50 protein-coding genes and 1 pseudogene (2 of these 51 only partly in view) are annotated in these 55,976 nt (G+C 73.1%); 15 read left to right on the forward strand and 36 right to left on the reverse strand.

What is annotated here, in order from left to right:
- Window positions 1-159: the 5' end (the start) of a (R)-mandelonitrile lyase gene (locus ACTMTJ_RS04550; RefSeq protein ID WP_441214776.1), read on the reverse strand. It extends 243 nt beyond the left edge of the window; the window shows 159 of its 402 coding nt (coding positions 1-159); it begins with the start codon at window positions 157-159; the stop codon falls past the left edge of the window.
- Window positions 160-448: 289 nt separating this feature from the next.
- Between ACTMTJ_RS04550 and ACTMTJ_RS04555 the strand changes: the two genes are divergently transcribed.
- Window positions 449-595, forward strand: a complete 147-nt coding sequence (locus tag ACTMTJ_RS04555) for an MmyB family transcriptional regulator (protein ID WP_441214777.1) — start codon at window positions 449-451, stop codon at window positions 593-595.
- A 738-nt stretch (window positions 596-1,333) separates the two neighbouring features.
- Here ACTMTJ_RS04555 and ACTMTJ_RS04560 read toward each other — a convergent pair.
- From ACTMTJ_RS04560 to ACTMTJ_RS04580, 5 genes are read right to left on the reverse strand one after another with little or no spacing between them, the layout of a single operon-like run.
- Window positions 1,334-1,567 (reverse strand): ferredoxin, encoded by a 234-nt coding sequence (locus ACTMTJ_RS04560; RefSeq protein ID WP_441214778.1) that lies wholly within the window; start codon window positions 1,565-1,567, stop codon window positions 1,334-1,336.
- Window positions 1,564-2,865, reverse strand: a complete 1,302-nt coding sequence (locus ACTMTJ_RS04565; protein ID WP_441214779.1) for an NADH-ubiquinone oxidoreductase-F iron-sulfur binding region domain-containing protein — start codon at window positions 2,863-2,865, stop codon at window positions 1,564-1,566. Before ACTMTJ_RS04565 ends, ACTMTJ_RS04560 begins: the two co-directional genes overlap by 4 nt.
- Window positions 2,862-3,440, reverse strand: coding sequence for a ferric reductase-like transmembrane domain-containing protein (locus tag ACTMTJ_RS04570; RefSeq protein WP_441214780.1), 579 nt, complete (start codon window positions 3,438-3,440; stop codon window positions 2,862-2,864). Before ACTMTJ_RS04570 ends, ACTMTJ_RS04565 begins: the two co-directional genes overlap by 4 nt.
- A complete protein-coding gene (locus tag ACTMTJ_RS04575) occupies window positions 3,433-4,353 on the reverse strand; it encodes an FAD:protein FMN transferase (RefSeq protein WP_441214781.1) in 921 nt (306 codons plus the stop codon). The genes ACTMTJ_RS04570 and ACTMTJ_RS04575 overlap by 8 nt, the downstream gene beginning before the upstream one ends.
- On the reverse strand, window positions 4,350-4,691 hold the full coding sequence (locus tag ACTMTJ_RS04580) for a hypothetical protein (RefSeq protein ID WP_441214782.1): 342 nt from the start codon (window positions 4,689-4,691) through the stop codon (window positions 4,350-4,352). Before ACTMTJ_RS04580 ends, ACTMTJ_RS04575 begins: the two co-directional genes overlap by 4 nt.
- 90 nt (window positions 4,692-4,781) lie before the next feature.
- Between ACTMTJ_RS04580 and ACTMTJ_RS04585 the strand changes: the two genes are divergently transcribed.
- Window positions 4,782-6,410, forward strand: coding sequence for a hypothetical protein (locus tag ACTMTJ_RS04585; RefSeq protein ID WP_441214783.1), 1,629 nt, complete (start codon window positions 4,782-4,784; stop codon window positions 6,408-6,410).
- Here ACTMTJ_RS04585 and ACTMTJ_RS04590 read toward each other — a convergent pair whose 3' ends face one another.
- Genes ACTMTJ_RS04590 through ACTMTJ_RS04600 form a run of 3 tightly spaced genes read right to left on the reverse strand, consistent with a single transcriptional unit; the run spans window position 6,411 to window position 8,312 of the window.
- Window positions 6,411-7,028 (reverse strand): histidine phosphatase family protein, encoded by a 618-nt coding sequence (locus tag ACTMTJ_RS04590; protein WP_441214784.1) that lies wholly within the window; start codon window positions 7,026-7,028, stop codon window positions 6,411-6,413.
- 51 nt (window positions 7,029-7,079) lie between these two features.
- Window positions 7,080-7,466, reverse strand: a complete 387-nt coding sequence (locus ACTMTJ_RS04595; protein WP_441214785.1) for a cupin domain-containing protein — start codon at window positions 7,464-7,466, stop codon at window positions 7,080-7,082.
- Between the two features lie 9 nt (window positions 7,467-7,475).
- Entirely contained in the window at window positions 7,476-8,312 is an 837-nt protein-coding gene (locus ACTMTJ_RS04600) for a phosphotransferase family protein (RefSeq protein WP_441214786.1), read from the reverse strand.
- Between the two features lie 15 nt (window positions 8,313-8,327).
- On the opposite strand from ACTMTJ_RS04600, the gene ACTMTJ_RS04605 reads away from it, so the two are divergent.
- Window positions 8,328-9,173: an MBL fold metallo-hydrolase gene (locus ACTMTJ_RS04605; protein ID WP_441214787.1), complete on the forward strand. Its 846-nt coding sequence runs from the start codon at window positions 8,328-8,330 to the stop codon at window positions 9,171-9,173.
- Between the two features lie 34 nt (window positions 9,174-9,207).
- Here ACTMTJ_RS04605 and ACTMTJ_RS04610 read toward each other — a convergent pair whose 3' ends face one another.
- The 6 genes from ACTMTJ_RS04610 to ACTMTJ_RS04635 all read right to left on the reverse strand — a co-directional run bounded on the left by ACTMTJ_RS04610 (window position 9,208) and on the right by ACTMTJ_RS04635 (window position 14,224).
- Window positions 9,208-9,687, reverse strand: coding sequence for a tetratricopeptide repeat protein (locus ACTMTJ_RS04610; protein WP_441214954.1), 480 nt, complete (start codon window positions 9,685-9,687; stop codon window positions 9,208-9,210).
- A 161-nt stretch (window positions 9,688-9,848) separates the two neighbouring features.
- Window positions 9,849-10,454, reverse strand: coding sequence for a response regulator transcription factor (locus tag ACTMTJ_RS04615; protein ID WP_441214788.1), 606 nt, complete (start codon window positions 10,452-10,454; stop codon window positions 9,849-9,851).
- Window positions 10,451-11,524, reverse strand: a complete 1,074-nt coding sequence (locus ACTMTJ_RS04620) for a histidine kinase (RefSeq protein WP_441214789.1) — start codon at window positions 11,522-11,524, stop codon at window positions 10,451-10,453. The genes ACTMTJ_RS04615 and ACTMTJ_RS04620 overlap by 4 nt, the downstream gene beginning before the upstream one ends.
- 14 nt (window positions 11,525-11,538) lie before the next feature.
- Window positions 11,539-12,267: an ABC transporter permease gene (locus ACTMTJ_RS04625; protein WP_441214790.1), complete on the reverse strand. Its 729-nt coding sequence runs from the start codon at window positions 12,265-12,267 to the stop codon at window positions 11,539-11,541.
- Window positions 12,264-13,154, reverse strand: coding sequence for an ABC transporter ATP-binding protein (locus tag ACTMTJ_RS04630; protein ID WP_441214791.1), 891 nt, complete (start codon window positions 13,152-13,154; stop codon window positions 12,264-12,266). Before ACTMTJ_RS04630 ends, ACTMTJ_RS04625 begins: the two co-directional genes overlap by 4 nt.
- A 68-nt stretch (window positions 13,155-13,222) precedes the next feature.
- Window positions 13,223-14,224, reverse strand: a complete 1,002-nt coding sequence (locus tag ACTMTJ_RS04635) for an NAD-dependent epimerase/dehydratase family protein (protein ID WP_441214792.1) — start codon at window positions 14,222-14,224, stop codon at window positions 13,223-13,225.
- A gap of 135 nt (window positions 14,225-14,359) precedes the next feature.
- On the opposite strand from ACTMTJ_RS04635, the gene ACTMTJ_RS04640 reads away from it, so the two are divergent.
- Window positions 14,360-15,190, forward strand: a complete 831-nt coding sequence (locus tag ACTMTJ_RS04640; RefSeq protein WP_441214793.1) for an ABC transporter ATP-binding protein — start codon at window positions 14,360-14,362, stop codon at window positions 15,188-15,190.
- A gap of 11 nt (window positions 15,191-15,201) precedes the next feature.
- Here ACTMTJ_RS04640 and ACTMTJ_RS04645 read toward each other — a convergent pair whose 3' ends face one another.
- From ACTMTJ_RS04645 to ACTMTJ_RS04665, 5 genes and pseudogenes are all read right to left on the reverse strand, one after another.
- Window positions 15,202-16,662: an ATP-binding protein gene (locus ACTMTJ_RS04645; protein WP_441214794.1), complete on the reverse strand. Its 1,461-nt coding sequence runs from the start codon at window positions 16,660-16,662 to the stop codon at window positions 15,202-15,204.
- Window positions 16,640-17,371 carry a response regulator transcription factor gene (locus ACTMTJ_RS04650; protein ID WP_441214795.1) on the reverse strand — a complete coding sequence of 244 codons (732 nt, stop codon included), beginning with the start codon at window positions 17,369-17,371 and terminating at the stop codon, window positions 16,640-16,642. The genes ACTMTJ_RS04645 and ACTMTJ_RS04650 overlap by 23 nt, the downstream gene beginning before the upstream one ends.
- A 203-nt stretch (window positions 17,372-17,574) precedes the next feature.
- Window positions 17,575-18,468, reverse strand: a complete 894-nt coding sequence (locus ACTMTJ_RS04655) for an SWIM zinc finger family protein (RefSeq protein ID WP_441214796.1) — start codon at window positions 18,466-18,468, stop codon at window positions 17,575-17,577.
- On the reverse strand, window positions 18,465-21,203 hold the full coding sequence (locus ACTMTJ_RS04660) for an SNF2-related protein (protein WP_441214955.1): 2,739 nt from the start codon (window positions 21,201-21,203) through the stop codon (window positions 18,465-18,467). The genes ACTMTJ_RS04655 and ACTMTJ_RS04660 overlap by 4 nt, the downstream gene beginning before the upstream one ends.
- Window positions 21,183-22,649 (reverse strand): annotated as a pseudogene (locus tag ACTMTJ_RS04665) (SNF2 helicase-associated domain-containing protein); the annotation flags it as partial. The gene ACTMTJ_RS04660 and the pseudogene ACTMTJ_RS04665, both read right to left, overlap by 21 nt.
- A 319-nt stretch (window positions 22,650-22,968) precedes the next feature.
- Here ACTMTJ_RS04665 and ACTMTJ_RS04670 point away from each other — a divergent pair.
- Both ACTMTJ_RS04670 and ACTMTJ_RS04675 read left to right on the forward strand, forming a co-directional pair.
- Entirely contained in the window at window positions 22,969-23,739 is a 771-nt protein-coding gene (locus tag ACTMTJ_RS04670) for an aldo/keto reductase (RefSeq protein ID WP_441214797.1), read from the forward strand.
- 66 nt (window positions 23,740-23,805) lie between these two features.
- On the forward strand, window positions 23,806-25,737 hold the full coding sequence (locus ACTMTJ_RS04675) for a protein kinase domain-containing protein (RefSeq protein WP_441214798.1): 1,932 nt from the start codon (window positions 23,806-23,808) through the stop codon (window positions 25,735-25,737).
- Here ACTMTJ_RS04675 and ACTMTJ_RS04680 read toward each other — a convergent pair.
- From ACTMTJ_RS04680 to ACTMTJ_RS04720, 9 genes are all read right to left on the reverse strand, one after another.
- Window positions 25,734-26,594, reverse strand: a complete 861-nt coding sequence (locus tag ACTMTJ_RS04680) for a hypothetical protein (RefSeq protein WP_441214799.1) — start codon at window positions 26,592-26,594, stop codon at window positions 25,734-25,736. The two genes, ACTMTJ_RS04675 and ACTMTJ_RS04680, sit on opposite strands and share 4 nt — an antisense overlap.
- 21 nt (window positions 26,595-26,615) lie before the next feature.
- Window positions 26,616-27,401, reverse strand: a complete 786-nt coding sequence (locus tag ACTMTJ_RS04685; protein ID WP_441214800.1) for a class I SAM-dependent methyltransferase — start codon at window positions 27,399-27,401, stop codon at window positions 26,616-26,618.
- Window positions 27,398-28,339: a lysylphosphatidylglycerol synthase transmembrane domain-containing protein gene (locus ACTMTJ_RS04690; protein WP_441214801.1), complete on the reverse strand. Its 942-nt coding sequence runs from the start codon at window positions 28,337-28,339 to the stop codon at window positions 27,398-27,400. The genes ACTMTJ_RS04685 and ACTMTJ_RS04690 overlap by 4 nt, the downstream gene beginning before the upstream one ends.
- Before the next feature lie 26 nt (window positions 28,340-28,365).
- The gene (locus tag ACTMTJ_RS04695; protein WP_441214802.1) at window positions 28,366-29,457 is read right to left on the reverse strand and encodes a glycosyltransferase; all 1,092 of its coding nucleotides are present in this window, start codon (window positions 29,455-29,457) and stop codon (window positions 28,366-28,368) included.
- A gap of 13 nt (window positions 29,458-29,470) precedes the next feature.
- Complete coding sequence (locus ACTMTJ_RS04700; protein WP_441214803.1) at window positions 29,471-30,427, reverse strand: glycosyltransferase family 2 protein; 957 nt, start codon at window positions 30,425-30,427, stop codon at window positions 29,471-29,473.
- Entirely contained in the window at window positions 30,424-33,336 is a 2,913-nt protein-coding gene (locus tag ACTMTJ_RS04705; protein WP_441214804.1) for a hypothetical protein, read from the reverse strand. Before ACTMTJ_RS04705 ends, ACTMTJ_RS04700 begins: the two co-directional genes overlap by 4 nt.
- A 96-nt stretch (window positions 33,337-33,432) precedes the next feature.
- Window positions 33,433-35,154, reverse strand: coding sequence for a malto-oligosyltrehalose trehalohydrolase (gene treZ / locus ACTMTJ_RS04710; protein WP_441214805.1), 1,722 nt, complete (start codon window positions 35,152-35,154; stop codon window positions 33,433-33,435).
- A 29-nt stretch (window positions 35,155-35,183) separates the two neighbouring features.
- Window positions 35,184-37,037, reverse strand: a complete 1,854-nt coding sequence (gene glgB / locus ACTMTJ_RS04715) for a 1,4-alpha-glucan branching protein GlgB (protein ID WP_441214806.1) — start codon at window positions 37,035-37,037, stop codon at window positions 35,184-35,186.
- Window positions 37,034-38,296 carry a glycosyltransferase family 4 protein gene (locus tag ACTMTJ_RS04720; RefSeq protein WP_441214956.1) on the reverse strand — a complete coding sequence of 421 codons (1,263 nt, stop codon included), beginning with the start codon at window positions 38,294-38,296 and terminating at the stop codon, window positions 37,034-37,036. The genes glgB and ACTMTJ_RS04720 overlap by 4 nt, the downstream gene beginning before the upstream one ends.
- 630 nt (window positions 38,297-38,926) lie before the next feature.
- Between ACTMTJ_RS04720 and ACTMTJ_RS04725 the strand changes: the two genes are divergently transcribed.
- From ACTMTJ_RS04725 to ACTMTJ_RS04750, 6 genes are all read left to right on the forward strand, one after another.
- Window positions 38,927-39,541, forward strand: coding sequence for a TetR/AcrR family transcriptional regulator (locus ACTMTJ_RS04725; protein ID WP_441214807.1), 615 nt, complete (start codon window positions 38,927-38,929; stop codon window positions 39,539-39,541).
- Between the two features lie 63 nt (window positions 39,542-39,604).
- Entirely contained in the window at window positions 39,605-40,369 is a 765-nt protein-coding gene (locus tag ACTMTJ_RS04730; RefSeq protein WP_441214808.1) for a hypothetical protein, read from the forward strand.
- A 121-nt stretch (window positions 40,370-40,490) separates the two neighbouring features.
- A complete protein-coding gene (locus ACTMTJ_RS04735; protein WP_441214809.1) occupies window positions 40,491-42,755 on the forward strand; it encodes an HAD-IB family hydrolase in 2,265 nt (754 codons plus the stop codon).
- Window positions 42,752-43,945, forward strand: coding sequence for a zinc-dependent alcohol dehydrogenase (locus ACTMTJ_RS04740; RefSeq protein WP_441214810.1), 1,194 nt, complete (start codon window positions 42,752-42,754; stop codon window positions 43,943-43,945). Before ACTMTJ_RS04735 ends, ACTMTJ_RS04740 begins: the two co-directional genes overlap by 4 nt.
- A gap of 13 nt (window positions 43,946-43,958) precedes the next feature.
- Window positions 43,959-45,536: a lactate racemase domain-containing protein gene (locus tag ACTMTJ_RS04745; protein ID WP_441214811.1), complete on the forward strand. Its 1,578-nt coding sequence runs from the start codon at window positions 43,959-43,961 to the stop codon at window positions 45,534-45,536.
- Window positions 45,537-45,558: 22 nt separating this feature from the next.
- Window positions 45,559-46,464 (forward strand): lysophospholipid acyltransferase family protein, encoded by a 906-nt coding sequence (locus ACTMTJ_RS04750; RefSeq protein WP_441214957.1) that lies wholly within the window; start codon window positions 45,559-45,561, stop codon window positions 46,462-46,464.
- On the opposite strand, the gene ACTMTJ_RS04755 is transcribed toward ACTMTJ_RS04750, so the two are convergent.
- Together ACTMTJ_RS04755 and ACTMTJ_RS04760 are read right to left on the reverse strand one after the other, a co-directional pair.
- A complete protein-coding gene (locus tag ACTMTJ_RS04755; protein WP_441214812.1) occupies window positions 46,461-46,868 on the reverse strand; it encodes a hypothetical protein in 408 nt (135 codons plus the stop codon). The two genes, ACTMTJ_RS04750 and ACTMTJ_RS04755, sit on opposite strands and share 4 nt — an antisense overlap.
- Window positions 46,869-47,001: 133 nt before the next feature.
- Entirely contained in the window at window positions 47,002-48,273 is a 1,272-nt protein-coding gene (locus ACTMTJ_RS04760) for a vanadium-dependent haloperoxidase (protein WP_441214813.1), read from the reverse strand.
- A gap of 173 nt (window positions 48,274-48,446) precedes the next feature.
- On the opposite strand from ACTMTJ_RS04760, the gene ACTMTJ_RS04765 reads away from it, so the two are divergent.
- Window positions 48,447-48,662 (forward strand): dodecin, encoded by a 216-nt coding sequence (locus ACTMTJ_RS04765; protein WP_441214814.1) that lies wholly within the window; start codon window positions 48,447-48,449, stop codon window positions 48,660-48,662.
- Between the two features lie 71 nt (window positions 48,663-48,733).
- Window positions 48,734-49,471, forward strand: a complete 738-nt coding sequence (locus tag ACTMTJ_RS04770; RefSeq protein WP_441214815.1) for a metallophosphoesterase — start codon at window positions 48,734-48,736, stop codon at window positions 49,469-49,471.
- A 19-nt stretch (window positions 49,472-49,490) separates the two neighbouring features.
- Here ACTMTJ_RS04770 and ACTMTJ_RS04775 read toward each other — a convergent pair whose 3' ends face one another.
- Window positions 49,491-50,318 (reverse strand): polysaccharide deacetylase family protein, encoded by an 828-nt coding sequence (locus tag ACTMTJ_RS04775; RefSeq protein WP_441214816.1) that lies wholly within the window; start codon window positions 50,316-50,318, stop codon window positions 49,491-49,493.
- Window positions 50,319-50,404: 86 nt separating this feature from the next.
- Between ACTMTJ_RS04775 and ACTMTJ_RS04780 the strand changes: the two genes are divergently transcribed.
- Window positions 50,405-51,208, forward strand: a complete 804-nt coding sequence (locus tag ACTMTJ_RS04780) for a class I SAM-dependent methyltransferase (RefSeq protein ID WP_441214958.1) — start codon at window positions 50,405-50,407, stop codon at window positions 51,206-51,208.
- Here ACTMTJ_RS04780 and ACTMTJ_RS04785 read toward each other — a convergent pair.
- The 4 genes in view from ACTMTJ_RS04785 to ACTMTJ_RS04800 are tightly spaced (at most 44 nt apart) and all read right to left on the reverse strand, a layout consistent with a single transcriptional unit that may run on beyond the window.
- Window positions 51,164-51,853, reverse strand: a complete 690-nt coding sequence (locus ACTMTJ_RS04785) for an RraA family protein (protein ID WP_441214817.1) — start codon at window positions 51,851-51,853, stop codon at window positions 51,164-51,166. The two genes, ACTMTJ_RS04780 and ACTMTJ_RS04785, sit on opposite strands and share 45 nt — an antisense overlap.
- Window positions 51,853-52,707, reverse strand: coding sequence for a GNAT family N-acetyltransferase (locus tag ACTMTJ_RS04790; protein WP_441214818.1), 855 nt, complete (start codon window positions 52,705-52,707; stop codon window positions 51,853-51,855). Before ACTMTJ_RS04790 ends, ACTMTJ_RS04785 begins: the two co-directional genes overlap by 1 nt.
- Before the next feature lie 9 nt (window positions 52,708-52,716).
- On the reverse strand, window positions 52,717-55,599 hold the full coding sequence (locus ACTMTJ_RS04795) for a hypothetical protein (RefSeq protein WP_441214819.1): 2,883 nt from the start codon (window positions 55,597-55,599) through the stop codon (window positions 52,717-52,719).
- Window positions 55,600-55,643: 44 nt separating this feature from the next.
- Window positions 55,644-55,976, reverse strand: the 3' end of a protein-coding gene (locus ACTMTJ_RS04800) for a protein kinase domain-containing protein (RefSeq protein WP_441214820.1). It continues 1,044 nt past the right edge of the window; only the last 333 of its 1,377 coding nucleotides appear in the window; the start codon falls outside the window, past its right edge — the gene reads right to left on this strand; the stop codon is at window positions 55,644-55,646.

The following is a 55,976-nucleotide window of genomic DNA, read 5'->3' on the forward strand; positions in this document are numbered from 1 at the left end:
GTGGCGGTGCCAGGCGTTACGGGCGCCGGGCGCGAAGCGCACCGCGTTCACCCTGATCCGCGACGCCCCCTCGCCCCGCGCGATCACATCCACCCAGACGTCGCCGGTGAAGCGCTCGGCCGGCCCCTTCACCGTCGGCTCCTTCTTCACGATCTCCATCGTCCATCTCCCTCTCGGTGCGGCAGCGCTCCTCCATGGCGCGGTACCCATCGGCGGCCCGTTCCAACGGAAGTGTCAGGCCGAACACCTTTCCAGGGTCGATCGGCTCGGGCGGGAAGCGCCCCCCGTGGCCGGAGAAGCAGGTACTGGCAGGACCGCTCAGCTCGCGCCGCGCGGACGTAGCGTGGGATCTTGCACAGCAAGGAGGACGTGCGCCAGTTTCTGGCCACCCGGCGCGCCCGGTCAACCTGGCCCGCTTCGCGTTTCTGGACCCGCGCGCCACCACCCGGTGGTCGGCGACCTGACGCTCAGCTTCGAGGCCCTGCCCCTGCCGGCGGATACCGGCCTGACGCTGACCGCCCACACCGCCGAGCCCGCCTCCCCGACACACGAGGCCCTGATGCTGCTCGCCAGCTGGACCGCCACCCCGGACTAAAGATCTTTGTCGGGCTGTTCCCGGGTCCGCGTCAGGTGCGGACCGCTGCTCCCGCCGGAGACCGCGCGGGTCGGCGGCTCGCAGCGCTCGCCGAAACCCCCGACCCGCGCTGCCACGTCCGCGAGACAAACCCGAAGACCTTAAGACCTCGCGGCTAGTCGGCGGCATGGCTGGAGCGGGTGCGCCGTTTGGTAGGCAACAGGCATTGTGGACAAACACCCCTGCGTCCGCGGGCCGCGCATCCGCCGAGGCAAAGGGATGACCGCGACCAAACGCGAGAGTGAGCCGCGGACCGCCGCTCCCGTAGCCTCGCCCTGCGCGGGTTGGTCGCGGTCACCCCCCACGGGTGCGCATTGTCCACAATGGCCCTTGCCGGGACGGTGCGCGGGCGGTCAGCGGGGCTAGATCCCGAAGTCCCGACCCGCGGGCTGGTTACGCCGCGTCAGGGCGGCGGAGGGTGGGGTCTGCGACTGCCGGTGGAGATCTTCCGGGGCTTGTCCCGCGGACCTGGCAGTGGACGGCCGGGGATCTCGGCTCGCCTGGCGAGCCGCCGGCCGGGAACGGTGCCCGCGGGAGCATACGGTCCGCAGCTGACGCGGACGCGGGAAAAATTGCCTTGGAAGCCTCTAGATCCGGAAGCCCCTCACCCAGGCCGCGACGCCGCGTTACGGCCGGTGCGGCGAAAGGCGCATGGATACGGCTTGGACGCGTTGTTGCCAGCAGCTCGACAGCTTCGTGCTAGCGCTGGCGGGCGACCTTGCCGTCCACGCGCAGGGCGAGCGTGGGGCAGGCCGCCACCGCGCGGCGGGCGTGTGCGACGAGGTTGGTGGGGAGCGGGTCGGTCTCGATGATCGGGTAGCCCCATTCGTCGAGCTTGACGCGTTCGGGCAGGAGCTCGAGGCACGACGCGTGGCCCACGCATTTGATCATGTCTACCTGGAGGCGGAGGCCCTCCGCGTTGGGGGCGGTCATTTCCAGCTCCGGTCGCGGTGTCGCTTGTCGGGCAGCGGGAGGATCGGGTCGCGGCTGACCCCGGTGCAGGTCCAGCCGTCCATGTGGGTCTCGACGTCGGCCGCGAAGGTGGCCAGGGCGCTGGTCGCGAGCCGGGTGGCGGCGTCCGGGTGCCGGCAGGCGCCGCGGCCGTTGACCTGGGCCATGCGGCGGCTCAGGCGCTGGCGGGTGGCGGGGTCGCAGCGGCCGTACGCGAGCGCGGCCAGGTCACCGGCGATGGCTGGGAGGCCGAACATGCACGGCCCGCACTGCCCCGCCGACTCCTCGGCCAGGTAGCGGACGATCCGGGCGGTCTCGGCGAGGCCGCACGACTCGGCGGGGAGCGCGATGATGCCGCCCGCGCCGAGGCTGGTGCCGAGCGGGCCGGTGCGGTCGTGGCTGAGCGGCAGGCCCCAGCCGTCGGGCATCGGCACCCAGGTGCCGAAGTAGCCGCCGACGAGCACCGCGCCGATCGGCTCGACGGCGCCGCCCGCGGCGTCGACGACCTCGCCGAGGCGCATGCCGGGCGCGATCTCGTACACGTTCGGGCGGGCGACCGCGCCGCCGATGGTGACCAGCGTGGACCCGGGGTCCGAGCGCGTGCCCACCTCCCGGAACCAGTCCGGTCCGTACGCGGCGATCAGCGCCACGTGCGCGAGCGTCTCGACGTTGTCGACGAGCGTGGGGCGCCCGCCCACCCCCTTCTCGAACGGGCGGGGCGGCGCCGCCAGCGGCCGGCCGTCGCCGTCGTTGATGAAGTGGACGAGGGCGGACTCCTCGCTGGACACGTACCGGCGCGGGGCGCGGACCAGCTTGATCTTCACCGGGTCGTCGCGCTGGGCGAGCTCGCGCTCCAGACGGTCGGCGATGCTGGTGCCGCGCTCGACGCAGAGGTACACGCGGTCGGCGCCGACCGCGTGCGCGGCGAGCACCGCGCCGTCGAGTACGAGGTGCGGCGCGCAGGCCATCAGCATCTTGTCTTTGCGGCTGGCCGGCTCGGACTCGCAGCCGTTCGCGATCACGACCGGGCGCTTGGCGCCGGCGGCGACGCTGGTCATCTTGCGGCCGGTCGGGAAGCCGGCGCCACCGCGGCCGCGCAGGCCGGCGTCGGTGATCGCGCGGATCAGCACCCGCCGCCCGTCTTCGCCGGTGAAGCGGCGCATCGGGATCTGCCCGTACGTGGCGCGGTGCTCGGCCAGCCGCCGGCCGCCGGCCAGCAGGCGGGGCAGCGTGCCGGAGCGGCCGCCTTGCCGCGCGCCGCGTTCCATCATGATCGTCATGAGAGCCTCGCCAGGGTCGTGTTCCGCGTGTCGTCGCCCGGCGTGCGCCGCCGCGCGGAGGCCGCCACCCGCCAGCCCACGCCGGCCAGGACGGCCAGCGTGCAGAGCACCGACAGGCCGAGCGGCCAGCTGGATAGCGCGTCGGTGCCGATCCCCAGTCCGTGCACCAACGCGAGCGGCCAGCACAGGTAGGCCGACCAGTGCAGCACCCGCCAGAAGCGCGGGTTGATCCGTGGCCGCAGCAGGCTCGTCACCAGCAGCACCAGGATGATGTCGAACGACAGCGTGCCGAGCGCCATCCAGAACGGGTGGTACGCGGACACGAACGGCACGAACAGGTCGAGCCACGTGATCGGCACGTACGAGTCGACGGCGACGCTGACCACGTGCACGCCGAGCAGCACCATCGCGAGCAGCGAGATGTTGCGGTGCAGGCCGGCGAGCGTGAAGCGCGGCCAGCTCGGCGTGCCCACCCGCATCGGCCCGAGGATGCCCAGCAGCACCGTGGCGGTGAACAGCAGCGTCGACACGAAGCCGGTCGCCCGCGCCACGTGCCAGAGGGACACGTCAGGCATGAGATCTCCACCCCCCGACGGTCACGACCCGTCCGTCGTGACCAACCAGCCGGGCCGGCAGGCCGGCCCCGTCGAGCCAGGCGTCCGCGCCGTCGCCGCGGACGATCGCCGCGGTGGCCGCGGCGTTCGCGTCCACACAGGACCGGGCGGCGACCGTGACGGTACGCCACACCGGCGCCGGCAGGTCGCCGGTACGCGGGTCGACGATGTGGTGCACCGCGCGCCCGCCCCGCCGCCAGGCGCGCTGGGTGACGCTGGAGGTGGCGAGCGCGCCGGAGCGGATCGTCACCACCGGGTCGCCGGGCGCCGCCGCGCGGTGGTCGTCGCCGACACCGACGAGCCAACCGCCCTCCGGCGGCGGGCCGGCGGTGGCGAGGTCGCCGCCGAGCGAGACGAGCACACCGCAGCCGAGGGCCGCGATGCGGGCGGCGGCCCGGTCCGCCGCGAACGCCTTGCCGGTGGAGCCCAGGTCGAGGCGGACGCCGCGGGGCACGACGACCTGGCGGGTCGCGGTGTCCAGCCGCACCCGCCAGTAGCCGGGAGCCGGGCGGGGCGCCGGCGCCGCGCCGTCCGGATCCACGAGCGCGAAGTCACGGTCGTACCCGAGGTCGATCATGGCCTGACCGACCGTCGGGTCGACCAGGCCATCGGTGGCGGCGGCCGCCCGCAGGGCCGCGTCGAGCGCTTCGGCGAGCAGGGGGCTGACCGGCGCGGCCCGCCCCTCGTACGCGCCGAGCCGCATGATCTCCGAGTCGTCCCGGAACCGGCTGTACGCCGCGTCGACCTCGGCCAGGCCGGCGCGGAGCAGCCGCTCCCCGTCGGCGAGCGCTTCGCCGTCGGTGACGAGCAGGACCGCCGTGGTCCCGAGCGCGGAAAAGGCGGCGCGAGGTGGCGCCGCCCGGAGCGATCTCATGATCCGCCCGACTGCGTGTCTGGCGGCGGTGCCGCCTCCTCTTCCTGGGGTGGCTCCTCGACCGGGGCCTCCTCCGGCGCCTTGAGGTCGGCGCCCTGGTTGGTGCCGGCGGCCGGCTTCTTCACGGCGGGTTTCTTCGTCGCCGGCGGCTTCTTGACCGGCGCGGCCGGCTGCTCGGCCGCCGGGGCCGGCGCGGGCTGGGCGAACACCCACCCGAAGAGCAGCGCGAGCGCGGTGGCCCCGCCCGCCGCCGCCTGGGTGACCAGGCGTTGCCGTCGCATGCCCTGGTCACGCCGGTCGACGTGCCTGGCCTGGTGGCGGTCCGACTGCTCCCTCACGCACGGCTCCCTCACACAGGTGACGAGTACCTACTGGTACGGACGGTTCCCCCGCAGGGTTCATTCGCCAGATGCGGTACGGTGCCTCCGGTGGAACGGGCAGTGACGGACGTACCGCCGAAAAGTGTCGAACCGCGCCGGGGGCCGCGCCGGCCCTGGCTGCTGGCGGTGGCGGCGGCGCCGCTGCTCTTCACCGCGTATCTGTTGATCTCCCGCCAGCTGGGCGTCAACTCGGACGGCGCGAGCAACGCGCTCCAGGCGCGCGAGATGCTCGAAGGCAACCTGCTGCTCAGCGGGTGGACCGTCACCGACGTGTCGTTCTACACCAACGAGCTGCTGCTGTTCATGCTCGTCGAGCTCGTGTACGGGTTTCACGGCGACACCACCCACGCCACCGCCGCGCTCGTGTTCACGCTGGTGGTGCTGCTCGTGGCGGCGGCCGCGAAGGGGCGGACCACCGGCCGGGAGGCGGCCGCGCGGGTCGCGGTGGCCGTCGCGATCGTGGCGGTGCCGCCGCTCGGACACGCCGCGATCACCCTGCTCACCTCGCCCGACCACACCGGCACCGCGATCCCGCTGCTGGCCACCTGGCTGGTGCTGGAGCGGGCGCGGCCCGGCCGCTGGCTCCCCCTCGCCGTCGCCGTGCTGCTCGCCTGGGCGCAGGTGGCCGACCCGCTGGTCATGTACATCGGCGTCCTGCCCTTGATCGTGGTGAGCGGCTGGCGTGCCGCGCGGGAGCGGTCGTGGCGCGGCCTGGACGCCCGCCTCGTGCTCGCCGCGGTGGGTTCGGTGGTGCTCGCCCAGCTCGCGCTCACGCTGATGCGCGCGGCCGGCGGCTTCGGCGCGCACGCGGCCGAGGCGAAGCTGGCCGAGTTCTCCAGCCTCGGCCGCCACCTCTGGCTCGGCGTGCGCGTGGTGGCGGTCGACTACGGCGCGTACCCGCCGGACCGGCACGGCCCCGCCGACACGCTCATGAGCGCGGTGCACCTGGTCGGGCTGCTCGCCGCGGCCGCCGCGCTGGTCGTGGTCGTCGCGCGGGCGCTGCGCGGCGCGTCCGACGACCGTCTCGCCGAGCTCGTCGCGGTCGGCATCCTGGTCAACCTCGGCGCGTTCGTGGTCTCCGCCCTCCCGGTCGACCTGCTCTCCGCCCGCCAGGTCGTGGCGGTGCTCCCGCTCGGCGCCGTGCTCGCCGGCCGCGTGTGGGGCCCCCGTCTCGCGTCGCTGCCGCGCGCCGTGCCGGTCGCGGCCGTGGTCGGTGTGCTGCTCGCCGCCGAGCTCGTCGGGCACGCCGCCGCGCGCGGTAGGCCGGGGCACGCCGAGGACGTCGCGAGGTGGCTCGACGCGCGCGGCCTGCGGTACGGGCTCGGCGAGTACTGGAACGCCAACAACATCACCCTGCTCACCAGCGGCCGCGTGGCGGTGCGGCCGGTCGTGGCCGCCGACCGGGTCGCCGCGTACCGGTGGGAGTCCAAGGTGGACTGGTACGACGCGGCAGCGCACGACGCCACGTTCCTGGTGCTGGACACCCGCGGGACCGGCGCGCGGGCCGAGGCGGTCGCGGTGGCCCAGTTCGGGCAGCCGGCCGAGCGCCACGAGTTCGACGGCGCGGTGGTGCTCGTCTACGGCAAGGACCTGCTCGTGGGGCTGCCCGCCTACTGCGTGCCGGAGACGGTGCCGGACATCCGGGACTGCCCCCAGCACGGGGTCGCCCTCTTCTGACTACTCCAGGTGTGCGACATCGTTGTAGCGCATCAGGACCCACGGCCCGCCCGGCTCGGTGTACTCCCACTCGGTGATCGAGGTGTACGACGGGTTGATGTAGGCCCCGGTGCCCGGCCGCGGCACGTCGAAGCGGGTCAGGAACGCCCACGAGATGAACCCGCCGTGACTCACCACGACCACCCGGCGCCCCGGGAAGCGCCGCGGCAGCGCGTCGGTGGTGCGGCGCACCCGGGTGACGAAGTCGTTCCAGCACTCGCCGCCGGGCGCGACCACCCGGTTGGGCTCGGCCTGCACGTCGAAGGACCCGTAGCGGGCCGCGAACTCCGCGATCGGCAGCCCGTCGCCCTGCCCGGGGTGCAGCTCGCAGAGGTCGCAGTCGACCAGCGCGTCGGCCGGGGACACCGCCGGCGCCAGGATCCGCGCGGTCTCCTGCGCCCGCGGGGTGGCGCTGGTCAGCAGCACGTCAGCCGTGAACTCCTCGTCCTGGAACCGCCGCCGCAGCGCCCGCGCCTGCTCCCGCCCGCGCTGCGTGAGCCCCGGGCACCCGCGCGGGCCCGCGACGAGCCCGCGCCGCCCGTGCTCGGATTCACCGTGACGGATGAGTACCAACCGCATGGCGCCCAAGCCTAGGACCCCAACACGGCACCCTCGCAGTGATCCCCCTCGCTAGAGCGCGTGGCCCGCGGTGCTGTCCACGTGACCAGGGATCTCACCCTCGTGGTGGTCGCCCGTGGTGAGGGTGCCCGTCGGTTCGAACATCAGGATCGAGCCGCCCGGCGACGACGGCTTGTGCGGCGTGCCGCGCGGCACCACGAACGTGTCGCCCTGGCGGAGCACGATCGTGGTCTCGGTGCCGTCGTCGGCGCGGACGGCCACGTCGAACTGGCCGTCGAGCACCAGGAAGAACTCGTCGGTGTCCTCGTGGGTGTGCCAGACGTGCTCCCCGCGGGCGTGGGCGACGCGCACGTCGTAGTCGTTCATGCGGGCGACGATCCGCGGGCTGTACACCTCGTCGAAGGAGGCCAGCGCCGCGCTCAGGTTGACCGGTTTCATCCCTCGAAGCTAGGCGAAGAGCCACTCCAGTGCGACCAGGGACTTTGTCACGTAGCGTTCGCGGCTCGTCTCCAGGCCGTAGGCCATGTCCTCGAAGAGGCTGCACCGCGCGTAGAAGACCGCGCGCTCGCGCAGGCCGGCCGGCGCGCCGCCGTAGGCGGCCAGCGCCGCGTCGAGCGCCGCGGGGCCGAGGTCGCGGTGGATGAGCCCGAAGTCGTACGCCGGGTCGACGATCGCCGCGTCGGACCAGTCGATGACGCCGGTGACCGTGCCGGTGAGCGGCTCGACGAGCACGTGCTCGATGCCCAGGTCGTTGTGGGAGAAGGCGAGCGTGTGCGGGTCTTCCGGCGGCGGCGTCTCCAGGAACGACTCGACGCGCCGCCGGTACGCGGCCGGAATGTTCGCGGAGACCGCCGAGTAGGTCTCCCGCGCCTCCCGCCGCCACTCGTCGACCGGCAGGTCGTCGGTCTCGACGAGCTTGGCCATCCGGTCGACCGGCGCCGCGTGCAGCGCGGCCAGGAAACCACCCAGCGCCGCCGCGACCGGGACGCCGTCGACACCGGCGGCGTACAGGAGGGGCACGCCGCGCAGCTTCGGGTACGCCAGGCAGCCCGCGTCGGTGAAGCGCGGCACCGGCACGGGCAGCGGCGAGAAGTTGCCGACGGCGGTGAGCAGGCGGGCCTCGCGGTCGGCGTTGGCGCCGGTGCCGAAGCGGACGATGAGGTCGCCGTTGACCTCGTACGCCACGTTGTCCAAGCCGGCACCGAGCCGTGTCAGCGACTCCACCTCGTAGCCGGGCAGGTGCGCCGCCACCAGGGCGCGGACCCGCGCCGCGGCGTCCCCCATGGCACGATCCTATGGGTGTGGAGTGAAGTTGGTGAGCGGGTCTTCGTGAGCCCGGGTGACGGCGTCAACCCCAACGTCGGCCTGATCGTCGGCGCGGCCGCCTGCGTGGTGGTCGACACGCGCATGACGCACCCGCTGGGGCGGGCGATCGCCGACGCCGTCCGCCAGGTGACCGCGCTGCCGTGGACGGTCGTCAACACGCACGGCCACTACGACCACTGCTTCGGCAACCACGCGTTCCTGCCGGCGGAGATCTGGGGCCACGAGCGCTGCGCGGAGATGCTGCGCCGCGACGGCCCGGTCAAGCGGGCGTACTTCGCGGCCGGCGCCGAGCCGCCGCTCGCCGCCGAGCTGGCCGCCGTGGAGATCGTCCCGCCGGACCGCACGTTCGCCACCGAGGCGCGCCTGGACCTGGGCGGCCGCACCGTCCACCTGCGACACCTGGGCCGGGGCCATACCGACAACGACGTGGTGGTGGAGATCCCGGACGCGGCGGTGCTCTTCGCCGGCGACCTCGTCGAGGAGGGCTACCCGCCGGTGTTCGGCGACGCGTTCCCGCTCGACTGGCCGCTCACGATGGAGGCCGTAGCCGCGCTGGCCGCGGGCGCGGTGGTGCCGGGGCACGGCAAGGTTGTCGACGCGATGTTCGTGCGCGAGCAGGGCGCCACGCTGGCCCGCACGGCCGAGGTGGCGCGGGCGGCGTTCGCGGCGGGCCGCACGGTCGACGACGCGTGGCGCGACACCCCGCTGCCGGAGGACTTCGCCCGGCAGGCCCTCGACCGCGCCTACCGCCAGCTGCGCGGCGACCCGGCCTACGACCCGCCCGGCGTGCTGGCGGCGCGGCTCGGCGTCACTGCCTAGCGCGTCACTGCTAAGCAGGTCACTGCTTAGCGCGTCACTCCTTGGCGACGAGCAGCCGGGCGTAGTTGGCCATCGAACGCTGGTAGCGGGGCAGGTGCGGGGCGAGCGCGCCGAGCAGCAGCGACACCGCCTCCCGCTCGCGGCCGAGGTCGGTGAGGGCGAGCGCGAGCACGGCCCGCACCGCGTCGTCGAGCCCGTCCGAGTCGCGGGTCAGCTCCGCCTCCAGCAGCGCGACGCTCTCTTGTGGACTGCCGAGGTTACGCAGCGAGCTGGCCAGCTGGATCGTGGCGCGCCGCCGCCGCTCGCCGCCGACCCCGGCGGCGAGGGCCCGCCGGTAGAGCGGCACGGCCTGGTCGGGATGCCCGGTCGAGTCGAACGCGGAGGCCCGCTCGAACGCCGCCTCGGCACTCCCCTCGGGCAGCTCCGCCGCGAGCGCGTCGATGAGCTGGCGGAAGGCCTCCGGCTCGTACTCGTCGATCCTGCGCCACGCCTCGGCGATCCGCTCTTCCCACATCACGCAGACAACCCTAGAGATCTCCCGGCGCCGAGGTCACGCTGCCCGTGCTGTGATTTTCTTCAGGCAAATCCAGTCTCGGGGTCGCCGTCCGTTGTGGTGTTGTTGCGAGCCATATTCGCCCACGTCCGCGTCAGCCGCGGACCGTTTGCGCGGGGCCCCTAGAGCCAGCCGGACTCGTCGGCGAGGCGGACCGCCTCGGCGCGGGTGCGGGCGCCGGTCTTGCCGATCGCGGACGAGAGGTGGTTGCGCACGGTGCCCTCGGAGAGCGCGAGCGTGGCGGCCAGGTCGGCGATGGTCCCGCCGTCGCGGGCGGCGCGCAGCACCTCGGTCTCGCGCACGGTCAGCGGGCTGTCGCCGGCGGCGAGCGACTCGGCGGCCAGTCCCGGGTCGACGACGCGCAGGCCGGCGGCGACCCGGCGGACGGCGTCGGCGAGCTGGCGGGCGGGCGTGTCCTTGACCACGAAGCCGCTCGCGCCGGCGGACATCGCCCGGCGCAGGTAGCCGGGGCGGCCGAACGTGGTGACGACGAGCACCTTGCACGCGGGCAGCGCGGCGCGGAGGGCGGCGGTGGCGGCGAGCCCGTCGAGGCCGGGCATCTCGACGTCGAGCAGCGCCACGTCGGGTCGGGTGCGGCGGGCCGCCTCGACCACCTCGTCGCCGCGGCCGACCTCGGCCACCACCTCCAGGTCGGTCTCCAGGGACAGCAGCGCGGCCAGCGCGCCCCGCACGAGGGCCTGGTCGTCGGCGAGGAGGAGGCGGATCACGGCACCCGTACCCGCAATGTGAAACCCCTCTCCGGCGCGCGGCCGACGGTGAGCGAACCGCCCGCGGCCTCGGCCCGCTCCCGCAGCCCGGCCAGGCCGCGACCGCCCGCCGTGCCGTCCGGGCCGTGCCCGTCGTCGCCGACTTCCACCTCGTGTGGCGTGACGCGGATCCAGCAGCGCTTGGCGCCGCTGTGCCGCACCACGTTGGTGACACCTTCGCGCACCACCCAGCCGAACAGCTCGCGACGCTCCGGTGGCACCTGCTCCACGTCGTCCGGCAGCTCGACGTCGATGCCCGCGGAGGTGAGCGCGGCCTGCGCGCCGGCCAGCTCGGCGGCGAGGGAGGCCTGGGCGTACCCGGCGACGGCCGCCCGCACGTCGCGCAGGGACTGGCGGGCCAGCCGCTCCACGTCGCCGATCTCCTCCTCGGCCCGCTCGGGTGCCATCCGCACCAGCCGCCCGGCCAGCTCGGCCTTGACCGCGACCACGGTCAGCGAGTGGCCGAGCAGGTCGTGCAGGTCGCGGGCGAGGCGGTTGCGCTCGTCGGCGACGGCGAGGCGGGCGATCTCCTCGCGGGCGGCGGCCAGCTCGGCGTTGCGCTGGAGCAGCTGGGTCACGCCGAGCACGATCAGGCAGGCCAGGAAGACCGTGAAGCTGAGGTCCGGGCGCGGCCGCCACCCCGGCACGGCGACCGGCACGGCGACGGGCGCGAGCACGAACAGCCCCGCCAGCACCAGCGCCGGCCGGCGGGGCAGGCCGAAGAGCGCGACGACCGAGACGAAGGTCAGCAGGCCCAGCGCGCTCTCGCCGATCGCCGGCGTGAGCGCGCAGAGCAGCACCAGCATGCCGGCCACGCCGGCCCAGCCCCACCAGCCCGGCACCGCTCGGCGCTGCTGGCGGGCCCGGCGGAACGCCCCGAAGAACGCCACGAAGATCGCGGCGAACAGCCCGACCGCCACCACGCCGAGCGCGCGGGCGGCCGGGCTGTCCTCGCTCCACGCCTGGACGAGCGGCTCGACGAGGTAGACGAGCCAGACCCCGTACCAAAGGTGGAAGACGCGTCCCCGCACGCTGGGAACGCTACTCATGCCCTGGCCGTGTCGGCGCCGAACCGCCGCAGCGCCACGAACCCGAGTCCCACCGCCCAGGCCAGCAGCACCAGCAGCCCGCGCATGTCGAGCGAGCCGTGGAAGAGCGGGTTGCGGGCGAGCTGGCCGACCCAGTACGCGGGCGTGAACTCGGCGATGTCGCGCATCAGCCGTGGCATGACCTCGATCGGCACCCACAGCCCGCCGAACGCGGCCAGCAGCATGTACAGCAGCGCGGAGATTTGCTGCACGCTGTCGGGGGTGGCGACGTAGCCGATCACCACACCGAGCGCGGCGAACGGGAGCGCGCCGAGCCACGAGCCGACGAAGACGAGCAGCCAGGTGGTGGCCGACAGGTGCACGCCGAGCGCGAGCGCGCCGAGCAGGTACACGACGACCAGCGGCGGGATGGCCATCAGCAGCGACGTGGCCACCTTGATCGCGACGTACCGGCTGGGCCGCAGCGGGGTGAGGCGGAGCTGGCGGTTCCAGCCGATGCCCCGCTCGACGGCGATCGAACCGCCGCGCCCCATCACGCTGGTCATCGAGCCGAAGACGCCGAGGCTCACCATGAGGTACGCCGAGGTGTCCACGCCGTCGAGGTCCTGGCCCTTGTTGAGCCCGCCGAAGATCAGCAGCAGCACGGCCGGCATGAGCATGCTGAAGATCAGCACGCGCTTGTTGCGGGGCAGGCGCTTGAGCTCCATGAGCAGGTATGTCTTCATGCCGGCGCTCCTTCCAGGGTCAGGGCGACAAAAGCGTCCTCCAGCCCGCGGGCGGTGACCTCGATGTCGTACGCGGGTGTGGTGGCGACCAGCGCGCGCAGCGCGGCGTCGGAGTCGTGGCAGGTGAGCAGCACGGCGTCGCCGCGGCTCTCCACCTGGTCGACGCCGGGGAGGGCGGCGAGCGCGTTGAGGTCCGCGCCGGGCAGCGTGGCCCGGATGGTGCGGCCGGACACCTGCGCCTTGATCTGCGCGGCGGTGCCGTCGGCGACCACCCTGCCGGACCGCATGAAGACGATCCGGTCGGCGAACGCGTCCGCCTCCTCCAGGTAGTGGGTGGCGAAGAGCACCGTGCGGCCGTGGCCGCTCTCCTCCCGCATCGCCGCCCAGAACGAGCGCCGGGCCTCCACGTCCAGGCCGGTGGTCGGCTCGTCCAGCACGATCAGCTCCGGGTCGGCGACGAGCGCCATCGCGAACCGCACCCGCTGCTGCTGCCCGCCGGAGAGCTTGGCCACCCGGCGCCCGGCGAGGTCGGTGAGCCCGGCCCGGGCCAGCACGTCGGGCACCGAGCGGTGGCCGGCGTACAGGGCGGCGGAGAGCTCGACGATCTCGCGCACGGTGAGGTCGGGCAGCAGCCCGCCGGACTGGAGCAGCGCGCCGACCTTGCCGGCTGCGATCGCGTCGGCGGGCGGCATCCCGAAGAGGTGGGCGCTGCCGGTGTCCGGGCGGGCCAGGCCGAGGAGCATGTCGATGGTGGTGGACTTGCCGGCGCCGTTCGGCCCGAGGAGGGCGACGACCTCGCCGGGCCGGATGGTCAGGTCGAGCCCGTCGACGGCGGTGACGCCGCCGTACCGCTTGGTGAGCCCGCGAAGGGCGACTGTCGGTGTCATGCCCTCACCGTCCGCCCGAGCGGCGCCGACCAGGTCGCCCGCCAGTCACCCCCGAGCCATGACGGATGTCATGCCCGCTGGTTGGCCCAGGTCCGGCGGTACCAGTAGAAGGTGCGGCGCAGCCCGTCGGAGAGGTCGACCGACGGCTCGAAGGCGGTGAGCCGGCGCAGCTTGGACAGGTCGGGCGCGCGGCGGGCTGGCGAGCCGGGCGGCGCGGGCTCGGCCACCACCCGCGTCTCCACGCCGGCGATGCGCAGCACGGCGCGGGCCAGGTCGCCGATCGTGGACTGGGCGCCGTCGTTGCCGATGTGGACGATCTCGCCGACCGCGGCGGGCGCCTCCATCAGCCGCAGCGTCGCCTCGACCGCGTCGTCGATGTAACAGAACGCGCGCTTGCGGTGCGGCCCCTTCACCAGGAACGGGTCGTCACCGCGCACCGCCCGCAGGCACATCTGCGGGATGAGCTGGTCGATGCCCATCCGCGGCCCGTAGACGTCGTAGAAGCGGCCCACCACCACCCGGCTGCGCCCCGCGCGGGCGGCGTGCACGAGCGCGGCCTCGGCGAAGAGGCGGCTGGCCGCGTACGCCGAGCGCGGCTCGGCCAGGTCGCCGACCACCACCGGCTCGCCCTCCTCGGTGGGCACCTGCACGACGCCGTCTTCCACGCCGTCCGCGTAGACCTCGCCGGAGGAGGCGAAGAAGACCTTGTCGCCGGGCGCGGCCCAGTCGATGAGGTGGAGGGCGGCGAGCGCGTGGCCGCGGACCGCGCGGACCGGGTCGGACTCGATCGACTTCGGCAGCGGCGCGGGTGGCAGCAGGTAGATCTGGGCCCAGCCGCGGGGCAGCGCGGACCAGGTCGCCGGGTCGGTGAGGTCGCCCGCGATCACCTCGACGCCGGGTGTGGCGCCGAGCGCGGCCACCTCCGCCCGGTCGCGCCCGCGGGACAGGTTGTCGACGACCACGACGTGGTAACCCTCCGTGACCAGCCGTCGCGCCAGGTGCAGGCCGAAGAAGTCGGCACCGCCCAGTATGAGAGCCCGAGCTTTCAGGCTGCCTGTCCCGCCGTTCACCGCCCATTTCCCCCAAGCCCACGCTCCGACGGAGACGTTAGCAATGTGGGGCTGACCCCCCAAAGAGGTGCGTCGATTCCGCGACAGGCCAGGTCAGCGGGTTATGTTAGGCTCACCAAACTTGGGGGTGATTCGGTGTCGGTGAGGCTCTCCGGTGAGGGGCTCACGCTCGCGTACGACCAGCGGGTCGTCGCCGAAGGACTGAGCGTGACGATCCCGGACAACTCGTTCACGGTGATCGTCGGTCCCAACGCCTGCGGCAAGTCGACGCTCCTGCGCGCCCTCTCCCGCATGCTCCGCCCCCGCACCGGCGCGGTCCACCTCGACGGCAAGGCCATCACGTCGTATCCGTCCAAAGAGGTCGCCCGCCGCCTCGGCCTGCTCCCCCAGACGTCGATCGCGCCCGACGGCATCACGGTGACCGACCTCGTGGCCCGCGGTCGCTTTCCGCACCAGCGGCTGCTGCGGCAGTGGTCGCGCGAAGACGAGCGGGTGGTGCGCGAGTCGATGGCCGCCACCGGCGTCACCGACCTCGCCGACCGCCTCGTCGACGAGCTCTCCGGCGGCCAGCGGCAGCGGGTGTGGCTGGCGATGGCGCTCGCCCAGCAGACCGGCATCCTGCTGCTGGACGAGCCCACCACGTTTCTCGACATCACCCACCAGGTCGAGGTGCTCGACCTGTGCGCCGACCTCCAGGAGACCGGCGGCCGCACGCTCGTCGCGGTGCTGCACGACCTCAACCAGGCCTGCCGGTACGCCACGCACCTGATCGCGATGCGCGACGGCCGCGTCGTGGCCGAGGGCGCGCCCGGCGACATCGTCGACGCGACGCTCGTGGGCGAGGTGTTCGGCCTGGCCTGCCGCGTGGTCGCCGACCCGGAGACGGGCACCCCGCTGGTGGTGCCGGCCGCCCGCCGCCCTTCTCACGCCGCGAGCTTGGCGGCGAGCACCGCGTCGCCCGCCTGAAGGTCCGCGCTTCACGGTGAACCGGGCAGCCGCACGGTGAACTCTGTGCGCCCCGGCCGGCTCGACACCTCGACGGTGCCGTGGTGCGCCTCCACGACGGCGGCCACGATCGCGAGCCCCAGCCCGGTGCTGCCGGCCGCGCGGGAGCGGGAGGTGTCGCCGCGCGCGAAGCGTTCGAACACGTCCGCCTGGAGGTCCGGCGCGATCCCCGGCCCGGTGTCCAGCACGGTGAGCACCGCACCGTCGCCGGCGGCGGCGCGCAGGGCGACGGTCACCTCGGTACCCGGCGGGGTGTGCGTACGCGCGTTGGCGAGCAGGTTGGCGACCACCTGGTGCAGGCGGGCCGCGTCGCCGGGCACGGTGAGCGCCTCCTCGGGCAGGTCGAGCCGCCACTTGTGCTCCGGGCCGGCCACGTGCGCGTCGCTGACCGCGTCGACCAGCAGCCGGGACAGGTCCACCGGCTCCGTCTCTAGTGGACGGCCCGAGTCGAGGCGGGCGAGCAGCAGCAGGTCGTCGACGAGCGTGGTCATCCGCGCCGACTCCGACTCGACGCGCCGCAGCGCGTGCGCCACGTCCGGCGGCACCTCTTCCCGGCCGCGGCGGGTCACTTCCGCGTACCCCCGGATCGCGGCGAGGGGGGTGCGCAGCTCGTGGCTGGCGTCCGCGACGAACTGCCGTACCCGCGTCTCGCTGGCCTGCCGCGCGGCCAGCGCGGCGGCGACGTGGCCGAGCATGCGGTTGAGCGCCGCGCCCACCTGGCCCACCTCGGTGCGCGGGTCGGTGTCCGCCTCGGGCACGCGCACGGACAGCGCCACCTCACCGCGGTCGAGCGGCAGCTCCGCGACCCGCCCCGCGGTGGCCGCGACCCGGCGCAACGGTCGCAGCGCGCCACCGATGATGAGCGCGCCGACCGCCACCGCGAGGCACACGCCCGCCCCGACGACGGCCACCTCGATGCCGACGAGCCGCAGCACGGTGTCGTTCACGGTGGCCAGCGGGATGGCGGTGACGACCGTGCCGTCCGGGGTCGCGATGGCCAGGACCCGGTAGTCGCCGAGGTCGGGCAGCTCGACGGTGTGGATGCGGCGGTCCGTCGGCACCGTGACCAGCGCGGTCTCCTGGGCGGCGGTCAGCGGGACCTCGCCGTAGGCGTCGGGGTCCACCCGGGCCCCCCGGTCGACCGCGCCGTCGAGGACGATCGCGCGGACCGAGTCGGGCGGCAGGCCGGGCGTGGTGAGATCCTTGCCTCGCGGCGGCGGCCGGTGGCCAACGTCGACGACCTGCCCGTCGACCTGCTCGATGAGGTAGGCCCGCACCGCGAACGTGGTCGCGACCCCGATCAGCAGCCCGACGATGGCGAGCAGCGCGATGATCGCCGCGAGCAGGCGCGCCCGCAGCGACCAGGTGCTGGGCCGGGCGCTGGGCCGGCTGTTCGGCCTTTTCGGCCGGCTATTCGGCCGGCTTGAGGACATATCCCGCCCCGCGCAACGTGTGGATCATGGGTGGGCGGCCGGCGTCGATCTTCTTGCGCAGGTACGAGATGTACAGCTCGACCACGTTCGCCTGCCCGCCGAAGTCGTAGTGCCACACCCGGTCGAGGATCTGCGCCTTGCTCAACACCCGGCGCGGGTTGCGCATCAGGTAGCGCAGCAGCTCGAACTCGGTCGCGGTCAACGACACCAGGTCGCCGCCCCGCCGCACCTCGTGGCTGTCCTCGTCGAGGCTGAGGTCGCCCACGACGAGCACGGCGTCGTCGCGCGTCGTGCCCACCCCGGCCCGCCGCATCAGCGCGCGCAGCCGCGCCACGACCTCCTCCAGGCTGAACGGCTTGGTCACGTAGTCGTCGCCGCCCGCGGTCAACCCCGCCACCCGGTCCTCGACCGCGTCGCGCGCGGTCAGGAAGAGCACCGGAACGTCGGGCCGCACGCCACGCAGCCGCCGCAGCACCTCCAGGCCGTCGAGGTCGGGCAGCATGATGTCGAGCACGACCGCGTCCGGCTCGAACTCCTTCGCCACCCGCACGGCCGCCATCCCGTTGGCGGCGCTGCGCACCTGCCACCCCTCGTAGCGCAGGGCCATCGAGAGCAGGTCGGTGAGCGTGGCCTCGTCGTCCACGACGAGCACCCGCACGGGCTCGCCATCCGGCCGGCGCAGCTCGGGCCCGGCCGTCCTCGCGTTCACGCTGATCACGCTCCTATGCTGGCGAGCGCGCCTGTGCCCGTCCTTGGCCGTTTCTGTGCGCCACCTGTGAGAATCTCATAGCCGGCGCGCAGCCGGGCTCGCTTCGCCGCGGTCGCCGCCCACGGCTACGGCGGCGGGGACTCGGCGAAGGCCTCGTAAGCCGGGCGCAGCCGGGCTCGCTTCGCCACGGTCGCCGCCCACGGCTACGGCGGCGGGGACTCGGCGAAGGCTTCGTATGCCGGGCGCAGGCGGGCGACCAGGCCGGCGCCGCCCAGCGCGGGCCCCGGGGTCGGGAGCTGGCGCAGCAGCAGGTCGGGCTCGGTCTCCAGCGTCGGCGGCCGTGCGGGCAGCGGCTGGGGCGGCAGCCAGAAACGGTCGACCGCGTCCTCCAGCGGCGGGTCGGCCACCTCGGCCAGCGCGGCGGCGGCACCCACCGGCGCCGGCGGGCGGGCGCGGTCGGAGCGCCGCGTGCCCTCGACGCCGCGGTCGGAGCGCCGCGTGCCCTCGACGCCGCCGCCACGGAGCAGGCGCAGGCGCGACAGCAGGTCTTCGCGGGCGCGGCCGCGCCAGTGCAGGATCTGGAACGGGTCCTCGTCGAACTCCTCGGCCAGCAGGTAGAACGTCGCCGCCAGGTGCTTGCACGGCACCGCGTGGTCGGGGCACGTGCAGCGCATCCGCAGGTCGGCCACCCGCTGGGGGAACAGGGGCGCGCCCAGCCCGGCGAAGAGCTCCTCCAGGTCGGGCGGCACGTCGCCGGCCAGCAGGCGCGCGCTGTAGATGGCCTGGCCGGCCAGCACCTCCTCGGCGCGCGCCCACACCGCGGCGGAAAAGCGCTCCAGGCCGATCGTCACCCGGTACGGCTGCTCGCGCGAGCCCTGCACCGACGCGGTCACCTCGCCGGGCGCCACGGCGAGGGAGAGGACCTGGCCCTTGCGCGCGTACGAGCGGCCGCGGGTCAGCCGGCTGCCGATCGCGAACGACTCCAGCACCGCCAGGAATCGGCGGGACCACCACGACTCACCGATCGCGCCGCGGGCGCTGCGCGCCTTGAGCCCGCCCTCGACCTCGCGGGTGCGCCCGAACCGCTGGAAGTTCATTCGACCACCGCCCCGGCCTCCAGCGCGAAGAGCCGCCGCAGATCCGATGTGGACAGCTCGGTGAGCCACTGCTCGCCGGTGCCCACGATCTTCGCGGCCAGCCCCCGCTTTTCCCGGATCATGTCGGCGATCTTCTCCTCGACGGTGCCGGCGCACACGAACTTGCGCACCTGCACCGCCCGCCGCTGCCCGATCCGGAACGCCCGGTCGGTCGCCTGGTCCTCGACGGCCGGGTTCCACCAGCGGTCGACGTGCACCACGTGGTTGGCCGCGGTCAGCGTGAGGCCGGTGCCGCCCGCCTTGAGCGAGAGCACGAACAGCGGCGGCCCGCCCGGACCCTGGAAGCGGCCGACCATCCCGTCACGGTCCTTCTTCGACACTCCACCGTGGAGGAAGAGCACCTCGCGGCCGTAGCGGGCGGACAGGTGCGCGCGGAGCATCCCGCCGAACTCGGCGTACTGCGTGAACAGCAGCGCCCGCTCCCCCGCCGCGAGCACCTCCTCGAGGATCTCCTCCAGGCGGGCCAGCTTGCCCGAGCGGCCGGCGAGCCGGGTGTCGTCGTGCAGGAACTGCGCCGGGTGGTTGCACACCTGCTTGAGCTTGCTCATCGTGGCGAGGACCAGGCCGCGCCGCTCGATGCCGTCGCTCCGCTCGATCTTCTCGATCATGTCGTCCACGACCGCCTGGTACAGGGACGCCTGCTCGCCGGTCAGGTTGCAGAGCACCTCCATCTCCAGCTTGTCGGGCAGGTCCGAGATGATCGTCTTGTCGGTCTTGAGGCGCCGCAGCACGAACGGCCCGGTGATCCGCCGCAGCCGCCGCGCCGCCTCCTCGTCACCGTGCCGCTCGACCGGCTCGGCGTACTTCTTCTTGAACGCCGCCGCCGCGCCCAACAGCCCCGGGTTGGCGAAGTCCATGATGGACCAGAGGTCGGCGAGGCGGTTTTCCACCGGTGTACCCGTGACGGCCACCCGGTGCCGCGCCGGCAGCGCGCGCACGGCGGCCGCCTGCCGGGTGGCGGCGTTCTTGATCGCCTGCGCCTCGTCAACGACGACCCGGTGCCACGCGATCTCACCCAGGGCCTCGGCGTCGCGCGCCGCCACCGAGTACGTGGTGACGACGACGTCCGCCTCCCGCACCGCCGCCGCGAACTCCGCCCCGCGCGCCCGCTCCGCACCGTGGTGCACGTGCACCCGCAACCCGGGCGCGAACTTCGCCGCCTCCCGCTCCCAGTTGCCGACCAGCGACATAGGACACACAAGCAACGTCGGCCCCACCTCCGCCTCGTCGCCGGCCATCAAGGCGAGCAACTGCACGGTGTTGTGGCACAGCATGCCGCCGGCGACGAAGTTGTGGTGCTGGGCGACCTCGAAGTCGTACACCCACCCGGTGTGGTCCACGTCCTCGACCGACACCACCTCCGCGAAGTGCACCTCGCTACCCGCCCGCCAGGCGAGCGCGTCGCGAAGGTCGCCCAGCCCGTCCAGATCCAGGTGCCGGTAGGCCTCGGTCACCGCCGCTGTCCACTTGGTGTGCGGGCGGGCGGCGTACTCCGCGGCGGCCTCTCCCGAGATGATCCGGTCCATCCCCGCCACCGCGAGGGCCGAGGTCGCCCGCGACGTTTCCTGGCTGCCGACGAAGTAGACCGTGCCGACGCCGAAGTGCCGCGCGGGCAGGCCGGTGACCGCCTTCGCGTACGAGAGGATGTCGGCCGCCGGCACTCCCTCGACGTTCGTGTTGGCGGGCTTGGCGCAGAGCTTCGCCAGCTTGGCCGTCTTGACCGGATCGGAGAAGCCGATGTGCTCCTGGAAGAGGCGCAGGGACGGCCCGCCGATGACGCCCACGTGGTACGGGCGGAGGATCCCCGCGCCGTTAGTCGCCCGCTTGTGCTTCACGGTGAAGCGCAGCCAGATGCCGAAACGGCGCAGCATCGTGGAGAGCTGCCGCATGATCACCGGCGAGGCCGAGCTGATCTCCACCATCCGCATCGACGGGACGACGGAACCCTCCGCCGTGAAGTACTCCCGCAGGAACAGGGCGATGGTCGCGTCATCGGCGGCGACGACGAAGTCCGGAATCGCCTTGCCCGCCGACCGCTGGCCCCACCGGTATCCGCGCTCCTCCAGATAGCGCATGTACGCCACGCTACGGATGCCGAGGACGCCGTATCCCCGGGTGTTACGAGCGAGCGAGGGTTGGTTGATCCGGACGCCCAGTCGAGTTCCCCAATCGAGCGCGGCCCGACGCACCCTTTCGAGGACCGCGGTGTCCTTCTGCGAGATGTACAGGGCACCGCTGCGCACCTCGTAGCCTTCGCTGATCTGCCACGCCAGCAGCGTCGTGAGGTCGGGGTCGACCGGCTCGCCCCGCCAGACCAGCCGCGCCGGCACGCAGAGCCGGTCGCCGACATTGATGTCGTTGGTCCAGCCGTGCGTGCCGAGGAGCTTGTGTCGCCGGGTGATCAGGACCTCGCTGCCGTCGTCGAGCCGGATCCGCCGTAGCCGTTCGCTGACCTGCTGGCGGTAGAGGCGGCGCACCGGGGCCTCCACCATCGGGCCCGGGAATGGCCCCCCGGAGAGCGCGTTGACGATCAGGGGCCGTGTGGGTGCCGCCCACTCCCCTTCTCCGTCCGACTCGGACGGCCCGGCACACTCGGCCCACAGCCGCTCGGCGGTGATAAGCTGCCCATTGACAAATACAGACATGTCACCACTTATGCATTTACCTAAGCCCATGTCGTCCGCCAATATGCCGCCCAGGCCTAGGGACTGGAGGAACGTCAGCCAGGCCAGGCCGCGCTTCTGGTATGGGCGTAGCGTGCCGGCGAAGGTCGGTGGCGGGTCGATCGGGGCCAGGTGGCGCTCGGCCTCGCCTGCGAGCAGGTCGCCCAGCGGACCATCGGCCGTCACCGCCTGGATCGGGAGGGCGTCCGGGTCGTCCTCCATGGACAGTCCTAGGTGGAGCAGCTCGCCCACGCTCATCTCGCCGCCCGACTTGAGCAGCTTGAGACCGGCGGCCAGGTGCTTGGCGTCGAGCTCGACCCACTGCCCGCGCAGGCGGACCAGTGGGGTCTTGAGCTTGGCCAGCTCGCGCAGCTCCTTTTCGGACAGTGGCTCGTCACCGAGCGCCAGCTCCCACTGGTAGTCGACGAGGGAGCGCATGCCGACCGAGCTGGTGGAGGCGACCGTGCCGGGCGCGGTGCGGCTGCCGCGGGCGCGGAGCTTGGCGCCGAGCCGCGAACCGGGGCGGCCCCACCACGTGGGCAGCAGCACGCCGAACCCGGCCGCGTGCAGCAGCGGCGCCCCCTCGCGCAGGAAGCGGTGCGCTCCGGTGACGTCGAGGCCCAATGTGGACGGTTTGGCGGTGCGGAGGGCGTCGTCCAGCTCGGGCCAGAGCCGGCTGGCGCGGCCCAGCTCGGTGAGGAGTGTCTCCTGTGGAGCGTCGAGGTGGCGCGCGAGGGCGCGGAGGGCGCCGCGCGAGCGCCACACCTTGTCGGCGTCGATGACCAGGCTCGGCTCGTCGGCGGCTTGCAGCGAGAAGTCGACGCGCCAGTCCTGTACCTCTTCCTCGTCCGGCTCGACGAGGCGGAAGCAGGCCCGCACCGCGCCCCCGGCCGCGTCGCGCTGCCACTCGGCCACGGCGCCGGCGAGCGTGGCCAGCTCGGACGCGGCAGCGTCGACCCGGCGCTCACGGCCCGACAGTGCCCCCAGCCACGCGCCTGACGTCGTGCCACGGCCCCCGGCGATGCGTACCCCATCCAATGCCGCCCGCGCCGCGGCGTCGACCAGCGCGTCGAGGGTGACCCCGAGGAGGGTCGCGGGGTTTCCTCCGGCCGCCCGGCCGGAGGGTGGCAGCGCGGCGGCGAGCGCGCGGGCCCACGCGGCGTCGGCGCCGGTCAGCACCGGCCGCCACGCGGCCGCGCCCTCGGCCACCGCCGGCAGCACCCGGCCGCGCCGCACCAGGTCCGCGGCGAAGGCGGCGACCTCCGCCGCGTGCCGCAGCGAAGAGCCGTGAGCCACGCGGTCGTCCAGCCCGCGCAGCAGCGACAGCGCCGCGTCGGGATCCAGCTCCAGCGTGGGTACGAGCCAGGGGGCGAGAGCCACGGCGGCGCTCCCCCGGCGCGGCGGGTCGGTGCGCACGAGCTCGGGTGAGTCGAGCGGGCGGCCGCCCGCCGTGGGCAGCTGGAGCGTGGCGGTCGCGTGGCGTGCAACGGCCGTCTGGTGGTGCGACCCGTCGCGTTGGCCATCACTGAGTCCAATGGTTCGCTCGCAAGCTCGCTCACGTGCCGCGGCGTCACCGAGCGCGGCGGCCACCGCCTCGGCGGGCGCGGCGAAGGGGTGCTTGCGCGACCGCCGGGCGCGCACGGTGGAGTCTTCCGCCCAGAGGCCGAGGTGGCCGGTGGGCAGGTAGAGACCGTGGACGACCAGCACCGCCCAAGTCTGCCAGCCCAGTGCGGTGAGCCGGCGGAGCGGCACGGCCGGCGTGGGTAGGTTGGGTGGCATGACACAACCCACGGTGAGCGTCGGTGACGGCCCGGAGATGCCGCTGCTCGGCTTCGGCACCTGGCAGCTGCCCGGAAGGAAGGCGTACGAGCCGGTGCGGGTCGCGCTGGAGACCGGCTACCGGCATCTGGACACCGCCACCATGTACCGCAACGAGAGCGAGGTCGGTCGGGCACTGCACGACAGTGGCGTGCCGCGCGGGGAGGTGTTCGTCACCACGAAGCTGCCGGCCGAGCGGGCCGGCCGCGAGCGGGAGACGATCGAGGCGAGCCTGAAGGCGCTCGGCGTGGACCAGCTCGACCTGTGGCTCGTGCACTGGCCGCCGAACGGGTCGGCCCGCCCGCAGACGTGGCGCGAGTTCGTGGCGGCGCGGGAGGACGGGCTGACCCGCGCGATCGGGGTGAGCAACTACTCCATCGCCCAGATCGACGAGCTGACGAAGGCGACGGGTGTGACGCCGGCGGTCAACCAGATCCCGTACAGCCCTGCGCTCCACGACGCCCGGCTGCTGGCCGAGCACCGCGAGCGCGGCGTGGTGGTGGAGGGCTACAGCCCGTTCCGCCGCAGCGATCTGCGCGATCCGGTGTTCGCCGAGGTGGCGGCCGCGCACGGGGTGGCGGTGACCCAGGTCATCCTGCGCTGGCACATCCAGCGCGAGATCGTGGTGATCCCGAAGTCGGCGACGCCGGAGCGGGTCCGGGACAACTTCGACGTGTTCGGCTTCGCGCTCACCGACGAGGAGATGGCCCGCATCGACGCGGTCCGCTAGGCCGCCCGGGACCGTGCGATGATGGCGCCGCCCATCGCACGGTTTCCCATCTCGCAGGAGCGAGGTTTGAGCTTCGACAGCGCGGCGACCCTGCCCCTCGCGTCCGGCGACCGCAGGGACTACGCGCTCGATCCACGGCCGATCGCGACCGGCGGCCAGGCGACGGTCTTCGCCGCCACCCACAAGCCGAGCGGCCGCCGGGTGGCGTTCAAGCGCCTGGACGGGCGGCACCCGGACGTGGTCGCGCGCATGCGGCGGGAGATCGAGGCGGCCGAGCTCTTCGGCGACCATCCACACGTCATGCCGGTGCTGGATCACAGTCCCGCCTTCGACTGGTTCGTCATGCCGCTGGCCGAGGCGACCGCGCTCACCCTGGCGGCCGACCTGTCCCAGACCGAGGCCCTGCGTGACCTCGTGGGTGCCATCTGCGAGGCGTTGCGCCTGCCGCACCAGCAGGGCTGGATCCATCGGGATCTCAAGCCGGACAACCTCCTGCGGCTCGACGGCCGCTGGGTCGTCGCCGACTGGGGCTTGGGTCGCCGCCCGCGCGGGCAGACAACCGACGCGCGCCGGACCCGCACCGGCACCGCGTTCGGCACGGAGGGCTTCGCCGCGCCCGAGCTCGCCGTCGACGCACACGCCGCCGGCCCGCAGGCCGACATCTACAGCATCGGGCAGATCATCGGCTGGGCGCTCACCGGCAGCCTGCCGCACGCCAACATCCCGTTGCTGCCCGCCGGCGGGCCGTGGCGGGCCGTGGTCAAGGCGGCGACCCGGCACGACAGCCACGACCGCGTCGCGAGCGTCGACGACCTGCTCGCTCTGGTGGACGGCGAGCTGGACAGCCCGGACGCCGTCGCCGACCGCGGCGCCCAGCTGCTCGCGAAGGCACGGGACGGCGACCCCGGTGCGCCGGCGGCGCTGCTCCGGCTGGCCGCCCAGTCGGGGGAAAACGCCCAGATCCTCGAGGAGAGCCTGCTCGGCCTTGGCGACGAGCGCACGCGCGCGGCGGTCGCGGCCGATCCGGCGACCGCCGCGGAGATGGTTCGCCTGCTGCGGGCGGGGCCGGTGGAGGACGCCGCGGCGGCGGCCGGGCCCGGGGCGCTGCCGTGGCTGCTGGTCGTGGCCGACCACGCCGAGCGGGGTGAGCACTGGGATCTGCTCGACGAGACGATCGAGAGCGTCCTGGTCCTCAGCGCGCGAGCTGGCGATCGCGAGCTCCTGGCCGGCGTCGCGGACTGGATGGGCGGCCGGACCGGGCAGGCGGCGTCCAGCCTCGCGAGCGCACTGCGTCGCTGGCCGGCCCACCCCCAGGTCCGCGAGCTGCTCGCGGGACGTCCAGGCGTCGACCATCGGGTCGCGCGGGCGCTCCGCGGGCCGCGCGGCGGCGTCTCCCGACCCGCGCCCCGGCGCGGCGTCCGGCGGCGTGCCGGACTCGTGGCCGGTGCGCTGGTGATCCTGGTGGCGATCCCGGTCGCCGGTGTCGCGCTGAGCCAGCTCGGCGACCGGGGATCGCCCGGCGCCGGCCCGTCGTCCGGCAATCCCTTCGCCGGGCTGCCGAAGACTCCCGGGGAGCTGGCGCTGTTCGCGATGGAAGACTTCGTCGCGCCCTGGGACGACTATCCGAGCTGGGCGGAATGCCGCAGCGGCTCCGGCGACACGGCCGTCACCGGCCGCTTCCCGGCCGGTCTCGGCGAGGCGATCACCCCGTCGAAGAGCATCCACTGCCACAACGGCGGCAACCTGACGGCGATGTTCGCCGAGTTCGACAAGCAGGCCGACTTCGACACGGTCCGCGGCCGCTACCTGGCCGCCCAGCGGCCGGCCACGAAGGCGCGGGGCGAGGCCGATCCGCCGCCGGGCCTGCACGTGTTCCAGTGGAGCCCGACACAGCGGGCTGTCGTCTGGACGAGTGCGAAGGACCGGCTTATCGGCCTCCTGGTCACCGACAGTGACGGCACGGATCTCGTCGAGCTCTGGCAGCGATATCAGGGCTAGGCCGGGCCCAACACCTGATCCACGTGCGCGTAGCCGCAGGTCACCTTGTCGCCGCGCACCGCCCTCGCCAGCACCCAGTCGCCCCTCTCCTCGTCCGTCAGGTAGGGGGAAACCGAGAGCTCGCTGACCATCAGGCTGTCGTACCGCTGAGCGGGTTCGACGATCGGCGCCCGCGCGTCGGTGTCGACGCGTAGCTGGACCTCCCCGCCGGGTCGCAGCGGCACGGTCAGCGCCTTCGGATCGCACGTCGCGAGCGGGCCGAACTCCGGCCTGATCCGCACCGGCCACCCGTCTCGCACGCCGGCCACGAACGTGACCGGTACGGCGCCGCCGCCGGCGCAGTTGTCCACGTTGGACTGGAAGACGAACGTCCGGACCTCGAACCCGCCGGCCACCGCCGTCACCCCGTCGATCGGGCGGTCGCACCGGGTGGTCGACACGATCGCCCGACGCAGCTGGACGGCGGTGCCGCCCTGCCACAGCCAGATGTACCACCCGACGTTCGCGGACTGCCCGCCGGAGGTCGCCAGGCCGACCGCGGCGTCCTCGTCACCGTCTCCGTCGGCGTCGGCGAACTGCGCCCCGTCGAGCAGCTTCCACGAGCCACCGCCAGACATGGGGCTGAGCGCGGTGTCCTCGCTACGCCGGGCGGCACCGTCCTGGAGTTTCTCGGTCTCGCTCACCGACGTGTCGAGCCACTCCGCGTTGGCGAAGTCGAACTCGCGGATCTCGCGGGACGCCACCGACGGCGGGGGTGTCGGCGGCGTGCCGTCGGTGGCGAAGCAGCCGGACGGCACGAGCGTCAACGCCGGCGCCAGCGAGACGATCGCCAACCGGCCGACTACCGAAACCCGCATCGACGGCGCCCCGGAGAGACGTCAGTCGCGGACGAAGGCCAGGCGGATGAACGTGTAGTCGATGCCGACGCGCTTCCAGTGCACGGGGCGCTCGGCGTGCTCCAGCGCGAGCTCGCCCAGCAGGCGCAGCCCGTGCTTTTCCGCGACGGCCACGAACTCCTTGATCTCCACCGGGGAGAAGATGTGCACCTGCGCGCCGTACGCGGTCTTGTCGCTGGTGTCCGGCGGGTCCTGGTCGTAGTCGGTGGAGACGACGAGCAGGCCGCCCGGGCGGATGATCCGCGCCGACTCGGCCAGGAACGGCTCGAGCGGCACCCCGTGCTCGATCACGCTCATGCAGGTCACCGCGTCGAAGCGGCCGTCCGGGAAGTCGGTGCCGGTGATGTCGCCGTAGCGGAACAGGACGCCGTCGCGGCGCACGTCCTCACCGAACTCCAGGTTGTTACCGACCAGGTCCTCGAGGCCGAACAGGCGCAGCCACGGGAGCACCGAGGAGTAGCGGGCGCTGCCGGCGTCGAGCACCGAGGCGTCGCCGCCCAGCCGGTCGAGGATCGTGGCGACGGCGCCGAGCGCGTCCCAGTTCTTCGGGCGGTCGTGGTGCAGCGGCAGCCGCAGCCGCCGGCACTCGGCGACCGCCTGCTCCCACTCGGCCCGCGAGCGCAGTACGTCGGTGGGTGGCATGGGCGCCGGCTGGGACGACGGCGCGGCGATGGCGCGCTGGAGCCGGACCCTGGTCCAGAGCGCGCTCTCGGCCACGCGCTTGGCGAGCGCGGTGGCCGCTCCTCCGGGCGGTGCCGCCTCTGTCATGTTGACTCCTCGTGGTGCCGGGTGCGGTGGATGCTCAGCGCGGCCATGCCCATGTCGACGACGGCGAGCGCGAGGCGGGAGACGAGCACGACGGCCGCGGCCGCCTGCGGTGAGATCGCGGTGGCCAGGGCGGCGCCGAGCGCCAGCTCCCGCACGCCGACGCCGGCGGGTGCCGGCACGAAGAGCACCCCCGCACAGTACGCCAGCGTGAAGCCGCCCACCGCGAGGGGAAGGATCGACCAGCCCTCGGCCCCGGCGGCGCGGACCAGGATGAAGCAGTGCAGGCCCATCAGGCACCAGCTGAGGACCTGCCAGCCGGAGGCGGCGAGCATGCCGCGGCCACTGGGGCGCACGGTGAGCGGGGGCCGGCGCAGGATGCGGAAGAGCAGGTTGATGCCCCAGGTGGTGACCGCCGGGTGGATCGCGGCGGCGAGCACGGGCAGGATGAGCCACAGCCACCAGAACTGGCGCAGCGCGTCGCCCGCGCCGAAGGGCAGCAGGACCACCGCGATGCCCAGGCCGACCGCGAGCGACAGCACGAGCGCGAGCACGCTGACCGCGAACGACACCGCCCGCGGCACCTTGAGTTGCTTGGCGAGCTCGACCTGCGCGAGGAACGTCCAGACCGAGCCGGGCAGGTACTTGCCGAGCTGGCTGGTGTAGAAGACCCGCCCGGCCGCCACGACCGGCAGCGGGTGGCCGAGGTCGGCGAGCAGCCGCCGCCAGGCGAGCATGCCGGCGATCCCGGCGCCGACCACCGGGGGCACCGAGGCGAGCGCCGCGCCCCAGCCGATCTGGCGGAGGGCCGGGCCGGTCTCGTCCCAGTTGGCCACGACGTACCAGACGCCGGCGGCGGCCGCGACGACCAAAAACCCGATCTTGAACCAGATGCCGAGGCCGCGCCGGCGTTTCGGCGGTCGTTCCGAGGGGTCGGCCACGACGGTTTCCGACGAAGGGGACGCGGTCACGCGGAGGCCGCCGAGAGCAGCGCCGTGGAGTACGCCTGCCAGCCCGGCCCGGTGTCGACGGGGCGCACGCCCAGGCGCAGCCGCAGCGGCTCGCCCTCGGCGTAGAAGCGGGTGAGCGCGTCGGCGAGCGACTCCACGTCGTCGGGCGCGCAGAGCACACCGTCGACGCCGTCGCGCACGTCCTGCTCGACCGTGCCGACGCGGGTGGCGATCACCGGCCGCTCGTGCGCGAACGCCAGGAACGCGTTGAGCGAGGCGGTCGCCGCCCGGTACGGCAGCGCGAGCGCGTCGACGTCGGCGAAGAGGCTCGGCACGTCGGCCGCGTCGACGTACCCGGGGCGAAGCTCCACTCTGGACTCCAGCCCCAGCTCGGCGATCAGCCGCTTGGTCTCCTCGGGCCCGCCCCAGAACTCGCCGGCGACCCGCAGCGACACCTCGTCGGGCCCGGCCGCCATGGCGCGCAGCAGCACGTCGAGGCCCTTGTAGGGGCGCACGATGCCGAAGAACAGCAGCCGGTTGAAGACGCCGTCCGCGGCGGCCGCCGACGCCGGCGAGGCGACCACGATGGGCGCCATGTGCTCGACCACGACCGGCTTGTCGGTCAGCGACTTGGCGATCTTCGCCTGCTCGGCCGTGTGCACGAGCACACCGTCCACACGGGACAGTACGCCGCGCATGAGCCGCACGTCGGTCGCGCGCCGCTCGTGCGGCAGCACGTTGTGGCACTGGGCGATCACCCGCGCCTTACGGCGCCGCCCCAGCCCGGCGAGGATCCCCCGGTAGGCCGGCATCTGGATCGGCGTGGCGGTGACGAGCACGACCACGTCGTAGCCGCGCAGCCGCCGGCCGCACGCGTACCAGGAGTCGGGCCGGCGCCACGACAGCTTGCGATGGGTGCCCGGAAACGGCGGCAGCTCCGGCTCGCTGACCGTCAGCTGCCCCGGGTAGAGCAGCTTCGGGTACTGGTGCGACCAGGACTCCAGCCGCACCTCGTGCCCGGCCGCGGTCAGCTCGTGGGCCAGCGCCGTCGTGTACTGGGCGATGCCGCCCTTGTACGGGTGGGCCGGCCCCACGATAGCGATACGCACGACGCGGCCCCGCTCAGTCGGCGCGGGATCGGACGATGAGGTCCGCCAGCAACGCCACCGCGGCGATGATGAGCCCGGTGACGATGAGCAGCATCGCGTTGGTGGTGATGCGGAAGTAGTACTGGAAGATGTCGACGACCGCCTTGACCACGCCCACCCCGAAGAGGAAGAGCGCGAGCGGCATCAGCACCTTGATCGGGTTGAAGTACACGGTCATGCGCAGCACCTGGAGGATGTACCGGTAGGCGTCGCGCACGAAGTGGAACTTGCTCGTGCCGGACCGCTTCGCGTACTCGATCGGCATGAAGTCGACCTGGTGCTGGTTGGACAGGAACGCCAGCGTGATCGTGGTGACGCAGGAGAACCCGGGAGGCAGCAGCCGCAGGTAGGGCAGCGCGACGGTCTTGCGGAACGCGCGCAGCCCCGAGTTGAGGTCGGGGATCTTCGTGCCGGCGAGCAGCTCGGCGAACTTGCGGATCGCCCACTTGGCCGGCACCCGCAGCGCCTTGTGGCTGCCCTGCTCGGACGTGCGCGCGCCGACGACCTGGTCGACGTGCTCGTTGTCGATCAGGTGCTGCACGAGCTCGGGGATCCGCTCGTTGGGGTAGGACATGTCGGCGTCGGTCCACACCACGATGCCGCCCCGGGCCTCCTGCGAGCCGATGCGGCGGGCGGTGCCGGAGCCGCCGTTGCGCTGGAACGCCATCAGCCGCATGTGCGGGAAGCGCGGCTCGGCCTCGCGGAGCACGGCGAGCGTGTCGTCCGTCGACTTGTCGTCGATGACGAGCAGCTCGTAGGTGAACCCGCTCGCGTCCATCGCCTTGGTGATCCGCTCGAGCTCCTCCACGACGTGGGTCTGCTCGTTGTAGCAGGGCAGGACGACGGTCACGTCGAGCGTGGCCGGCTCTGGTGGCGTTGGTGCCATGCTGGGGCGCCCCTCGGCGGTCCGTACCGTCTGCTCGATAATCATCGACTAGTCACAATCTGGCTCCGGCGTGCGGTGCCGATGCCCTCGGATGTGGAACGGCGGCGGTCCCGGACGCGCCCGGCCACCGCCACCACGATGAGGGCGATGACCATGAGCATAGAGACCCAGCCGCCGAGATTATCGTATGGCGCGGCATATTCGACGCGCACCACGTGGTCGCCGCTCGGCACGGCGACGGCCGCGAGGCCGTGGTCGGCCGGCACCAGGTCGGCCGGTTTCCCGTCTACGGTGGCCTTGAAGCTGCCCTGGATCGCGTCGGCGATGACCAGGTAGCCGGCACCCTTCGCGGAAACCGACACCTCGATCGAGTCGGTGCCGTCCTCGTCGATCCGCAGGTCGGCCGGCGCGCCGTCGGCCGCCGGCCCCGGCGTGTCGAGCACGACCTGGTCGGGGCGGAGCGTGCCGCTGGCCTCGCGGTTGATCCGCGCGTTGCCGTCGGGCTCGACGATCGCCTCGCTCGCCCAGCGGATCCGCGGCGCGGCCTTGAGCCGCTCGTAAATGACCGCGGGGGTCGACTCCACGAGCCGCAGCCCGTCGTCGCGGGCGGTGACCGTGCCGACCCGGAGGGTGCCGTCGCCGTCCGTGGCGGCGTTGAGCGGCCCGCCGAGCCCGGAGGTGGTGAACTCCGCGGTGAGCGCCGTGCCCGCCGCCACGCCCTCGGCCGCCACCGGGAAGTCGAAGGGCTTGCCGTCGGCGAGCCCGCTCGCGAGCCGGTGGGACCGGCCCACTTCCTTCCCACTGGCGTCCTTGAGCACCATGTCGATCGCGGCGGCGGGGGTACGCGGCGGCAGCGGGCCGACCGGCGTGACCGTCACCGCCCGCAGCCCGCCCTCGGTGGTCAGCCGGACCGGCGCGGACCCCAGCGCGACCGGCGTGCCACCGCCGCCCTCCACCACGGGTGAACGCTCGCCGAAGACCACCGCGGCCGGGCTGGCCACGAAGTAGCGCACGCCGAGCCGGTCGAGCACCGGGCTTGTCGCCACGTCGGGCAGCGCGGGCAGGTCGAGCCAGGTCGGCGAGGCGAACTGCCGGGTCGGTATGCCCTGGACCAGCTCGGAGAAGCGCAGGTTGACGAACTGGTGTCCGCTCAGCGCCCGCAGCTGGAGCTTGGCGTCGGCGCCGAGCATCATCGCCCGCGAGGTGCCGGCGAACCGCTCGTGGCCCAGGTGGTCCAGCAGGTACCGGTGGGTGGCCGTGACCGGGAAGTACGTGTCCTTGTCGACCCGCGGCAGGTAGGGCACGGTGAGCGTGAGCGCCTGCACGGCGGCGAGCACCGGCAGCGTGGCCGCCGCGCCGACCCGCACCCGGGCCCACACCGGCTCGCCGCGGCCGCCCGACCACCACACGAGCGCGACCGCGAGCGTGGCGAGGGTGAGGAAGGCGAGGCCGGTCAGCACCTCGTCGTTGACCTGGCGCAGCCGCTCGACCCGCACGGCCGAGTCGGCGGGCGCCACGTAGGCGGCGTGCCGCGCCTCGCGGAAGATCAACACTCCGGCCACCCCGAAGGCGGCCCACACGCCGGCGGCGTACCCGAGGCGGAGGCGGCGCCGGCCCTCGACGGCGCTGGCCTCCCGCCGGCGGCGCAGGATTATCTCCAGGCCGACGGCCGCGAGCGCGGCGATCAGCAGCCACACGACGCTGCGCGCGCGCCCCACGAAGTTGCTGGAGAAGACCGGCAGGTGGTGGGCGAGTCCGGAGCCGGCCGCGGTGTAGAGGACGGCCGCCCAGACGCCGAGCGTCGCGACGAGGAACGTCCAGGTGCCGCGCGGCAGGAACCCGCGGGCCACCCACGGCGCCGCGACCGAGACCACGATCAGCACGAGCCCGGCCGAACCGATGTACGACATCGACTCGACGAGGTTGACCGGCAGGTACCAGCCGGGCGGGTCGCCGGCCTTGACGGTGCCCAGTGCCCAGGGCGCGAGCGTGGTGATCAGGCTGGCGATCGAGAGGTGCTCGTCGGGCTGCTGGTCGCGGCCGGCGATCAGCACCCGCGACATCGTCGCGCTGAACGGCAGGAGCTGGAACGCGACGAGCGCGAGCGCTCCCACCAGGCCGGCGGCGGCGCCGGCGACCACCCCGACGATCCGCTTCACCTGCCCGGGGTACTCGGCGAGGGCCCGGACCAGCAGGTACGGCGCGGCGGTGAACAGGGTGAACGCGGTGACCGCCGGGAAGCCGCCGGCCAGCATGCCGCCGACCGCGAGGCTGATGAACGCGGCGTCGCGCACCCGTCTTTCCTGGACGAACCGCTCGGCGGCCCAGAACACCGCCGGGATGAACGCGGCGGTGCGGGTGTGCGGCCAGTTGGTCCACATGATCATGAACGCGCTGCTGGCGAAGACGAGCCCGCCGAGCACGGCCGCCGGCCGCCCGAGCCGCAGCCGCCGCAGGAACAGGAACATCATGATCCCGCAGAACGCGGTCTCCAGCAGCTTGACGTACCCGGGCGCGAGCGAGTCGGGCAGCAGGTAGTACGGCAGGGTGAGCGGGTTGGCCAGACCGAGCGTGGGGATCGCGCCGAGCGGGACGCCGCCGACCACGTACGGGTTCCACGCGGCGATGTGTCCGTCCTTCAGCTGCCCGGAAAAGAGCAGCGTGTCCGGAATCACGGCGTTTGTCGTATCGTCCATGAAGGTGTTCTGCACCTGGACGCCGGCGAAGCCGGTCTCCGCGTACGGACTGCGCAGCCCCAGCTCGTCGGTGCCGGCGAGCACCTTGCCACCCCACAGGGGCGAGCCGACCGTGCCGAGCGTGAAGAGCACGAACGCCAGCACCCCGACCGTGGTGATCAGGTCGGGCCGCCACCGCCGCCGGGCGGGCGCCCGCTCAGGGGCCGGCGCCGCGGGATCGGCGGGCACAGCCGGCAGCGTGGAGTGCTGTGTGGTCATCGCTCTCTTCCGTATGACTCCTCCACATCGAACGCCCGGGAGGACCGTTGGAGGATACCGGTGGCACCCGCCGGGCGGATGCCCCGCTCCCCCGTGTCAGATCCCGATGACGGCGGCCGACTCCGCGGGGAGATCGGCGATCTCGCCGCCGACCGACACGGCCGGGTCCGTGACAAGTAGGACGGAACGGGCGGCGGCCGGCAGCAAGAGCCGCTGGGGACGCGGGGCGAGGTTGGCGACGACCGCCGTGGACCCGCGGCGGATCACCAGCGACCGGTCCCCCGGCCACGCCTCGACCCGGTCCAGCCGCGGGTCGGCGAGGTCCGGGCGGCTCTTACGCAGGGCGATCAGCGCGCGATGGAAGTCGTACAGCTCGCGGTGGGCCGGCTTGTCCAGCTCGGCCCAGTCGAGGCGGGAGCGGGAGAACGTCAGCGGGTCCCGCGGATCCGGCACGTCCGCGCTCAGCCAGCCGTGCGCGGCGAACTCCTGGCGCCGCCCGCCGGCCACCGCCGCGGCCAGCTCCGGCTCGGGGTGGCTGGCGAAGAACTGCCACGGGGTACGCGCGCCCCACTCCTCGCCCATGAAGAGCATCGGCGTGAACGGGGCGGTGAAGAGCAGCACCGCGCCGACTTTGAGCAGGGCCGGGCTCAGCGTGTCGCTGATCCGGTCACCGGTCGCCCGGTTTCCGATCTGGTCGTGGTTCTGGAGGTAGGCGACGAAGCGGTGTCCGGGCGTCCTGGCCCGGTCGACCGGCCGCCCGTGGGTCCGCCGCCGGAAGCTCGACCAGGTGCCGTCGTGGAAGAAGGCGCTGGTGAGGACCTTCGTCACGCTCTCGGCCGAGCCGAAGTCGGCGTAGTAGCCCTGCCGCTCCCCGGTCAGCAGCGCATGCAGCGCGTGGTGCACGTCGTCGTCCCACTGCGCGTGCAGGCCGTATCCACCGGCCTCGCGGGGCGTGACCAGGCGCGGGTCGTTGAGGTCCGACTCGGCGATCAGCGTGAGCGGGCGTCCGGCGTGCGCGGCGAGCGCGTCCACCTCGGCGGCCAGCTCTTCCAGCAGGTGTACCGCCCGGTGGTCGACCAGCGCGTGCACCGCGTCCAGCCGCAGCCCGTCGGCGTGGTAGTCGCGCAGCCACGCCAGCGCGCTGTCGATCACGTACCGCCGCACGCCGTCGGAGTGCGGCCCGTCGAGGTTGAGCGAACGGCCCCAGCTGTTGCCGCCCTCGGCCAGGTAGGGCGCGAAGCGCGGGGCGTACGCGCCGGAGGGGCCGAAGTGGTTGTACACCGCGTCGACGATCACGGCGAGTCCGCGCGCGTGGCAGGCGTCGACGAGGCGCTTGAGACCGTCCGGCCCGCCGTACACCTCGTGCGGCGCGTACCAGCAGACGCCGTCGTAGCCCCAGCCGTGCGTGCCGTTGAACGCGTTGACCGGCAGCAGCTCGACCGCGGTGACGCCCAGGTCGACGAGGTGGTCGAGCCGGGTGACCGCCGCGTCGAACGTGCCCTCCGGCGTGAACGTGCCGACGTGCAGCTCGTACAGCACGCCGCCGGGCAGGGCGCGGCCGGTCCAGTCGGCGTCGGTCCACGGGAAGGCGGCGTGGTCGTAGACCCGGCTGGGCCCGTGCACGCCGTACGGCTGCCAGGGTGAGCGCGGGTCGGGCAGCGGCTCGTCGCCGTCGTCCAGCAGAAACGAGTAGTCGGTGACGGACGCCGTTGTCCGCCACCAACCGTCTTCACCCCGGGTGAGGTCGACCTCCCGCCCGCCGTCCAGGCGCGCGCGCACCCGGGATCGCTCGGGCGCCCACACGGCAAGCTCGGCCATGAGCTCTATCGTGCCCGCTCGGGTGTTTTTTATCCTGATTTGCGGCGGAGCCACACCGCGGCGTAGGGGCCGACGTGGACCTCGGCCGACTGGTCGTGGCCGTCCCGTGCCGGGCCGTCCGCCTCGACGCCGCCGAAGTTGCCCACGCCCGACCCGCCGTACACGTGCGCGTCGGTGTTGACGACCTCTTCCCAGCGGCCGCCCTCGGGCAGCCCGACCTGGTAGCCGACCCGCGGCACCCCAGAGAAGTTGACCACGCAGGCGAGCGTCTCGCCGTCGGCGTGGCGCAGGAAGGACACCATGTTCGAGGCCCGGTCGTCGTGGCGGATCCAGCCGAAACCGGCCGGATCGGTGTCCTTCGCCCACAGCGCCGGCGACTCCCGGTAGACCCGGTTGAGGTCGCGGAGCAGGCCGGGGGTGCCCTCACCGGTGAGGGACCAGTCGAGCCCGCGGGCCTCGCTCCACTCCCGCTCGTCGGCCAGCTCGCAGCCCATGAAGAGCAGCTGCTTGCCCGGGAACGCCCACATGTACGCCAGGAAGCCGCGCAGCCCGGCCAGCTTCTGCCACCGGTCGCCGGGCATCTTGCCGACCAGCGAACCCTTGCCGTGCACCACCTCGTCGTGGCTGATCGGCAGCAGGAACTGCTCGTCGAACGCGTACACGCTCGGCCAGGTCAGCTCGTCGTGGTGGTACGTGCGGTGCACCGGGTCGCGGCCGACGTAGCCGAGCGTGTCGTGCATCCAGCCCATGTTCCACTTCAGGCCGAAGCCCAGGCCGCCCCAGTCGACCGGCCGGGAAACCCCGGGGTACGCGGTCGACTCCTCGGCGATCATCACCACGCCGGGGTGGTTGCGGTAGACCGTGGCGTTGAGCTCCTTGAGCAGGTCGATGGCCTCCAGGTGCTCCCGCCCGCCGTACGCGTTGGGCTCCCACTGGCCGTGGCCGCGCGAGTAGTCCAGGTACAGCATCGAGGCGACCGCGTCGACCCGCAGGCCGTCGATGTGGAACTCCTCCAGCCAGTACAGCGCGTTGGCGACCAGGAAGTTGCGCACCTCCCACCGGCCGTAGTTGAACACCAGCGAGCCCCAGTCGGGGTGCTCGCCCCGCCGCGGGTCCGGGTGCTCGTACAGGCAGGTGCCATCGAAGCGGGCCAGAGCCCACTCGTCCTTCGGGAAGTGCGCCGGCACCCAGTCGAGCAGCACGCCGACGCCGGCCTGGTGCAGCCGGTCGACCAGGTAGCGGAACTCGTCCGGCGACCCGAACCGGGCCGTCGGCGCGTAGTAGCCGGTCACCTGGTAGCCCCACGAGCCGCCGTACGGGTGCTCGGCCACCGGGAGCAGCTCGACGTGTGTGAAGCCGAGGTCGGTCACGTACGCCACGAGCTGGTCGGCCAGCTCCACGTAGGACAGACCCGGGCGCCACGAGCCGAGGTGCACCTCGTACACGGACATCGGCCGGGCGTGGTGGTCGGTGCGGCGCCCGTCGACCCACGCGCCGTCGCCCCAGTCGTAGGCCGACTCCTCGATCACCGACGCGGTCAGCGGCGGCGCCTCGGTCGCCCGCGCGAGCGGGTCGGCCTTGTCGACCCAGCGGCCGTCGGCGCCGTGGACCTTGAACTTGTACCGGTGGCCGGCCGCCGCGCCGTCGACGTACCCGGACCAGACGCCGCTCGAACCGAGCCGCTCCAGTGGGACGCCCTCCCAGCCGGTGAAGTCGCCGGCGACCTGTACCTCCCGCGCGTTGGGGGCCCAGACCGCGAACCGCGTCCCGGCACCCCGCACGTGCGCGCCCAGCACCTCCCAGAGCCGCTCGTGCCGGCCCTGGCCGATGAGGAAAAGATCGAAGTCGCTGATCCGGGAGAGAGTACTCAGTGCCGTGGTCATGCCACCGCCAACAGGTTGCCCTCGCGGATGTTGATCGCCGGACGCCCCTGCGCCATGCGGGCCTCGGCCTGCGCGGCGTTGAACGCCGGCGCCTGCGCGATCGCCGAGGAGTAGACGGCCGCGGTGCGGGCCGCGATCGAGGCCCAGCCGTAGCGCTCGCTGACCATCGCGCGGGCGCGGTTGGCCATCGTGCGGGCCTGCTCGGCGTCGGCCAGCAGCGTGCCGACCGCGTCGGCGATCGCGTCCGGGTCCTTGGCCGGGAACGTCATGCCGTTGAACCCGGGCGTGACGAACTCCGCGAGGCCACCGGTCGAGGCCACGGCGAGGGGCGCACCCGCCGCCGCGCCCTCCAGCGCCACCATGCCGAACGGCTCGTAGATGCTCGGCACCGTGAACACGTCGGACGCGGCGATCAGCGCCGGCAGGTCGGTGCCGCCCAGGAACCCCGGGAACGTCACCGTCTGGCTCAGGCCGTGGCGGTGGATGTCCGCCTCCAGCTCCTGCTTGTAGGGGCCGTCGCCGGCGATCACCAGGCGCAGGCCCGGGTGCCGGTCGCGCAGCTTGGGCAGGCTGGCGATCAGATCCTGCACGCCCTTCTCGTACACCAGGCGGCCGGCGAAGGTGAGCAGCGGCCCGTCACCGGCGAACCGCCGGCGCGCGTTGGCGACCGCGTCGGCAGGAACCTGCCAGCGGTCGGTCTCGACCCCGTTGGCCACCACGTCGAGCCGCTCCATGGGCAGGTCGAACAGGCGGTTGACCTCCCACTTCATGTAGTCGGAGCAGACGACCACGCGGGTCGCCTCCTGGCCGAGCCACCACTCGACGGAGTGGATCGCCTTGTTCATCTCCTCGGGGAGCCAGCCCTGGTGCCGGCCGGCCTCGGTGGCGTGGATGGTCGCCACGAGCGGCAGGTCCAGGTGCTCCTTGAGGGTCATCGCGGTGTGCGTGACCAGCCAGTCGTGCGCGTGGATCACGTCGTACTCGCCGGACTCCGCGGCGCGCAGCGCGGCCCGGGTCAGCGTGTGGTTGAACGCCATCGTCCAGGCCAGCAGCGAGGGCGTGGCCAGCGGGAACACCGGTGGGTCCTCGGGTGCGCGGACGATCCGCACGCCCTCGGCGTACTCCTCGAGGGGAGCGCCGGGCGCGTGGCGGGTGACGACGGTGACCTCGTGGCCGGCGGCGGCCAGGGCGGTCGAGAGGTGGTGCACGTGCCGCCCGAGGCCACCCACCAGGACCGGCGGGTACTCCCAGGAGAGCATCAGGATCCGGCGGCGCCCGTCAGGAGCACTGCCGCTGCGGCTGGGGGTCTGCGGGAAGGTGTTGTTCCGGGCCTGCTGGGTGGGAACTGTCGGGGAGGGACGGTAGGCGCCGTCGGTGGGGTCGACCCGCAGGGTCACTCTCATCTCCTTCTACGTGAATCAGGCATGGGGGTACGCCAGCCGGCGCCTGTGGCGGCAGTGCGTTCGAAGCTTGTTTTGTGGCCGAGCGGCCACGTATAGGAAAAAGCATCCGTGTTACGCCCGCATTCCGAGGGCGTGTAAAGGTGAGCGACGACACCCCGGACGCCCTCTGATCAGCCATTGATGTGTCTCAGCCCACCCGCCCACGTCACACCGGGGCGGCGCCGCGTCACCGCACGGGCGAACCTGAGTGGATGCCCCGCCCTCCCCGGGCGCCCGGCCGCCTTGGCCGGCAAGATCTTCCTGGCTCGCGACGCCCTGCGGCACCGGCTGCTGACTCCCGCCGCCCTACGCGCCGGTGCGCGTGTGACGGGGGTCGCCCTTGATGTGTGCGGGACGGCATGACAGCATCACTTCGAATCAAACTGAACAGTTTGGTTTGAAGCGGGGCCCAGGTCAGGGCGCCGACGGGGGGCATGGGGGTGTCTCGTGGAGCTCGACTCGCGGCGAGCCCAGGCCAAGCGGGAGCAGATCCGCCAGGGTGCCCTCGCCGCGTTCCTCGAGTCGGGCGTCTCGGGCACGAGCATGGACCACGTCGCGGCCTGCGCCGGCGTGTCCAAGCAGACCTTGTACGTCTACTTCCGCAGCAAGGAAGACCTGCTCGTCGACGTGCTGGGCGGCATCGTCGCCTCGCTCGACGAGCGGGCACCACTGCTGGCCGACCGCACGGTCACCGACCGGGAGCACCTGCGCGACGTGCTCTCCGAGGTGGCCTGGGTGATGGTCAGCCACCTCATGAGCGACGACTACCTGGCCCTGTTCCGCATCTTCATCGCGGAGATGGCCACCACGCCAGGGCTGCTGACGATCTGGCGGGAGACCGTGCCGGCACGCTTCCTCGCGCGAGTGGAGGCCGTGCTGGACCGGGCCCGGGAGGCGGGTGTGATCCGCGACGTCGACCTCGACCTCGCCACCCGGCTCTTCATCGGCCCGATGATGACCTTCGTCTTTCTCGATGGGCTGGCCCGTCCGGGCGAGGTCCTCGTTCCGAATCGCAAGCGGCTCGACCAGGTGGTCGAGCTCTACCTGCGCGCCGTAACTTGACCCCCTCGGAGGCCGGCCGTCATGTCCTTTGACCTCGACCATTACAAACAGACAGCGAAAGCGGTGAGCGTCGACGACATCGACTTCGACGACTTCCGCGACAAGCCCCTCAGCGCCGAGGCCATCCGCGTCCTGCACTACATGACCGATGTCGAGACGCACACCGTCTGCTACCTGCGCGACCTGCTGGTCACCCCCTCCCACCAGAACCCTCGGATCACCGCGTTCCTCACGATGTGGAACTTCGAGGAGTACTGGCACGGCGACGTCATCGACAAGATCCTCGACGTGCACGCGGAGATCAACGGGCTGCCGCGGCACCGCGCGGTGCGGGTGGCGCAGGGCTTCAAGGGAAACGTGATCGCACCGATCACCCAGTGCCTCACCGCGGCCGTTCTCGGTGAGGACTTCATCGCCACGCACATGACGTGGGGCGCGGTCAACGAGTGGTCGGCACACGCCGCCTACGGCAGGTTGATCGAGCTTGAACAGCATGCGACGCTGACGAAGATTTTGCAGCGTATCCAGCAACAGGAGAGCCGACACTTGGCGTTCTACATGTCCGAGGCCCGCGAGCGACTGGCCAAGAGCCGGAAAGCGCAACGGATCACCCGGTTCGCGCTGCGCAAGTTCTGGGCCCCGGTCGGCTCCACGATCACGCCGAAGGCCGAGACGCGTTTCGTCCTCAACTACCTGCTCGGCGGCGAAGGGGGCAACAAGATGGTGAGGATGCTCGACCAGAAGGTCGACAAGCTTCCCGGCCAGGAAGGGCTGAGCCTCGTCTCGAAGGCCGTGCGCGCGTTCGGCGTCCGGGTCGCCACAGCGTGAGCGAGCGAGCTGGCGCGGCGGCGTCTGGACGGAGCCTCCCCGCCGACGAAGTCGGGGTTTCGGGGTGGCGGAGGAAGACGTCGCCTTCAGCGCCGCGCGAGCGAGCGAACCAGGAGACAGCGTGAGCGAGCACCTGCGGGGTCAGCACATCCTCCTGACCGGCGGCACCGGGTTCCTCGGTCAGGCGTTGCTGGAAAAGCTGCTGTCGAGCTACCCGGAGACGCGGGTAACGCTGCTGATCCGGCGGCGGGGCAGCTCGTCCGGCGCCGACCGGCTCAGGACGCTGCTCAAGCGGCCGGTCTTCGCCAGGTGGCGGGAGGCGGTCGGCGCGGAGGCGGCCGCGGCCATCGTCGCGGAGCGGGTCAGCGTCGTCGACGGCGAGCTGGGCAGCACCGACGTGACCCTGCCCGCCGACATCGACGCGGTGATCCACGCCGCCTCGACGGTCTCCTTCGACCCGCCGATCGACGACGCCTTCCGCACCAACGTGCAGGGCGTGATCGACCTCTACGAGGCGGTCAAGGCCGGCGGCGCCACCCCGCACGTCGTGCACGTCTCCACGGCGTACGTGGCCGGGGCGCGCAAGGGCGTCGTACCCGAGCGGTCGCTGGACCACGACGCCGACTGGCGGGTCGAGCTGCCGGCCGCATTCGCGGCCCGGGAGAGCGTGGAGTGGGACTCGCGGCGCCCCGCGGTGCTCAAGCGGGCGATCGCGGACGCCCGCAAAGACCACGGCAAGTCCGGGCCGCGGAGCACTGCGACCGCCGCCGAGGAGCGGCGGGTCGAGTGGGTGGAAAAGCAGCTCGTCGAGTACGGGCGGCTGCGCGCGCAGAGCGTCGGCTGGCCCGACGTGTACACGTTCACGAAGGCGCTCGGCGAGCGGGTGGCCGAGGAGACGCTGACCGGCGTGATGCCGCTGTCGGTGGTGCGGCCGGCGATCGTGGAGAGCTCGCTGCGCCACCCGTTCCCCGGCTGGATCGACGGCTTCAAGATGGCCGACCCGCTGATCCTCGCGTTCGGCCGGGGCATCCTGCCGGAGTTTCCCGGCCTGCCCGACGGCGCGCTCGACGTGATCCCGGTCGACATCGTGGTCAACGCGACCCTGGCGGTCGCCGCCGCTCCCCCGCCGGTGGACGAGCCGGCGTACTACCACGTGGGCTCCGGCGCCCGTAACCCGCTGACGTTCCGGGCGATGTACGACAGCGTGAAGGAGTACTTCACCGACCACCCGATGCCCGACGGCGGCCGCGGCCAGATCAAGGTGCCGGAGTGGACGTTCCCCGGCGCGCGGCGGGTCGAGCGGCAGCTGCGCACCGGCGAGCGGGTCCTGTCCGTGGCGCAGAAGGCGCTGCTGTCCGCCCCGGCCAACAGGCGCACCCGGCGGTGGCAGGACGACCTGACCCGGCAGCAGGACCAGCTCGACTTCCTGCGCAAGTACGCCGACTTGTACGGCGTCTACACCGAGGCCGAGGTCATCTACACCGACAACAAGCTGCTCGCCCTGCACCGGTCGCTGCCGGCCGAGCGGGTCGAGAAGCACGGCTTCGACGCCGCGGTCATCGACTGGCACCACTACCTACAGGAGGTGCACTACCCGGCGATCACCGCCACGATGCGCAAGGCGACCAGCGGGCGGCGCACCAGCAGCAACGCGCTGCCGCCGCTCAAGCGGTCGCCCAACGGCGGCGACGTGGTGGCGGTCTTCGACCTGGAGGGCACGCTCGTCGCGTCCAACGTGATCGAGACGTACCTGCTGGCCCGCCTCTGCGACCTGCCCCGCTCCGGCTGGCCGGGCGAGCTCGCCGACCTGGTCCGCAAGCTCCCCCGCTACCTGGCGGCCGAGCGGCGCGACCGGGGCGAGTTCCTGCGCACGTTCATGCGGCGGTACGCGGGCGCCGACGAGGCCGGCCTCGCCCGCATCGTGCACGACCGGCTCGGCGACGCGCTGCTGCGCCGCTCCCACCCGGAAGCGATCCGCCAGGTGCGCAAGCACCGCGCGGCCGGTCACCGCACGATCCTCATCACGGGTACCGTCGACGTCCTCGTCCAGCCGATCGCCGGCCTGTTCGACGAGGTGGTGGCCAGCCGGCTGCACATGCGCGACGGGCGCTACTCCGGCTTCCTGGAGGCGCCGCCCCTGGTCGGCGAGGCGCGCGCGGCCTGGCTGCGGCGCTACGCGGAGCACGCCGGCGCCGACCTGCCGGCCAGCTACGCGTACGGCGACAGCTACTCGGACCGGCCGCTGCTGGAGGCGGTGGGCAACCCGGTGGCGGTCAACCCCGACCCGCACCTGTACCGCCACGCCAAGTCCCGCCGCTGGGCGGTGGCGCAGTGGAAGGCGTACACCCTGGCGGCCGGCGACGCCTTCCTGGAGACGGTCCCGTGAACCTGAATCTCGAGTACCACCGCTCGCCGATCCGCTACATCACGGCGCGCACCGCCACCGGCACGATCGCCACCGGCCGCGCCGCCGGCTGGTGGGCGGCCAACATGTCGCCGGTGCGGCTGGTCAACCGGCCCGAGCCGCGCCTGCCCGGGCCGGGCTGGACCCGGGTCAAACCGCTGCTGTCCGGCATCTGCGGCTCCGACCTGGGCCTGCTGACCGGGCGCAACTCGCCGTACCTCAGCGCCATGATCTCGTTGCCCTTCACACCCGGGCACGAGGTGGTCGGCGAGACGCTGGACGCGCTGCCCGACCTGCCGAAGGGCAGCCGGGTGGTGCTCGACCCGGTGCTCGGCTGCCGGCCCCGCGCGGTGGAGATCTGCCCCGGCTGCGCGGCCGACCAGCACAGCCGCTGCGACCACATCACCTCCGGGCTGGTGTCGGCGGGGCTTCAGACCGGCTTCTGCGCGGACACCGGCGGCGGGTGGAGCCGCATGTTCGTGGCGCACGGCAGCCAGCTGCACAAGGTGCCCGACGAGCTCGACGACGAGCGAGCCGTGCTGGTCGAGCCGCTCGCCTGCGCGGTCCACTCGGTGCGCCGCGTCCCGATCCCGGACGGCGCGAGCGTGCTCGTCGTCGGCGCCGGCACGGTGGGGCTGTTCACCACGCTCGCGCTGCGCGAGTACACGAAGGCCGGCCCGATCTACGTGATCGCCCGGTACGGCCACCAGCGCGAGCGGGCCCGCGAGATGGGCGCCACCGAGGTGCTCTCGTCCGACCGCGCGGCGCGGGCGCTGCGGCGCGCCACCGGCGGCTTCCTGGCCCGGCCCGAGCAGGGGGCGGAGTTCCTGCTGGGCGGCACCGACATCGCGTTCGACTGCACGTCGGGCTCCGGCCTGGACACCGCGCTGCGGGTGGTCCGGGCCGGCGGTACCGTGCTGTTGTCGGGCATGCCCAACTCCAGCGTCGACCTCACGCCGGCCTGGTTCCGTGAGCTCAACATCGTCGGGGCGTACGCCTCGGGCGGCAACGACTTCCCGGACGCGATGGCGCTCGCGAGGTCCGCGCCGCTGACCGGCTACGTCGACGCCGTCTACCCGCTGTCCCGGTGGCGGGACGCGATCGGCCACGCCAGCTCCTCGGGGCGGCTGGGCACGATCAAAGTGGCGTTCGACCCGACCAAGGACCAATAGGGGGACCCTGATAATGAGTAGGCCCGGATTCGTCCTCGAAGTGGACGAACGCACGCCCGCGTTGCTGATGCACGAGGGCGAGGGGTTCCGCCTGGAGAAGCTGCCGCTGGGCAGCCGGGTCATCTACCCGCCGGAGTCGCTGCCCGGGCTGCGCGACGTCGACGGCGAGATCCGCCGCGCGCTGGACAACCCGCTCGGCCGCGAGCCGCTGCGCGAGCTGCTCTACGCGGGCATGAAGCTGACGATCGTCTTCGACGACCTGTCGATCCCGCTGCCGCCGATGCGCACGCCGGACATCCGCCAGCGGGTGATCGAGCACGTGCTGGAGATGGCCGCGGCCAAGGGCGTCGACGACGTCGAGCTGATCGCCGGCAACGCGCTGCACCGCCGGATGACGCCGGCCGAGCTCAAGCGCACGGTCGGCGAGCGGGTCTACCGCTCCTTTTTCCCCCGCCACCTGCGCAACCACGACGCGGAGGACAGGGCCAACCTCACCGAGATCGGCCAGACCAAGCACGGCGAGGTCGTCGAGATCAACCGCCGCGCGGCGGAGAGCGACCTCATCGTGTACGTCAACGTGTCGCTGACCGCGATGAGCGGCGGCCCGAAGTCGGTGTCGGTGGGGCTCGCCTCGTACCGCAGCCTCAAGCACCACCACAACGTGCACACGCTGCGGCACTCGCGCTCGTTCAACGACCCGGCCAACTCGGCCATGCACCACTCGTACGACCGCATGGCCGGCCTGCTCGGCGACAGCCTCAACATCTTCCAGATCGAGACGACGGTCAACAACGACACGTTTCCCGACTACGTCAGCTTCCTCAACAAGCGCGAGTGGGAGTGGACGCTCAAGGACCAGGCGGCCTACCTGGCGTTCAAGCGGGCCAACGACCTCGCCCCGCCCAAGCGGCGCCGGCAGATCTGGCACAAGACCGCCTCGCCGTACGGCATCACGTCGGTCACCGCGGGCGATCCGATCCAGGTGCACGAGGTCACCATGCGCAACGTCCTGCGGCAGCAGCTGACCGAAGTGGACGGTCCGGCCGACATCGGCATCTGGGGCCTGCCGTACATCTGCCCGTACAACGTCAACTCGATCATGAACCCGATCCTGGTGATGTCGCTCGGGCTCGGCTACTTCTTCAACCTGTACCGCAACCAGCCGATCGTCCGCCCCGGCGGCGTGGCCATCTACTACCACCCGGTGCGCAACGAGTTCCACCCGGTGCACCACCCCAGCTACATCGACTTCTTCGAAGAGGTGCTCGCCGAAACCACCGACCCGGTGGCCATCGAGACGAAGTTCGAGGAGCAGTTCGCCACCGACCCGTGGTACACCCACCTGTACCGCAACAGCTACGCGTACCACGGCGTGCACCCGCTCTACATGTGGTACTGGGGCGCGCACGCGATGGAGCACCTCGGCGACGTCATCTTCGTCGGCGGCGACCGGAAGACCACGGCGCGCATGGGCTTCCGCTCGGCCTCCACTTTGGACGACGCGCTGGAGATGGCGCGCGAGCGGGTCGGCGGTTCACCGACCATCAACTACCTGCACGCCCCGCCGCTGACGATGGCGGACGTACGGTGAAGGGGTTCTCTTCGTGGGCCTGATGAAGGAGATCCGCACCCTCACCGGGGGGCGTGACTGGCGCGGGCGTTCGCGCACACCTCGTTCGGCGGTCGCGCACGAGCCGCCGGAGCCGCCCCGCGAGTTCCCCACCGGGTGGGCGCGGACGCCGGTGGCGCAGTCCGCGCGGCGGGCGCTCCAGCGCGGCGTGCTCACGCCGCTGACGTGGAGCCAGACCCGCCCTGAGGTACAGGGGCGCGACCGGCTGGCCGGGCTGAAGGGCCCGGTGGTGTTCGTCGCCAACCACAGCAGCCACCTCGACACCCCGCTGATCCTCGGCTCGCTCCCCCGCCACCTGGGCGAGCGCGTCGCGGTCGGCGCGGCGGCCGACTACTTCTTCGACGCCCGCGTGCGCGCGGTCGTGACGGCGCTGGTGTTCAACGCGTTCCCGGTCGAGCGGCACCGCTCGCGCCGGCTGCGCAGTCTCGCGCCGATGCTGCTGGCCCGCGGCTGGAGCCTGCTGCTCTTCCCGGAGGGCACCCGCAGCGAAGACGGCTGGATGTCCCCGCTGCGGCTGGGCGCCGCCCACCTGTGCGTGACGCAGGGCGTGCCGATGGTGCCGATCGGCCTGCGCGGCACGTACGCCGCCATGCCCCGCGGCCGCAACTGGCCGATCCCCGGCCGGGCCCGCGTGGTCGTCCGCTACGGCACGCCGCTGCACCCGCAGGCCGGCGAGGGCGCCCGCGCGTTCAACGCCCGCATGGCCGACTCGATCGCCCAGCTGTGGGCCGAGGAGGAGCTGGGCTGGTACGGCTCGCTGCGCGCCCAGGCCAAGGGCGAGCTGGCGCTGCCCAGCGGCCAGCAGTTTCCGGCCGGCTCGTGGCGGCGCACCTGGGAGTCGACCCGCCCGCTGGGCGCCAAGGCCCCGAAACCCGCCTGGGACGACTAGCGCGCCAGGATCTGGGCGATCCGCTCCGCGTGCGGGGTGCGCAGGCGTACCTCCACGCGGCCGGACTTGGCGGGGTTGGTCGTCCCGGCGTCGTACGCGAAGCACACCCGGTCCGGCCGCTCGGCCGCCACCTCGATGGTCGCCCGGACCGGGTGGTCGAGCGGCACGTCGATGTGCTTGAAGTGGCCGGCCCACACCAGCAGGCGGTTGGCGGTGACGGCGACCGCGCCGGCCGCGGCGTCCTTGCGCCAGTTCGACCGCCGGCCCGGCGCCCGGTAGTTCCGGTAGGTGACCGAGCCGCTCAGCCCCTCCTCCAGCAGGATGACGTCGGTGCGGGCGAGCTCGGCCCGCAGCTGCTCGGGCAGCCGGCCCGACCCGACGAACATGCGCAGGAACCGGTTCACAGCACGGACGCTAGCGCCGTCACGCAAGCGTCAGCGTGAGCGTGGCCGTGTACACCCGCGCCGCCGAGGGCACCCAGCCCAGCTGGGCGCCCGGGGAAAGTGCGCGGTGCGGCGCGTGAACTTCGGGGTCGGTTCAACCGCGGTGGCCGGTGGGCCGCAGGTAGCGGTCGAGGCTCCAGTCGGCGACCTCCTGACCCATCCGGACGCCACGCGTGTCCGCGCCGCGGAAGTGGATGCCCAGCCACACCCGCGCGTCGATCACGTCACCGTTGAGGCCGCGCTCCGAGTCGTAGTGGCGGGTGACGCCCGGCACCGCGGTCGAGGTGAGGTCGAGGCGCAGGTGCCGGCTACCCGTCGCCTCGGCCAAGGCCCGGCTGAACGCCCCGGTGACGCCCGAGTAGCCGCTCACGTACTCCGGGTACGGCGGTGTCACCAGCAGCGGCGTCCAGGCCGGGTCGGCGGTCGTCGCGGGGTTGCCGTCGGTGTCGGCGAGCGCGATCGCGGTGATCGGCCGCCAGAAGCCGTAGCGGAACTTCGAGTGCCACACCGAGATGACCGCGTCCGCGATGCTCATGTCGACGGCCGCGAACAGCCGCGCGGTGTCCGCGATGTCGGTGCCGCGCAGCGCCGCCTGGCTGCGCACGGCCGCGTTGTACTGGACGAACGCGTTGCCGGAGAAGAACAGCGCGGTGGCCGTCTGCGCCGCGGTCCGCACCGTCGAGCCGGCCGAGCCGGTCGCCTTCACCTCCTCGAACTCGCGCGCGTAGCGGGCCGAGGTCAGCGCCGGCGGCGGCCCGGGCGTGCCGAACTGCGCTCCACTGTGGACCATCAGCGGCCGCACACCGCCCATCCACGGGACCGCGAACGGCAGCATCCCCGGCGGCGTCGGGCGCCAGACACCGGGCGCCGGCGCGCGGGTGAACGTCACCGGCGCGTTGCGCCCGTCGCCGACCCGCTGCGCGATCAGCACGTCCGCGGCCAGCTCGCCGAACGCCACGCCGCGGCGCTCCGCCCGGCCGTCGGGAACCCGGGCGAGCGAGTCGGCGTACGCCGCGTCGAGCGCCGCCCGCGCGGACGGCGAGTACGTCACAAGGACCTTGTGCGCGGCCGCGACCGCCGCCGCCTGCGACGAGGCGTGGCGCGGCGCGCGGGCGTGGAAGCGGTAGGGCTCGTACCGCCCCTCTATGCCGACGACGGCGTTGTAGACGGCCGCGTGTACGAACCCCAGATAGAGCCCGGTCTCCAGTGGCGACTTGGTGGTATCCCCCGCGAGTGTGGTGACGGCGATCGCGTTCCACTCCGCGACGACGCCCGGATCGGCGGCGACGTGCGACGACGCCGCGGCGGGCGCCGCCGGCACGAGCGACAGGAAGAACAGGCAGATCGCGCTGGTTACGGTACGCATGTCGAGCCCCCCTTTGCGGGCCCGAATCTTCTCCGGTACCCGGGGCGCGTCTACCCGACTGTCCAAGACTCGACTCGACGACATCCGCTCCGTTGCGGACTTTGACCGATCGCGCTGCGTCGCCGCGTGGACGCGTCTACGGTGAAGCCACGCGACACGCGTGAGGAGGACGGATGTCAGACCACGTCTACCGCGTCACCGAGATCGTCGGCTCGTCACCCGACTCGATCGACCAGGCCGTGCGCAACGCCATCGGCCGGGCGAAGCAGACCCTGCGCCACCTCGACTGGTTCGAGGTCACCGAGATACGCGGTCACATCGAGGCGGACGAGATCGGTCATTTCCAGGTCACGCTGAAGGTCGGCTTCCGGCTCGACGACGGCGGCTAGCTGGAGCTTCCCGGCCAATGGCCGGCGATTGGCCATGGATCGGGGTTCGCCCGGGTGCGTAGCGTGCGGGCATGGTGGTCATCGCGCACGTCAGTGACACCCACATCGACTCCGGCGAGCGGAGCGTCGAGCGCACCCGGCGGGTCGTGCGCTACCTCGCCGGCCTGGTGCGGCGACCGGACGTGGTCCTGGTGACCGGTGACGTCGCCGACCACGGCGCCGAGTCGGAGTACGAACGGGTGCGCGGCCTGGTCGACCTGCCGTCGCCGGTGCTCTTCTGCCCCGGCAACCACGACGTGCGCGAAGCGTTCCGCAAGGTGCTGCTCGGCGACGAGCCGGACGGTTCGCCGGTCAACCGGGCGCACCGGGTCGGCGGCGCCCTGTTCGCGATGTGCGACTCGAGCATCCCGGGCCGCGACGACGGGCTGCTGGCCGACGAGACGCTCGACTGGCTGGAGGCGGAGCTGTCCGCGGCGGCCGACCTGCCGGCGTTCGTCTGCTTCCACCATCCCCCGCTCGTGCTCGGCACGCCGTACGTCGACGGGATCCGCCAGTTCTCCGAGGACCGGCTGGCCCGCCTGGTGGCGCGCCACCCGCAGGTCGTGGCGCTGCTGTGCGGTCACGCGCACACGGCCGCGGCCACGACGTTCGCCGGCCGGCCGCTGCTCGTCGCGCCGGGTGTGGTCTCGACCTCGACGCTGCCGTTCGAGAGCGACGCGATCGTCGACCTGGGCCAGCCGCCGATGCTCGCGTTCCACGTCCTGCACGAAGACCGCCGGCTGACCACGCACTACCGGGTCGCGCCCTGACCCGCGGCCGGCCGCGGCGTCAGCCTTGGCGGCCTGGTACCGAAGCGGCGGCGAGCAGTTCGGAGACGGTGACCGGCTTCAGGCCGCGGCGCCGGAGGCCGACGATGATGGCGTCCAGCTGGCTCAGCGCGACCAGCCGCTTGGCCTTGCCCACGTCGTGGGCGAGCACGATCGAGCCCGGCCCGACGTTGTCGACGATGTCGCGGGCCTGTGCCGGCGGGTCGGCCTTGTACCTGTCCTCGTGCATCTGGTGCGACCACATCACCACGTCGTAGCCGAACTCCTCGGCGATGACCAGCGTGCTGCCGCCCAGGTGTCCCCAGGGCGGGCGCATGAGCGTGGTGGTCTCGCCGGTCACCCGCTTGATCGCGACGTGGGTGCGCAGGATCTGGTCGCGCACCTGCTCCTCGTCGAGCCGGGCCAGGTCGTGGTGTGCCCAGGTGTGGTTGCCGAGCTCGTGGCGGGCGATGCGTTTGCGCACAAGCTTTTCGTGCCGGGTGAGCCGCTCGCCGACCACGAAGAACGTCGCGCGGGCCTGGTGCCGGTCGAGCGTGTCGAGGACCATCGGCGTCCAGCGCGGCCCGGGGCCGTCGTCGAAGGTGAGCGCCACGAGTGGCTGGTCGGTCTCCACCCGCCACCGCACCTCGGTCGCGCCCCGCCGCTGGACCGCGTGGCCCTGCTGGCGCGGGTCGCGCGCGCTCGCCACACCTCCGGGCGCGTAGCCGCCGCTCAGCGGAAGGCGGTCGGGACCGACCTCGTCGGACAGCCGGTCGACCGACAGGCCGGCGGCCACTCCGCCCGCGAAGGTCAAACCACGGCGCAGTAAAGCACGGCGGTCCTCGCCCATGTTCTCCCCCGTTTGTGATTTTCGATCTTCGATGATGCCATGGCGGAGGAGGCCGCGGCTGCCCCGCCGGATAGCGTGAAAGCATGATGAAAGGCCCCCTGGCCGGTGACGTGTTCGGCGAGATGCTGCGCGACGCGCTCGCCGTGGCGGCCGGCGTGGGCCGGCGTCCGCTGGCCGGCGGGCGGCTGCCGCGGCCGGTCATCGAGATCGTCGAACGCGACGACGGCCTGGTCAACGGGGTGCTCGCGGCGCCGTATCTCGCCGGGCCGGACGAGTGGCCCGCGCACGACCGCCGAGCGCTCGACCTGGTGCGCGGTCGGGTGCTCGACATCGGCGTGGGTGGCGGGCGGGCCGCGCTGGCGCTTCAGGAGCGCGGGGTGGCGGTGACCGGCCTCGACGTGTCCCCCGGCGCGATCGAGGTGTGCCGCGCCCGCGGGGTGCGCGACCTGGTGCACGCCACCGTCGAGGAGCACGCCGCCGCCGGGCGGCGCTACGACACGTTCCTGCTGCTGGGCAACAACCTCGGCCTGCTGGAAGGGCGGGAGCGGGCGCCGAGGTTTCTGGCCGCGCTCGCCGCGATGGCCAACCCCGGCGCGCGGGTGGTCGCCCAGGGCACCGACCCGTACGGCACGACCGATCCGGTGCAGGTCACCTACCACGAGCGCAACCGCGGGCTGGGCCGGCTCGGCGGGCAGCTGCGGCTCCGGCTGCGCTACCGGGAGCTGGCCACCGACTGGTTCGACTACCTGGTCTGCTCGCTGGCTGAGCTGGCCGAGCTCGTCGACGGCACCGGCTGGCGGCTGGCGGAGGTCGACGACGCCGACGCGCCCTACTACCTGGCCTGCCTACACCTCGATGGCGCCGCCGATGGCGCGCAGGTGCTCGCGTAGCGTCAGGTCCGGCCGCTCGCGGCGCCGCTCCAGAAACTCCGCGAACCGCAGCTGGTCACGCAGCGTCTCCCCGGACCGGATGCGGTCGGCCTGGCGGCGCTCGGTGTCGCGGATCGTCTCCGCGTGGCCCAGCACGGCGTCCAGCTGGGCCGACGGCACGAAGAGCACCCCGTCGTCGTCGCCGAAGACGATGTCGTCGGGGGTCACCGTCCACTCGCCGAACCGCGCGGAGTCGAGCGCGTCGGACGGTCGCGGGTCGAGGCGCAGCGGCCCGGTCGGTAGGGAGCCGAGGCTGAAGACCGGCAGGCCGATCGCGCGGACGTCGGCGGTGTCGCGGTGCAGGCCCCAGATGACCACGCCGCTCAGGCCGGCGGCCTTGGCCTCCAGCACGGCGAGGTCGCCAGCGCAGCTCTCGTCGACGCGGCCGCCGTTGTCGACGACAAGTACGTCGCCGGGCTTGGCGCGCTCGTACGCCTCCAGGAACACGTCGACGCTCCCCACGTGGCGCGCCGGAGCGACCCGCCCGGCCACGCGGTCGCCGACGACCGGGCGCATGCCGGCCGGGCCGCACCGCACCGGCACGCCCGCGCGGACGCAGCCGTCGGCCACGTGCGCCGTCGTCAGGGAGGCGAAACGGTCGAGCATCAGATCTCCTTCTCGAACCAGTGGTGGGCGTACGGCTCGTCGTTGAACGGGGCCACCTCGCGGTAGCCGGCCGACCGGTACAGGGCGACCGCCTCGGTCAGCGAGTCGTTGGTCTCCAGGCGCAGCAGCCGCACCCCGCGGCCGGCCGCGGCCGCCTCCAGCTCGGTGAGCAGGCGCCGGCCCAGGCCGAGGCCGCGCACGGACGGCGCGACCCACATGCGCTTGACCTCGGCGTACGAGTCGCGAACCCGGAGCGCCCCGCAGCCCACCGCCTCCGCGTGGAGCGTCGCCACCAGCAGCAGCATGCCGTCGGTCGGGTTGCTGCGGGCCGGGTCGAAGCCGGTGTCGAAGCGGGCGGCCAGCTCCGCCGCGTACGCGTCGAGGCAGGCGCGCGCCTCCGGCTGGTCGGGGTCGGTCGGCGCGACCCGGACCATCGACGCGACGAGCAGGCGCTCGACCTCGCCCATCGCGGCGACGAGGCGGTCGCGCTGCGCCTCGTCGAGCGGGGCGAGGATGCCGGCGGCGAGGTCGTCGGAGCGGCGGTCGAGCTCGTCGCGCTCGGCCACGCCGGCCGGGGTGAGCCGCACCGTGCGCACCCGGCCGTCGCCCGCCGGCACCACCTCGACGAGGCCGTCGGCGCGCAGGGCGGTGAGCAGACGGCTCAGGTAGCCGGAGTCGAGGTCGAGCCGGGCCCGCAGCGCGCGGACCTCGCTGCCGCCCTCGCCGATCTCCCACAGCACCCGGCACTGGCCGAGCGGGCGGCCGCGCGCCAGGTATGCCTCGTCGAGGGCGCCGACCCGCTGCGTGACGGTGCGGTTGAAGCGCCGGACCCGTTCGACCAGCGACGGAACCATTCTCTGACCTTAGTCAGAGAAACGCTGCGCGGGAAGAGTCGGCGGTCGGCGGCGGCGCAGCCACCACCACTCGCCCAGGACGGCGAGCAGCAGGAGCGTTCCGGTGAGAAGGGTGACCCAGCGGCCCAGGTCGTGCCGGCTCGGCGCGTAGCTGAACCGCACCGTGTGCGTCCCGGCCGGCACCGCCACCGCCGCCAGCCCGTGGTCGCCGCGCACAATGTCGGCCGCCGCGCCGTCGACCGTCACCCGCCAGGTCGGCTGGATCGCGTCGGCGAGCACCACGTATCCGGCGCCGGCCGCGTCGACCGTCACCGCCATGTCGTCGAACCCGTCCTGCACCCACCGCACGTCGGCCGGCGCACCGCTCGCGGCCGGGCCGGCGCTGTCCAGCAGTACCTCGTCCGGTCCGACCGTGCCGGCGGCGAGGCGCGCCAGGCGGCGTTCCGCGGAGGGTTCGACGGTGGCCCGCGCCGCCCACCGCACCCGGGGCAGCGCACGGGTGCGCTCGTAGATGACCGACGAGTCGTCGAAGACGAGCTTGAGGCCGTCGTCGGCTGGTTCCACCGTGGAGAGCGCGGGCGCGCCACCGCGGGCGGCGACCGCGATGGCCGGGCCGTCGCGGAGGGTGATCTCCGCGGTGAGCGGTCCCCGCGCGCTTTCCGCGGCGAGCGGGACGAAGAAGGGCTTGCCGGCGGCGATGCCGCGGTCGTAGCGCCGGGCCTCCGCGACCACGGCGCCGGCCGCGTCCTTCACGACCACTTCGATCCGGGTACGCCGCGTCTGCGTGATCCCCGGCGTGACCGGTGTGACGCCGACGGCGCGGAGCGGGCCGTCACCCGGCACGGCGACCGTCATGGTCTGGCCGGGGCGGAGCGGCACGCTGCCGCCGTCGCCCGCGTCGACCCGTTGCGGCCCGTACGGCACCCGCTCCGGCGGCGTCACGTAGTGGCTCACGCTTACCCGGTCGAGGATCGGGCTGGTGGGCGGCTCGCCGTCGAGCGGCTCGGTGCGCAGGTACGTGGCCGGCTTGGGCGGCGGGCTGAACTGCCGCCCCGGCATCGCGTCGAGCAGCTCGGCGAAGCGCGCGTCCACAAAGGAGTGACCGTGCAGCGCGCGCAGCTTGTACTGCATGTGTATGCCGCCGAACAGCGCGTTGTTGCTGCCGAACCACCGCTCGTGCTCGAGGTGGCCGGCCAGGTAGGTGTGCACGTCGGTGACCGGGTAGAAGTTCTCCCGCTCGGTGCGGGGGTAGTACGGCCGTACCCAGATGAGCGCCTGGACCGCGACGAGCATGGGGATGAGCGCGGCGACCGCCACCCGGAAGGCCGGCCGTCTGGGGCCCCACCACAGCAGCAGGACGCACGCCACCGCGACCCCGACGAACGCCAGTCCCGCCACCACCTCGCGGTTGAGCTGGGCGACGTAGTGGCCGCCGAGGAACGAGACGCGGCGGCCGGCGGCCTCGTCGGCGTAGTCGCGCCCGATCAGGTACGCGGCCGCGCCGCCCACTCCGACCACGGCCCAGACGCCGGCGGCGTAGAGCTTGCGGACCCGTGTGGTGGCCTCGCGGCGGTGGCGCAGCAGCACCTCGAAGCCGGTCGCGGCGAGCACCGCCACGAGGAAGCCGAGGACGCTGCGGACCCGCTCGACGGAGTTGTCGGAGAAAAGGTAGGGCAGCTTCTGGAGCGCCGCGAGCAACGGGCCGCCGCCGAAGGCCACGATCCCCCAGAAGAGCGTCGCGCCGACGAAGAACGCCCAGGTGGCGCGGGGCAGCACGGCCCGGCCGGCGCGGGCCAGCGCGACCGCGGCGATGGCGAGGACGAGGACCGCCGCGCCGACATACGCCACTTCTTCGAGAAAAATCCGGATGTGGAAGTAGTTGGGCGGGTTGGCCGGATCGGTGGTGCCGAACGCGTACGGCGCGATCGCCGTCAGCAGCATCTCGAACGGGATGTGCTGGTCAGGCGTCTGCTCCCGCCCCCGCACGAGCACCGTGGACATCACGCTCGCCCACGGCAGCAGCTGCACCGCCACGAGCGCGACGCCGGCCAGCACCCCGCCCGCGGCCAGGCTCAGCGTGCCGGCCACCCGGCGCAGGGCGCCCGGATTTTCCGCGAAGGCGCGCACGGTCAGGTAGAAGGCGCCGGTGAAGAGCGCGTATCCGGTGACGGCCGGGAAGCCGCCGAGCAGCAGCGCGGCCACCACCAGCGCCAGCAGGGCCAGCTCGCGGAGGCGGCGATGTCGCACGATCCGTTCCAGGGCCCAGAAGAGCGCCGGGATGAACGCGGCCACCCGCGACTGCGGCCAGTTGGTCCAGACCACCATGAACGCGCTGGTGGCGTACGCGAGGCCGCCGAGCAGCGCGGCCGCCCTGCCGAGCCGCAGCAGCCGCAGGAACAGGTACGCGCCGCCGACCGCCACGAGGATCTCGAGCAGCTTGACGAACCCGGGCGCGAGCCACGCCGGCAGGAACCAGAACGGCAGCGCCACCGGCGAGTTGAGCCCCTGGTTGGGGGTACCGGCGAGCGGCGTGCCGCCGAGCACGTACGGGTTCCACGAGGGGTACTCGCCGTCGCGTACCGCGTCGCCGAAGAGCCACGCGTTCGGAATCGCGCCGTCGACGGTGTCGCCGAGGTCGAGCGTCTGCTGCCCGACATCCCGGAACTGCCCGTCCGTGTACGGGCTGACGTGGTTGAGCAGCCCGGTCTCGACGAGCGCCGTGCGACCCCAGATCGGCGAGCCGATGCCGAGCACCGCGAACGCCGCGATGGCGACCACGACGGCACACACGACGGGGTCGGGAAGCCGCCGCCACCAGCGCGGGGGCCGGCCCGGCGGCGGAACGGTGGTGGTGTCGGTGCGCTCGACGGCGCCCAGCGTGGTGGTGGCCATTTGGCCCGGGACGCTATCACGCCCGGGTGTCGGCGTAAGGGTGCCTAGCCGGCGGCCTCCGGCGAGGTGTCCGGGTCGGGCGACTCGTCGCTGCCCGGTGTGCCCTCGGCCTCGCTCTGGCTCGGCTGCGTCTGGTCCGGCTCGCTCGTCTCCTCGGCCGGCGGGGAGGCATCCTCGCTCTCCTCCGGCGCGCTCGTCGCCTCGCCCGTCGTCGGTGCCTGGCTCGGCGTCACGCCGCCGGTGTTACGTGGCCGGTCCGGCTGGTTTCCACCGGCGGGGCGGCTCGTCGCGGCGGAGGTCGCGGACGGCCCGGTCGTGGTCTCGCCGTCCGCGGGTGGCGGGTTGCCGTCCGGCAGGAACAACACCAGCGCCAGCAG

Source organism: Phytohabitans sp. LJ34 (assembly GCF_052068095.1).
Lineage (GTDB): Bacteria > Actinomycetota > Actinomycetes > Mycobacteriales > Micromonosporaceae > Phytohabitans.

Excerpts from the sequence above, each read along its gene's own strand:
- ACTMTJ_RS04780 (WP_441214958.1), top strand. The coding sequence starts at position 50,405 with ATGAAAGGCCCCCTGGCCGGTGACGTGTTCGGCGAGATGCTGCGCGAC.
- ACTMTJ_RS04590 (WP_441214784.1), bottom strand. The coding sequence starts at position 7,028 with ATGCGGTTGGTACTCATCCGTCACGGTGAATCCGAGCACGGGCGGCGC.
- ACTMTJ_RS04700 (WP_441214803.1), bottom strand. The coding sequence starts at position 30,427 with ATGATTATCGAGCAGACGGTACGGACCGCCGAGGGGCGCCCCAGCATG.
- ACTMTJ_RS04775 (WP_441214816.1), bottom strand. The coding sequence starts at position 50,318 with ATGGGCGAGGACCGCCGTGCTTTACTGCGCCGTGGTTTGACCTTCGCG.
- ACTMTJ_RS04625 (WP_441214790.1), bottom strand. The coding sequence starts at position 12,267 with ATGAAGACATACCTGCTCATGGAGCTCAAGCGCCTGCCCCGCAACAAG.
- ACTMTJ_RS04575 (WP_441214781.1), bottom strand. The coding sequence starts at position 4,353 with ATGAGATCGCTCCGGGCGGCGCCACCTCGCGCCGCCTTTTCCGCGCTC.
- ACTMTJ_RS04560 (WP_441214778.1), bottom strand. The coding sequence starts at position 1,567 with ATGACCGCCCCCAACGCGGAGGGCCTCCGCCTCCAGGTAGACATGATC.
- ACTMTJ_RS04565 (WP_441214779.1), bottom strand. The coding sequence starts at position 2,865 with ATGACGATCATGATGGAACGCGGCGCGCGGCAAGGCGGCCGCTCCGGC.
- ACTMTJ_RS04595 (WP_441214785.1), bottom strand. The coding sequence starts at position 7,466 with ATGAAACCGGTCAACCTGAGCGCGGCGCTGGCCTCCTTCGACGAGGTG.
- ACTMTJ_RS04655 (WP_441214796.1), bottom strand. The coding sequence starts at position 18,468 with ATGAACTTCCAGCGGTTCGGGCGCACCCGCGAGGTCGAGGGCGGGCTC.
- ACTMTJ_RS04705 (WP_441214804.1), bottom strand. The coding sequence starts at position 33,336 with ATGACCACACAGCACTCCACGCTGCCGGCTGTGCCCGCCGATCCCGCG.
- glgB (WP_441214806.1), bottom strand. The coding sequence starts at position 37,037 with ATGACCACGGCACTGAGTACTCTCTCCCGGATCAGCGACTTCGATCTT.
- ACTMTJ_RS04770 (WP_441214815.1), top strand. The coding sequence starts at position 48,734 with ATGGTGGTCATCGCGCACGTCAGTGACACCCACATCGACTCCGGCGAG.
- ACTMTJ_RS04795 (WP_441214819.1), bottom strand. The coding sequence starts at position 55,599 with ATGGCCACCACCACGCTGGGCGCCGTCGAGCGCACCGACACCACCACC.
- ACTMTJ_RS04670 (WP_441214797.1), top strand. The coding sequence starts at position 22,969 with ATGACACAACCCACGGTGAGCGTCGGTGACGGCCCGGAGATGCCGCTG.
- ACTMTJ_RS04600 (WP_441214786.1), bottom strand. The coding sequence starts at position 8,312 with ATGGGGGACGCCGCGGCGCGGGTCCGCGCCCTGGTGGCGGCGCACCTG.
- ACTMTJ_RS04685 (WP_441214800.1), bottom strand. The coding sequence starts at position 27,401 with ATGACAGAGGCGGCACCGCCCGGAGGAGCGGCCACCGCGCTCGCCAAG.
- ACTMTJ_RS04750 (WP_441214957.1), top strand. The coding sequence starts at position 45,559 with ATGAAGGAGATCCGCACCCTCACCGGGGGGCGTGACTGGCGCGGGCGT.
- ACTMTJ_RS04785 (WP_441214817.1), bottom strand. The coding sequence starts at position 51,853 with ATGCTCGACCGTTTCGCCTCCCTGACGACGGCGCACGTGGCCGACGGC.
- ACTMTJ_RS04720 (WP_441214956.1), bottom strand. The coding sequence starts at position 38,296 with ATGCTCTCCTGGGAGTACCCGCCGGTCCTGGTGGGTGGCCTCGGGCGG.
- ACTMTJ_RS04610 (WP_441214954.1), bottom strand. The coding sequence starts at position 9,687 with ATGTGGGAAGAGCGGATCGCCGAGGCGTGGCGCAGGATCGACGAGTAC.
- ACTMTJ_RS04630 (WP_441214791.1), bottom strand. The coding sequence starts at position 13,154 with ATGACACCGACAGTCGCCCTTCGCGGGCTCACCAAGCGGTACGGCGGC.
- ACTMTJ_RS04760 (WP_441214813.1), bottom strand. The coding sequence starts at position 48,273 with ATGCGTACCGTAACCAGCGCGATCTGCCTGTTCTTCCTGTCGCTCGTG.
- ACTMTJ_RS04570 (WP_441214780.1), bottom strand. The coding sequence starts at position 3,440 with ATGCCTGACGTGTCCCTCTGGCACGTGGCGCGGGCGACCGGCTTCGTG.
- ACTMTJ_RS04745 (WP_441214811.1), top strand. The coding sequence starts at position 43,959 with ATGAGTAGGCCCGGATTCGTCCTCGAAGTGGACGAACGCACGCCCGCG.
- ACTMTJ_RS04790 (WP_441214818.1), bottom strand. The coding sequence starts at position 52,707 with ATGGTTCCGTCGCTGGTCGAACGGGTCCGGCGCTTCAACCGCACCGTC.
- ACTMTJ_RS04660 (WP_441214955.1), bottom strand. The coding sequence starts at position 21,203 with ATGGGCTTAGGTAAATGCATAAGTGGTGACATGTCTGTATTTGTCAAT.
- ACTMTJ_RS04645 (WP_441214794.1), bottom strand. The coding sequence starts at position 16,662 with ATGTCCTCAAGCCGGCCGAATAGCCGGCCGAAAAGGCCGAACAGCCGG.
- treZ (WP_441214805.1), bottom strand. The coding sequence starts at position 35,154 with ATGGCCGAGCTTGCCGTGTGGGCGCCCGAGCGATCCCGGGTGCGCGCG.
- ACTMTJ_RS04680 (WP_441214799.1), bottom strand. The coding sequence starts at position 26,594 with ATGCGGGTTTCGGTAGTCGGCCGGTTGGCGATCGTCTCGCTGGCGCCG.
- ACTMTJ_RS04765 (WP_441214814.1), top strand. The coding sequence starts at position 48,447 with ATGTCAGACCACGTCTACCGCGTCACCGAGATCGTCGGCTCGTCACCC.